Source organism: Alishewanella longhuensis (assembly GCF_014653435.1).
Taxonomy (GTDB): domain Bacteria; phylum Pseudomonadota; class Gammaproteobacteria; order Enterobacterales; family Alteromonadaceae; genus Alishewanella; species Alishewanella longhuensis.
The window spans coordinates 120,211-177,881 of the sequence record NZ_BNAO01000008.1 but is presented as its reverse complement, the minus strand read 5'-3'; the positions used below and the strand labels follow the sequence as shown (position 1 = coordinate 177,881).

General features: G+C 46.6%; 45 protein-coding genes (2 of these 45 only partly in view). 26 read left to right on the top strand and 19 right to left on the bottom strand.

Annotated elements, in window-relative coordinates; all coding sequences use genetic code 11:
* The 4 genes in view from IE163_RS14720 to IE163_RS14705 are tightly spaced (at most 9 nt apart) and all read left to right on the top strand, a layout consistent with a single transcriptional unit that may run on beyond the window.
* Positions 1-972, top strand: the 3' portion of a protein-coding gene (locus tag IE163_RS14720; protein ID WP_189433748.1) for a M14 family metallopeptidase. The gene continues 156 nt to the left of window position 1, outside the view; 972 of the gene's 1,128 nt are visible here — the last part of the coding sequence; the start codon falls outside the window, past its left edge; it ends in the stop codon at positions 970-972.
* 9 nt (positions 973-981) lie between these two features.
* Positions 982-1,308 carry a zinc ribbon domain-containing protein gene (locus tag IE163_RS14715; protein ID WP_189433747.1) on the top strand — a complete coding sequence of 109 codons (327 nt, stop codon included), beginning with the start codon at positions 982-984 and terminating at the stop codon, positions 1,306-1,308.
* A gap of 1 nt (position 1,309) precedes the next feature.
* Positions 1,310-1,591, top strand: coding sequence for a YeaC family protein (locus tag IE163_RS14710; RefSeq protein WP_189433746.1), 282 nt, complete (start codon positions 1,310-1,312; stop codon positions 1,589-1,591).
* Positions 1,581-4,292 carry a DUF349 domain-containing protein gene (locus tag IE163_RS14705; RefSeq protein ID WP_189433745.1) on the top strand — a complete coding sequence of 904 codons (2,712 nt, stop codon included), beginning with the start codon at positions 1,581-1,583 and terminating at the stop codon, positions 4,290-4,292. The genes IE163_RS14710 and IE163_RS14705 overlap by 11 nt, the downstream gene beginning before the upstream one ends.
* A 9-nt stretch (positions 4,293-4,301) precedes the next feature.
* Here the strand turns inward: IE163_RS14705 and ansA are convergent, their stop codons facing one another.
* Positions 4,302-5,315: an asparaginase gene (ansA, locus tag IE163_RS14700; protein ID WP_189433744.1), complete on the bottom strand. Its 1,014-nt coding sequence runs from the start codon at positions 5,313-5,315 to the stop codon at positions 4,302-4,304.
* Positions 5,316-5,390: 75 nt separating this feature from the next.
* Positions 5,391-7,271 carry a signal peptide peptidase SppA gene (sppA, locus tag IE163_RS14695; protein WP_189433743.1) on the bottom strand — a complete coding sequence of 627 codons (1,881 nt, stop codon included), beginning with the start codon at positions 7,269-7,271 and terminating at the stop codon, positions 5,391-5,393.
* Between the two features lie 182 nt (positions 7,272-7,453).
* Here sppA and IE163_RS14690 point away from each other — a divergent pair, with 182 nt between their 5' ends.
* The 4 genes from IE163_RS14690 (at position 7,454) to IE163_RS14675 (ending at position 13,099) form a co-directional block, all read left to right on the top strand.
* Complete coding sequence (locus tag IE163_RS14690) at positions 7,454-9,475, top strand: NADPH-dependent 2,4-dienoyl-CoA reductase (RefSeq protein ID WP_189433742.1); 2,022 nt, start codon at positions 7,454-7,456, stop codon at positions 9,473-9,475.
* Between the two features lie 288 nt (positions 9,476-9,763).
* Entirely contained in the window at positions 9,764-11,002 is a 1,239-nt protein-coding gene (gene glgC, locus IE163_RS14685) for a glucose-1-phosphate adenylyltransferase (RefSeq protein ID WP_189433741.1), read from the top strand.
* A gap of 28 nt (positions 11,003-11,030) precedes the next feature.
* Positions 11,031-12,434, top strand: a complete 1,404-nt coding sequence (locus IE163_RS14680) for a glycogen synthase (protein WP_189433740.1) — start codon at positions 11,031-11,033, stop codon at positions 12,432-12,434.
* Between the two features lie 107 nt (positions 12,435-12,541).
* Positions 12,542-13,099: an NAD(P)H nitroreductase gene (locus tag IE163_RS14675; RefSeq protein WP_189433739.1), complete on the top strand. Its 558-nt coding sequence runs from the start codon at positions 12,542-12,544 to the stop codon at positions 13,097-13,099.
* Positions 13,100-13,257: 158 nt separating this feature from the next.
* On the opposite strand, the gene asnS is transcribed toward IE163_RS14675, so the two are convergent.
* The 4 genes from asnS to bioA all read right to left on the bottom strand — a co-directional run bounded on the left by asnS (position 13,258) and on the right by bioA (position 17,578).
* Positions 13,258-14,658, bottom strand: coding sequence for an asparagine--tRNA ligase (gene asnS / locus IE163_RS14670; RefSeq protein WP_189433738.1), 1,401 nt, complete (start codon positions 14,656-14,658; stop codon positions 13,258-13,260).
* 146 nt (positions 14,659-14,804) lie between these two features.
* Positions 14,805-15,359 carry a hypothetical protein gene (locus IE163_RS14665; RefSeq protein ID WP_189433737.1) on the bottom strand — a complete coding sequence of 185 codons (555 nt, stop codon included), beginning with the start codon at positions 15,357-15,359 and terminating at the stop codon, positions 14,805-14,807.
* Positions 15,356-16,237, bottom strand: coding sequence for an MBL fold metallo-hydrolase (locus IE163_RS14660; RefSeq protein WP_189433736.1), 882 nt, complete (start codon positions 16,235-16,237; stop codon positions 15,356-15,358). Before IE163_RS14660 ends, IE163_RS14665 begins: the two co-directional genes overlap by 4 nt.
* Before the next feature lie 72 nt (positions 16,238-16,309).
* Positions 16,310-17,578, bottom strand: coding sequence for an adenosylmethionine--8-amino-7-oxononanoate transaminase (bioA, locus tag IE163_RS14655; RefSeq protein WP_189433735.1), 1,269 nt, complete (start codon positions 17,576-17,578; stop codon positions 16,310-16,312).
* Positions 17,579-17,786: 208 nt separating this feature from the next.
* On the opposite strand from bioA, the gene bioB reads away from it, so the two are divergent.
* Genes bioB through bioD form a run of 4 tightly spaced genes read left to right on the top strand, consistent with a single transcriptional unit; the run spans position 17,787 to position 21,672 of the window.
* The gene (gene bioB, locus IE163_RS14650) at positions 17,787-18,875 is read left to right on the top strand and encodes a biotin synthase BioB (protein WP_189433734.1); all 1,089 of its coding nucleotides are present in this window, start codon (positions 17,787-17,789) and stop codon (positions 18,873-18,875) included.
* Between the two features lie 3 nt (positions 18,876-18,878).
* Positions 18,879-20,045: an aminotransferase class I/II-fold pyridoxal phosphate-dependent enzyme gene (locus IE163_RS14645; RefSeq protein ID WP_189433733.1), complete on the top strand. Its 1,167-nt coding sequence runs from the start codon at positions 18,879-18,881 to the stop codon at positions 20,043-20,045.
* The gene (locus IE163_RS14640; protein WP_189433732.1) at positions 20,039-20,938 is read left to right on the top strand and encodes a methyltransferase domain-containing protein; all 900 of its coding nucleotides are present in this window, start codon (positions 20,039-20,041) and stop codon (positions 20,936-20,938) included. Before IE163_RS14645 ends, IE163_RS14640 begins: the two co-directional genes overlap by 7 nt.
* A 35-nt stretch (positions 20,939-20,973) precedes the next feature.
* On the top strand, positions 20,974-21,672 hold the full coding sequence (bioD, locus tag IE163_RS14635; protein ID WP_189433731.1) for a dethiobiotin synthase: 699 nt from the start codon (positions 20,974-20,976) through the stop codon (positions 21,670-21,672).
* A gap of 97 nt (positions 21,673-21,769) precedes the next feature.
* Here bioD and pepE read toward each other — a convergent pair whose 3' ends face one another.
* A complete protein-coding gene (gene pepE / locus IE163_RS14630) occupies positions 21,770-22,504 on the bottom strand; it encodes a dipeptidase PepE (protein WP_189433730.1) in 735 nt (244 codons plus the stop codon).
* A gap of 160 nt (positions 22,505-22,664) precedes the next feature.
* Here pepE and htpX point away from each other — a divergent pair, with 160 nt between their 5' ends.
* Positions 22,665-23,525, top strand: a complete 861-nt coding sequence (htpX, locus tag IE163_RS14625; protein WP_189433729.1) for a protease HtpX — start codon at positions 22,665-22,667, stop codon at positions 23,523-23,525.
* A 116-nt stretch (positions 23,526-23,641) separates the two neighbouring features.
* Here htpX and IE163_RS14620 read toward each other — a convergent pair whose 3' ends face one another.
* On the bottom strand, positions 23,642-23,980 hold the full coding sequence (locus IE163_RS14620) for a zinc ribbon domain-containing protein YjdM (protein ID WP_189433728.1): 339 nt from the start codon (positions 23,978-23,980) through the stop codon (positions 23,642-23,644).
* 239 nt (positions 23,981-24,219) lie between these two features.
* On the opposite strand from IE163_RS14620, the gene IE163_RS14615 reads away from it, so the two are divergent.
* From IE163_RS14615 to IE163_RS14605, 3 genes are all read left to right on the top strand, one after another.
* Positions 24,220-25,350 (top strand): pyridoxal-phosphate-dependent aminotransferase family protein, encoded by a 1,131-nt coding sequence (locus IE163_RS14615; protein WP_189433727.1) that lies wholly within the window; start codon positions 24,220-24,222, stop codon positions 25,348-25,350.
* A gap of 192 nt (positions 25,351-25,542) precedes the next feature.
* A complete protein-coding gene (locus IE163_RS14610) occupies positions 25,543-28,812 on the top strand; it encodes a S41 family peptidase (protein WP_189433726.1) in 3,270 nt (1,089 codons plus the stop codon).
* Positions 28,813-28,891: 79 nt separating this feature from the next.
* A complete protein-coding gene (locus IE163_RS14605; protein ID WP_189433725.1) occupies positions 28,892-29,137 on the top strand; it encodes a TIGR02647 family protein in 246 nt (81 codons plus the stop codon).
* Between the two features lie 2 nt (positions 29,138-29,139).
* Here IE163_RS14605 and IE163_RS14600 read toward each other — a convergent pair whose 3' ends face one another.
* From IE163_RS14600 to IE163_RS14585, 4 genes are read right to left on the bottom strand one after another with little or no spacing between them, the layout of a single operon-like run.
* The gene (locus IE163_RS14600) at positions 29,140-31,071 is read right to left on the bottom strand and encodes a transglutaminase TgpA family protein (protein ID WP_189433724.1); all 1,932 of its coding nucleotides are present in this window, start codon (positions 31,069-31,071) and stop codon (positions 29,140-29,142) included.
* Positions 31,065-32,015, bottom strand: coding sequence for a DUF58 domain-containing protein (locus tag IE163_RS14595; protein ID WP_189433723.1), 951 nt, complete (start codon positions 32,013-32,015; stop codon positions 31,065-31,067). The genes IE163_RS14600 and IE163_RS14595 overlap by 7 nt, the downstream gene beginning before the upstream one ends.
* Positions 32,012-32,920, bottom strand: a complete 909-nt coding sequence (locus tag IE163_RS14590) for an AAA family ATPase (protein WP_189433722.1) — start codon at positions 32,918-32,920, stop codon at positions 32,012-32,014. Before IE163_RS14590 ends, IE163_RS14595 begins: the two co-directional genes overlap by 4 nt.
* A gap of 56 nt (positions 32,921-32,976) precedes the next feature.
* Complete coding sequence (locus IE163_RS14585) at positions 32,977-33,612, bottom strand: response regulator transcription factor (protein ID WP_189433721.1); 636 nt, start codon at positions 33,610-33,612, stop codon at positions 32,977-32,979.
* A 293-nt stretch (positions 33,613-33,905) separates the two neighbouring features.
* Here IE163_RS14585 and IE163_RS14580 point away from each other — a divergent pair, with 293 nt between their 5' ends.
* A complete protein-coding gene (locus tag IE163_RS14580; RefSeq protein ID WP_189433720.1) occupies positions 33,906-35,255 on the top strand; it encodes a class II 3-deoxy-7-phosphoheptulonate synthase in 1,350 nt (449 codons plus the stop codon).
* A gap of 132 nt (positions 35,256-35,387) precedes the next feature.
* Here IE163_RS14580 and ppsR read toward each other — a convergent pair whose 3' ends face one another.
* Positions 35,388-36,197: a posphoenolpyruvate synthetase regulatory kinase/phosphorylase PpsR gene (gene ppsR, locus IE163_RS14575; RefSeq protein ID WP_189433719.1), complete on the bottom strand. Its 810-nt coding sequence runs from the start codon at positions 36,195-36,197 to the stop codon at positions 35,388-35,390.
* A gap of 133 nt (positions 36,198-36,330) precedes the next feature.
* Between ppsR and ppsA the strand changes: the two genes are divergently transcribed.
* Positions 36,331-38,709 (top strand): phosphoenolpyruvate synthase, encoded by a 2,379-nt coding sequence (gene ppsA, locus IE163_RS14570; RefSeq protein WP_189433718.1) that lies wholly within the window; start codon positions 36,331-36,333, stop codon positions 38,707-38,709.
* A 298-nt stretch (positions 38,710-39,007) separates the two neighbouring features.
* Positions 39,008-40,513, top strand: coding sequence for an alanine/glycine:cation symporter family protein (locus IE163_RS14565; protein ID WP_189433717.1), 1,506 nt, complete (start codon positions 39,008-39,010; stop codon positions 40,511-40,513).
* Between the two features lie 91 nt (positions 40,514-40,604).
* Here the strand turns inward: IE163_RS14565 and IE163_RS14560 are convergent, their stop codons facing one another.
* Complete coding sequence (locus IE163_RS14560; RefSeq protein ID WP_189433716.1) at positions 40,605-42,452, bottom strand: ABC transporter ATP-binding protein; 1,848 nt, start codon at positions 42,450-42,452, stop codon at positions 40,605-40,607.
* A gap of 141 nt (positions 42,453-42,593) precedes the next feature.
* Between IE163_RS14560 and ribA the strand changes: the two genes are divergently transcribed.
* Together ribA and ydiJ are read left to right on the top strand one after the other, a co-directional pair.
* Positions 42,594-43,175, top strand: coding sequence for a GTP cyclohydrolase II (ribA, locus tag IE163_RS14555; protein ID WP_189433715.1), 582 nt, complete (start codon positions 42,594-42,596; stop codon positions 43,173-43,175).
* 153 nt (positions 43,176-43,328) lie between these two features.
* Positions 43,329-46,370, top strand: a complete 3,042-nt coding sequence (gene ydiJ, locus IE163_RS14550; RefSeq protein WP_189433714.1) for a D-2-hydroxyglutarate dehydrogenase YdiJ — start codon at positions 43,329-43,331, stop codon at positions 46,368-46,370.
* Between the two features lie 81 nt (positions 46,371-46,451).
* On the opposite strand, the gene IE163_RS14545 is transcribed toward ydiJ, so the two are convergent.
* Positions 46,452-49,013 (bottom strand): TonB-dependent receptor plug domain-containing protein, encoded by a 2,562-nt coding sequence (locus tag IE163_RS14545; RefSeq protein ID WP_189433713.1) that lies wholly within the window; start codon positions 49,011-49,013, stop codon positions 46,452-46,454.
* A gap of 168 nt (positions 49,014-49,181) precedes the next feature.
* Here IE163_RS14545 and IE163_RS14540 point away from each other — a divergent pair, with 168 nt between their 5' ends.
* From IE163_RS14540 to IE163_RS14520, 5 genes are all read left to right on the top strand, one after another.
* Entirely contained in the window at positions 49,182-49,772 is a 591-nt protein-coding gene (locus IE163_RS14540) for a GNAT family N-acetyltransferase (protein ID WP_229833589.1), read from the top strand.
* Positions 49,773-49,827: 55 nt separating this feature from the next.
* A complete protein-coding gene (locus IE163_RS14535) occupies positions 49,828-50,469 on the top strand; it encodes a LysE family translocator (RefSeq protein ID WP_189433712.1) in 642 nt (213 codons plus the stop codon).
* A 101-nt stretch (positions 50,470-50,570) separates the two neighbouring features.
* On the top strand, positions 50,571-51,485 hold the full coding sequence (gene trhO, locus IE163_RS14530; protein ID WP_189433711.1) for an oxygen-dependent tRNA uridine(34) hydroxylase TrhO: 915 nt from the start codon (positions 50,571-50,573) through the stop codon (positions 51,483-51,485).
* A 223-nt stretch (positions 51,486-51,708) separates the two neighbouring features.
* Positions 51,709-52,257, top strand: a complete 549-nt coding sequence (locus IE163_RS14525) for a cytochrome b (protein WP_189433710.1) — start codon at positions 51,709-51,711, stop codon at positions 52,255-52,257.
* A 22-nt stretch (positions 52,258-52,279) separates the two neighbouring features.
* A complete protein-coding gene (locus IE163_RS14520; RefSeq protein WP_189433709.1) occupies positions 52,280-52,849 on the top strand; it encodes a YceI family protein in 570 nt (189 codons plus the stop codon).
* Positions 52,850-52,884: 35 nt separating this feature from the next.
* On the opposite strand, the gene IE163_RS14515 is transcribed toward IE163_RS14520, so the two are convergent.
* From IE163_RS14515 to nrdA, 4 genes are all read right to left on the bottom strand, one after another.
* On the bottom strand, positions 52,885-53,877 hold the full coding sequence (locus IE163_RS14515; RefSeq protein WP_229833588.1) for a tetratricopeptide repeat protein: 993 nt from the start codon (positions 53,875-53,877) through the stop codon (positions 52,885-52,887).
* Between the two features lie 65 nt (positions 53,878-53,942).
* Positions 53,943-54,200 carry a class I ribonucleotide reductase maintenance protein YfaE gene (gene yfaE, locus IE163_RS14510; RefSeq protein ID WP_189433708.1) on the bottom strand — a complete coding sequence of 86 codons (258 nt, stop codon included), beginning with the start codon at positions 54,198-54,200 and terminating at the stop codon, positions 53,943-53,945.
* 5 nt (positions 54,201-54,205) lie between these two features.
* Positions 54,206-55,336 (bottom strand): class Ia ribonucleoside-diphosphate reductase subunit beta, encoded by a 1,131-nt coding sequence (gene nrdB, locus IE163_RS14505; protein ID WP_189433707.1) that lies wholly within the window; start codon positions 55,334-55,336, stop codon positions 54,206-54,208.
* A 93-nt stretch (positions 55,337-55,429) separates the two neighbouring features.
* Positions 55,430-57,671: the 3' portion of a class 1a ribonucleoside-diphosphate reductase subunit alpha gene (gene nrdA / locus IE163_RS14500; protein ID WP_189433706.1), read on the bottom strand. It continues 44 nt past the right edge of the window; 2,242 of the gene's 2,286 nt are visible here — the last part of the coding sequence; its start codon lies off the right edge, out of view — the gene reads right to left on this strand; its stop codon occupies positions 55,430-55,432.

The following is a 57,671-nucleotide window of genomic DNA, read 5'->3' as shown; positions in this document are numbered from 1 at the left end:
ATTCATATCGTTAATGCTGGCCAATCGGCTTACCCCGATGGCTGGAAAGAATATCATGCGGTCGCTTCTTACGATCGACAAACCTGGTTTCGGGTAGAAAGTGAGTACGATGGTAAGACTTTAACGATTACTCATTACCCGGAAGCTGAATCGGTTTATTTTGCTTATTTTGCGCCATATAGCTACGAGCGTCATCAGGACCTGTTGCATCAGGCCCAGAATGACTACAACTGCCAGTTGGTTGAACTAGGTGAAACCTTAGACGGCCGCGATATGACTATGCTGGTAGTCGGTGAGCCAGATGAAAGTAAAAAGAAGGTTTGGATTATTGCCAGACAACATCCCGGTGAAACAATGGCTGAATGGTACGTTGAAGGTCTACTGGATCGGCTGTTAGATGAAGACGACGGTGTAGCCCGTGCCTTACTAAGCAAAGCAGTATTTTATATAGTGCCGAATATGAACCCAGACGGCAGTGTGCGCGGTCATTTACGTACCAATGCTGCTGGTGTTAACCTGAATCGTGAATGGCAAAACCCCAGCATGGAAAAAAGCCCGGAAGTTTTTTTGGTTCGGCAAAAAATGTTAGAAGTTGGTTTGGATATGCTACTGGACGTGCATGGTGATGAAAACCTACCGTACAACTTTGTGGCAGGCTCTGAAGGTGTGCCTTCTTACAATACTAAAATGCAGCAACTCGAAGAGGCGTTCAAAGCGGCCATGTTGTTGGTGACGCCTGAGTTTCAAACGGAATTTGGTTACAAGCGTGACGAGCCGGGCAAAGCAAATTTAACCGTGGCATCAAATTGGGTTGCAGAACAGTTTAAATGTTTGGCTTATACCTTAGAGATGCCGTTTAAAGATAATGCCAATTTACCTGACGAGGCCTTTGGTTGGTCAGATGTGCGCTCAATGAAATTAGGTCAGGATTCGCTTACCGCTATTCTGGCAGTAGTAGACGACTTACGTTAGGACTTTAGCATGGCTATTATTTCGTGCCCGGTATGTGAGCACCGGATCTCTAATAAGGCAACTGAATGCCCAAAATGTAAAACCGACCTTACCGCGGCGACGCCAGAGAAGCTGGCGGCAAAGCACAGAGATAAGATGTTACGTCAGTCGCAATCATTGATGAATCAATCTATGTTGGCGTTGCTGTTATTCTTAGCCGGTTTTGGTATTTTGTATTGGTGGCAACCAGAGAACGGTAGTTATAACGAATATGTGTCGACGGCGGCTATTGCTTTAGGTTTCTGTTGGTATGTGGTATGTCGGGCCCGGATAATTTGGTTAAAGCGAAAAAAATAGTATGGATTTTACCTCGCTAGTCAGCGCTATGGCGCCTGAAACTTACGAAAAACTGGCTGATGCCGTGGCTACTGGCCGCTGGGCTGATGGTACTGCGCTAAGTGATGAACAAAAAGCGCAAACGCTCCAGTTGGTGATGGCTTATCAGTCTAAGATTTTAAAATCTGAAGATATTTTCACTGTTGGCCCGGATGGGCAAATAGTACACAAATCTAAGGCTGAGCTGAAAAAACAATTTTCGGATCCTGCCGCTATTGCAAGGTTTACGCACGATGATCTTTAAACGCTGGTTCAAACCCAAGTGGCAGCATGCTGATGCGGCCATTAGGCTACAAGCAATACAAACACTTCAAGCTACGGATAGCGATCATAAAAATATTCTGCACGAATTGGCGTTTAACGATGGTGCCGAGGCGGTACGTAAAGCGGCATTACACCAACTGAGTGACTTTGCCTTATGGTGGCAAGCCAGCAAGCATGATGCAGCTGAGCGCTTAAGGCTTTATGCTGAGCAACAATTGATTAGCCAGTTATTAGACGGTGAAGTAGAGAGTGCCCTAAAACAAAAATTTGTAGCACAGTGCAACCGCAGCAGTGTGCTGGAACAGTTAGCGTTAAAAGACAGCGATCCGCAGTTACGCTATACCTTACTACAACGTTTAGAAAAATCAGACTTAATACAGCAAAGCCTGCTTGATGCGACTTTTCCAGACAGTTATAAGCGCCAGCTACTTGAGCAAATCACAGATGAAAAACAACTGGAAAAGCTGAGTAAAGTGCTGAGTACGGAATTGGCCACTGAACTGAACGATCGGTTAGCCGCTCTGGCAGAGCAAAAGCAAAAACCAGTAAAGTTACGCAAAGAACTCACCCTGTTGTTGGCAAAGTTGAATGCTTTGCGTGAACGTAATCAAATAGAAGATATCCCGGCATTACAACAAGGTTTGGCAACGCAGTGGCAGCAATTAGCCACAGAGATGGCCTGTTTACCTAAAGATGAAGCCGACAGCATTAATGCCAAATACCAGCAGTTAACTGAACGCCTGGATAGCTGGATTGCGCCCAAACTCGCCGAGCTGGTTAAGGTGCAGGCCGCTGCTGAACAGCAAAGGCAGCAGTTAGCTAATTATCAGCGCCTGCAGCAGGCCATTGTAGCGTTAGAGCAGCAGCTCGCAGCGCAAACACAACAAGGTGGTGCTGGACATGCTGTATTAGACCAAGCGTTAGTTGCGCTGACTGAAGAATGGCGGGTAACAGCGCTTTCCGCTGAGCAACAGCGTAAGCTACAGACGGCGCTACTGCAATTACAACAGCAGTGCCAGCAATTACCGCAAATCGCTGCCACGTTGTTAGCCTTAAAGCAATTGGCCGCAGATTTTAGCACTCAAGAGGTACCACAAACACCTGAGCAATTAACTGAGGCAGAGCATCAACTAAGAGAATTTATCCAGGCTTGGCGTGTTCAAGCTAAGTTGTTGGTTATTGCGATGCCGGCCGAGCTTAATACGCAATTTCAACAGTTGAAACAAGCGTGGCAAGCGGCTATTGAATCACTAAAGCAGCAGCAGCAAAAAGGCGTGAAACAATTACGCAGTAAATGCGCCGAATTTAAGCGTTTACATGCTGCTGGTCGTTATAGAGTTTTGTTTGGACTTTATAAAGGTATCGGTGATGATTACCAGCAATTATCGGTAGTGGCCCAAAGCCAGCTTGAGAAAGAGTATGCTGAGGTCACCGCCTTACATGCCGAGTTAGAATCACTACAGCATTATATTGCTACGCCGCGCAAACAGGCACTACTTGCCGAAATGCAGCAATTAGCCACTGCTGAAGTTACTGATGCTAAGGCGCGGGCTGAGCAAGTGAAGCTTGCCAGAGCCAATTGGAATTCATTAGGTAGGGCAGAGCCGGCACAAGATGAAGAGCTTAATCAGGCCTTTGATCGTGCTTGCGAAGCCGCCTTTGAGCCATGTCGGCAGATTTTTGCTAAACTTGATGCCGAGCGTGCCTTGCATTTGCAGCAGCGTCAGCAGTTATTAGCTGAGCTAACTGTATTGCTAGACACCGAGCTGGAGGTCAAAGCGCTAGATCAGGCTTACCGGCAACTTAGTCAACGCTGGCGCGAAGCCGGTGCAGTGAATCGACGTGACTATCAGGCGTTGCAGCAGCAGTATCAACAGTTGTCTAACACTGTTAGAGAGCGGGTTAATGCCGGGCAGCAGGAGCAAGAAGCTGCCAAGTTAGCCCTTATTGAGGAAGCGAGAGCCGCGTTGGCTTTTGCTGACGGTGCGCAAACTGCTTCGGTACTTAAAGAGTTGCAGTTACGCTGGAAAGCGTTGGGTTTTGCCGGCCGTAAGCAAGATCAGGCATTATGGCTGGAGTTTAGGGCATTGTGCGATACGTTTTTTGCAAAACGTAATGAAGAATACAAAGCACAGCAGCAAGCCGAGCAACAAGCCTGGCAGCAGACCAATGACAGTTTAGTGCAATTGGCGGTGCAAGTTAATCAAGCAGATACGCTTTCGGCTGTCGCAGCATTGCAGGGGCAATTACGACAACTAAATGTGCCGGACAGTGCTGCAGCACGCCAGCAGTATCAACAAGTAGTGCAGCAGTTAGAGCAACGCTTGCAAAGTATTCAGCAACAGCAGCAGCGCACTGACTTACAGGTACTGTTTAGTGCTTTAGCAACGGGAGAGTTAAAGGCTGAGCAATGGCCTGCGGCCTATCGTGAGGCTTTAGCCATTAGCACGCCGGCGTTAAGTCGGCCAGAGCTAACCTTGGCTTTGGAGCTGATTAGTGGCAAAGATAGTGGCCAAAGTAGCTCGGCCGAAAAGCAACAGGTACAGTTGGCGTTATTGTCGTTAAAACATAATGCCGGTCAGCAACTAACGCTTGAACAGCTGTTACAGCAATGGTTAGCGCATGGTGCAGTAGCAGAGCAAGAGCAGCCGCTGTTAAAACGAGTGGCTGCGCTGTTCTAGGATGGGTGCTTAAAGTGTTAATTCGCCACGCAGATCTTGTTGCATCTGCTGGCGAACTTCTTCTGCAGTAAGCGGCTTACTAAGCAAATAGTGTAGCTTGGTCAGCGTCGCTTCTAACGTCATATCAAAGCCACTGATCACACCACTTGCCCGCAGGGCATTGCCGGTAGCATAGCCATCCATATTCACCTTACCTTTAAAGCACTGAGTACAGTTTACTAAGATTTGCCCACGTTCGCTGGCCGCTTTTAGCACTGCTAGCAACTCCTGACGCTGTGGCGCGTTACCTACCCCGAAAGACTTTATAATCAAGGCCCGCACGGGTGCGGCCAGCATATTGCTGATCACATCGGTGGTGATGCCAGGGTAAAGTGTTACCACGCTAATGGGTTGTGGCGTAATCTCGGCTATCTGCAGCGGTAAGGCGGCTGGACTGTTACTTAACTTACCTATGTTCAGCTTGATATGAATACCGGCTTCCAGCAGCGGTGGCAGATTAGGCGAAGCAAACGCATTAAAGCCATCTGCATCGGCTTTAGTTGCTCTGTTACCTCTAAACAGCTGGTTATTAAAGAATAACGCGACTTCAGCAATAGGATAATTTGCGGCCAGGTAGAGTGCGTTTAATAAATTAACCTGACCATCAGAGCGTAGTTGTGCCAAAGGGATTTGTGATCCAGTGATAATCACCGGCTTTTGCAGGTTTTCTAACATAAAAGATAAGGCTGAAGCGGTATAGGCCATGGTGTCGGTACCATGTAACACCACAAAGCCGTCGTACTGCTGATAGTTTGCCTGGATATCTTTAGCTATGCTGAGCCAATGGGTAGGGGTCATATCTGATGAGTCAATCACTGGGTGGTACTCATGGATATCAAATAACGGCATTTCTGGGCGGTAGAATTCGGGCATCCGCTTTACTGTGTCGGTTAAAAAACCTGGTACCGGAATAAACCCCTGGGTCGATTGCTGCATACCGATGGTGCCGCCAGTGTAGGCGACGTAAATACGTTTTCTTTGCATGGATTACCTTAAAAAAAGCAGCATAAAAAAATGCCCGGATAATACCGGGCATTGTAACCAGATTTACAGATGCTGTCAGTTAATCTGGCAGCTTAAGCAGTATGAATAGATACCATTAGGATCGTTAAACTGATTCATTAACACAAAATCTTGTTTAACTTGCTGGGTTAACTGGCGTAAAGCGCGGTTTTGCGGCTGCTCAGTTACACTGGGTAACCAACCTTTGGCTTTAGCACTACCAAAAATATCGGCCAGCAATTGCTCTGTAGGAGACAACTCGTGCTGCACGACGGTGACATCATATTGCGCTAGACCTGCCAGCTCAGCGGCTCTGGCGATGGCATCGTCAAAAGTCCCCAGTTTATCAACTAAGCCCAGTTCCAGTGCTTTACGCCCGGTCCAAACCCGTCCTTGAGCCACGTTATCTACTGCTTCTAAGGTCATATCCCGGTTTTCACCGACCATGCTTAAAAACTCGGTATAGCCACGTTCAATTAACAATTGCATCAAGTCTTTTGCCGGCTCAGTCAGTCCATTGAATACCGGTACACCGGCAGAGAAGCCTGCCAGCTCAGTAGTGCCAACACCGTCGACATTTAAGCCCAGTGTTTGCATGGCGTTTTCAAAGGTATGTAATAAACCAAAGATGCCGATTGAACCGGTAATAGTAGTCGGTGCGGCCCAAATTTCATTTGCTGGCGCGGCAATCCAGTAACCACCTGAGGCAGCTACTGCGCCCATTGAAGCGATAACAGGTTTACCGGCTTCACGTAATAAGGCAATCTCTTGACCAATGACTTCTGAAGCGAAAGCGCTACCACCGCCACTGTCGATGCGCAGTACTACGGCTTTTACTTTATCATCGTGCCGGGCACGGCGTAATAACGCTGCAGTTGAGTCACCGCCAATCATGCCCGCTTTGGCTGTACCATCGACAATCATGCCGCGCGCCACCACAACTGCGACTTTTTCGCTAAGTGGATTATCAAACTGTTTGGCCGGAAGCACCAGTTTAGCGTAGTCGGCAAAGGTCACATGATTATAAGTGTGTTTATCGTTTTTACCTACCACGGCGATCAGGCTGCGGCGGAATTCTTCACGGGTTTGTATGCTATCTACTAGCTTGCTATTTAATGCATACTGACCCAGATCACCTTCAGCTGCTTTGACTTTTTCGTACAGGGCAGTAAAGGTTTCGTCAAAGGTATCCAGCGCGAAATTGCGGCGCTGTGCAACTTGTTGTTTGTAATCTAGCCATAATTCATTTAACCAGGCACCGTTGGCTTCTTTAGCTTCTTCAGACATATCGTTGCGGGTAAAGGGTTCAACCGCTGATTTGTAAGTACCAACCCGAAACACATGGGTGCTGATTTTAAGCTTTTCCAGCGCGTTTTTATAGAACATAGGGTAGCTACCATAACCTTCTAAAATAACGGCACCCATCGGTTCTAAGCTAATCTCATCGGCATAGCTGGCTAAAAAATACTGGTTTTGCGCATAATAAGCACCATAGGCAAAAACCTTTTTACCACTGGCTTTAAAAGCTTCAATCGCTTTACCCACAGCCTGCAGCTTGTCTAAAGAGGCGCCACCTAAGCCAGATAGGTCCAGCACCATGGCCTGGATACGATTGTCTTTACTGGCGTGATTAATCACTTTAATGACTTCAGAAACCAAGACTTCCGGCCGTTCTTCCTGACCGCCTAAACTCTCGTTTAATGCTGCTGAAATAGGATCAACATAACGTTTTTCTTCAACTAAATCGCCACGTAAGTTGAGGTACAGCGCTGAGGTCTCTGCGACCTTAACTTTGTCATCACCGCCAAAAATCGCGGCTGCCAACAGTACTACCAGCAAAATAAAAATAACATTCAGGACGGTAGAGCGGAACCCTTTGTAAACTGCCCAAATTGCGCCAAAGAAGCGCCGAATTAACCCTTTCTTTTTTTCCGACATATCAAGTGTCCTGTTAGCTGACTGCTTAAAAGCAATTACATTTAGAAGTAACCAAGGTTAATGCTAACGAATTCTACGCTAAAGGCGAACCGGAATTTGTAAGAAAATGTATATCTCTTGCTTAAGCTAGCTAAAGCAGCTACATTCTAACGATTTGACAGGTACGACCAGAGAGGCTGAAAGTGGCATATCAACAATTATTACAACCACTGGATTTGGGGTTTACCCAACTAAAGAACCGCGTGATCATGGGCTCTATGCACACCGGTTTAGAAGAGGAAAAGCACGGCTTTACTAAGCTTGCAGCCTTTTATGCAGAGCGGGCTAAAGGTGGCGTAGGATTAATTATTACCGGCGGGATTAGCCCTAATTTTCGCGGGAATTTAGTGCCTTTTGGTTGCCAATTGAGTTTTTGGTGGCAGGTGGCCAAGCATAAAAAAGTTACCGAGGCAGTACATCAGTACGACGGTGCGAAAATTTGCTTACAATTATTACATGCGGGGCGTTATGGTTATCATCCTTTTAACGTGGCGCCCAGTAAAATTAAATCACCAATCACCCCATTTAAGCCAGCGGAGCTGTCCGATAGACAAATTCGTAGCACCATTAAGGATTTTGCCCACGCTGCCAGCTTAGCGAAAAAGGCCGGTTACGATGGTGTGGAGATTATGGGCTCAGAGGGCTATTTAATTAATCAGTTTATCTGTCAGCGCACGAATCAACGCAGTGATAGTTGGGGTGGGAGTTTTGAAAATCGAAGCCGCTTCGCTCTGGAGACAGTAAAAGCTGTACGTGAAAAGTGTGGTGATGATTTTATTATTATTTATCGTTTATCCATGTTAGACCTGGTTGAAGACGGTAATACTTTTGAAGAAGTTGTGGCATTGGGTAAAGCAGTTGCAAAAATGGGTGCAACTTTAATTAACACCGGCATCGGCTGGCATGAAGCTCGTATTCCGACCATTACTACCCGGGTGCCGCGCGCTGCCTTTAGTTGGATCACCGAGCGGGTGCGCAAAGAGCTATCAATACCGGTAATTGCCACCAATCGCATTAATGACCCGCAAGTTGCAGAAGATATTTTAGCGAATGGCCAAGCCGATCTAGTGTGTATGGCTCGGCCGTTTTTAGCGGATGCCGATTTTGTAAATAAGGCTGCAGCAGATCAAGCGGATACCATTAATACCTGTATTGCTTGTAATCAGGCCTGTTTAGATCATATTTTTCAACAAAAGCGCGCCAGCTGTTTGGTAAACCCTCGTGCCTGTTATGAGACTGAGCTTAACTTTACGCCGGCTACTACGCGCAAAAAGCTGGCCGTAGTGGGCGCAGGCCCTGCTGGTTTGGCTTTTAGCGTTTATGCGGCGCAACGTGGCCATGAAGTTCATTTATTTGATAAGTCACATCAGATTGGCGGTCAGTTCAACTATGCTAAACAGATCCCCGGCAAAGAAGAGTTTCACGAAACGCTACGTTACTTTGGCCGTATGATAGAGCTGCATGCCATTAAACTACACCTGAATTCAGTGCAAACTGCCGAGACCCTAGCTGCGGCAGGTTTTGATGAAATTATTCTGGCAACTGGCATAGTACCGCGCGATATTGGCTTGGCAGGGCAAGATCATCCTAAGGTGTTAAGCTATTTAGATGTATTACGCGATCACAAAGCGGTTGGCAAACATGTGGCAGTTATTGGTGCCGGTGGTATTGGTTTTGACGTTGCCGAATATTTAACTGAAGATCACTCGCTGACCTTGCAACCCGATGCCTGGTTAGTGGACTGGGGCGTGGATAAGGCCTATCAGGCACGCGGTGCGTTATTACCCAATAAACAGCCTGAACCGGCGCAGCGTAAAATTTATTTGTTACAGCGTAAAGCGAGTAAAGTCGGAGCTGGGCTGGGTAAAACCTCGGGTTGGGCACATAGGGCCTCGTTATTGAAAAAAGGGGTCGAGATGTTAGCGGGGGTGAATTATGTCAAGGTGGATGACGATGGCCTTTGGATCACTATTGATGATCAGGAACGCTGTTTACCGGTGGACAACGTGATTATTTGTGCCGGACAGGTGCCGTTACGTGAATTACAACAAGACTTGATTGCACAAGGACAAAAGGTGCACCTGATAGGCGGTGCTGATGTTGCTGCCGAATTAGATGCTAAGCGGGCAATACGGCAGGGCGCTGAATTGGCTGCTGCTATATAAACCTCAGAGCCTAACTGATTATCAACATTTCGCGCACATTTTTACCTTAGTTACCGCGGCTGCCCCTAAAAAGGGCAGCCGCGTTGTTTTCAGGCGTAACGCGCACTACTTTAAAGCAAAATTTGATGCTATGGTAATAACAGGCGCTGAGATTACCGGGTTTCAAGCGGTACTACCCATTCTTATTCCAGCCAAGCTTAATATGGATTTTTATGGTATTGGTTTTGCATTTAATTTTTGTAATAAATAAAGCCGCAGCAGCGGCTAACGAAATAATGGGGAGAGCATATGTCTGGAGTGTTAACAATGATTCTGGCGGGCGGCGAAGGAACTCGACTGTCACCTTTAACCTCACTCAGGGCGAAACCAGCAGTGCCCTTTGGTGGTAATTATCGGATCATTGATTTTGTGTTAAATAATTTTGTGAACTCAGATCTATTGCAGATTTTTGTGATCACCCAATTTAAATCACACTCATTAATGAAACACCTAAGTCGGGCCTGGCGAGTAGGTGGGGTTACAAACCGTTTTATCGATCCTATTCCGGCACAGATGCAAACCGGTAAGCATTGGTACCTGGGGACCGCTGATGCCATCTATCAAAATTTGCATTTAATCGAAGGTTTAGACCCAGAGCACGTCTGCGTGTTTGGCGGTGATCACATTTATAAGATGGATGTACGGCAAATGCTGGATTTCCATCGTAACAAAAATGCGAAATTAACTGTTGCGGCCATTCCTGTGCCTGTCTCGCAAGCACATGAGTTCGGTGTTATTGAAGTAGACGAAACAGGCAGGATGATTGGTTTTGAAGAAAAACCAAAAGTTAATCCTAAAACCATTCCGGGTCAGCCTGATATGGTATTAGCGTCAATGGGTAACTACATTTTCGAAGCGAATTGTTTGGTGGAGGTGTTAAACGAAGACGCTAAGCAGGCTGATTCAAAACACGATTTTGGTCATAACATCATCCCGACACTTTTTCCGCAGGGTGAGGTGTATGTCTATGATTTTTCGACCAACAGGATACGGGGTGAATCAGAAAGTAGCGCAGGCTACTGGCGTGATGTTGGTACTATAGATTCCTATTACGAAGCCAATATGGATCTGATCTCTATTAATCCTCCTTTTGATGTCTACAACCGTTATTGGCCATTACGCAGCTATAATCCGCCTATGCCGCCAGCTAAGTTTGTGCATGATCAAACTAACCGAACAGGACAAGCGATAAGCTCGATGGTAGCGGCAGGTTGTATTGTCAGTGGTGCTATCGTTTATCAATCAATACTTGGTTATAACGTGCATGTACACAGCCATAGCTATATCGAAAAATGTGTGTTGATGGGCAATAATGATATTGGCCGGGGTTGCCGAATTCGGCGAGCGATTATCGATAAAGATGTTAAAATTGCCGCTGGTACTGTGATAGGTGAAGATATCGAAGCAGATCGCAAGCGTTTTCATATTTCAGCCGAGGGCGTAGTAGTTATTCCCAAAGGTGCTCGAGTTGGTTTTGATGAAGAATAACGGTCTAAGCAGCCATTAAGGATACATAGTGCGGATTTTGTTGTTATGCAGTGAGTTTGAAGGCTTGATTAAAACAGGGGGCTTGGCTGATGCCTGTAAAGGTATCGCCAGCAGCCTGCAGGCAGCCGGGCATCAGGTAACAGTGATGCTGCCACGTTACAGTAACTTATATAGCCGACCGACGGCGCAGTGGCAGTCGGTGTTTGTTAACCTAGGTGGTGTGGAATACGGTTGTGCAGTCAGGCAGCTTAGGTTTGCCGGTATCGATGTAAGATTGGTTGAACACGATGATTTTTTTCATCGTGAACGACCTTACGATGATGGTAGCTATGGTTATGCAGACAACCCGCTACGCTTTGCATTTTTTTGTAAAGTAGCGCTGGAATGGTGCCGACAACATATGCCAGACGTTGAGCTGATTCATGGTCATGATTGGCAAACTGCCGTGGCGGCAGCGTACTTAAAGCAGCATTATGCTGCCGATCCGGTGCTTGGCAGGGTGCCTTATATTTTTACTGTGCATAACGGTGCTTACCAGCTAACTTGCGATAAAGGCTGGTTTGGTAAACTCGATTTAGCTGCCGGTGATGATCATTTCCTGAATATGTTAGAGCAGGGCGTGCGTTATGCCAGCAAGATTAGCACGGTTAGTAAAGGGTATCGTGATGAGCTGCTAAGTGAACCTGCAGCAAATGGTTTGGCAACCTTGTACCAACAGCGTGCAGCCGATTTTGTCGGAATACTAAACGGCTGTGATTATCAGCAATGGGATCCGGCAACTGATTTAGCCCTGGTGCAGAATTATCAGCAGAGCGATTTAGCAGGTAAGGCTGCGTGCAAAGCGTATTTGCGACACCGCTTCAATTTATCGGAAACTGCGGTTCCGTTATTTGTAGCGGTTAGCCGTATTACTGGGCAGAAAGGTTTTGACTATCTGATCCCCGCTTTACGGCGCTGGCTGCCTAACACTAAAGCCCAAATTTTTATGGTGGGCACGGGTGATCTTCAGTATTGTCGTCAGTTATATCAATTACAGGACGATTATCCTGCGCAGTTTCGGTTTTTTGAAGGTTTTGACGAAACCCTAGCACACCAAACGGAAGCCGCAGGTGATTTTTTCTTAATGCCATCACTATTTGAACCTTGCGGTTTAAACCAACTGTATAGTTTAAAGTATGGCACTGTGCCGCTGGTGCGGTTAACGGGCGGTTTGCGTGATACCGTGACGCCCTGGCCAGCAGAGAATGCCACTGGTATTGGTTTTACTGACGTTAGCATAGAGGCCTTGCTGGCTGCTCTAGAACAAGCCGAACAACTCTACCAACAAGTCAACGATTATCGAGCAGTACAACAGCGGGGTATGCAGCAAAACTTTAGCTGGCAAGCTGCGGTGACTGAGTATTTGGATCTTTATCAGCAGGCGTTAAAATAAGCAGCTTGTTGACTTAGTATGCAGTTGATTGGGGTTAGCGAAATTTGCCGTGAGAAGAAGGTAAATTTTTGATAGCCTGCGCAAAAATATAACGATAGGTTGAGTTTATGGATGCATTAACGCTATTAACGACCCGCTATTCATCGCCACGGTTAACTGAGCCTGCACCGGGTGGTGAGGCATTGGAACTGATCAAACGTGCTGCTATACAAGTGCCGGACCATGGCGCTTTGCGCCCTTGGCGTTTTGTAATTGCTGAAGGACGGGAAGCGTTAGATCGTTTGGGCGATATTTTTGCCGAGGCAGCGATTGAAGAAGATCCCAGTATTTCAGTGGAAATGCAAGAGCGCGCCAGGCAATTACCGCTTAGGGCGCCGATGGTGATTACGTGTATTGCTAAAGTGATTGAGCATCCTAAGGTGCCTGCAGCCGAGCAAATACAGTCTGCGGCTTGTGCTGTAATGGCCATGCAGCAAATGGCATTTGCTTTGGGCTTTGGTGGTGTGTGGCGTACCGGTGCTTATGCCCAGCAGGACTACGTTAAGCAGGCTTTTGCTTTACAGGCAGATGACGAGATAGTGGGTTTTCTGTATCTGGGCACCAGCACTGCAGCTGCGCCACAACGTACCCCGTTAGATCCTGACAATTATTTTAGTCAGTTTTAAAGCTTAGCACTTTTAAAGCTCACTTTGGTAAAAGGCTAGTCTGCTGCGAGTTAGCCGCAGTATTGGTAGTATGATAAACAATAAACCCGCGAAATCGCGGGTTTATGCTGAGCGTTAATAATTGATAGCAACGCTCAGTCTAACGCCATTAGGCTGATTTAGAACTCAGCATTGCCCGGGGTACGTGGGAAGGCGATAACATCCCGCACGTTACCCACGCCTGTGACATAAGACACTAAACGTTCAAAGCCCAGGCCAAAGCCAGAGTGGGGCACGGTACCGTACCGGCGCAGATCTCGGTACCAGCTATAGTCTTCTTTATTCAAGCCCATTTCGTCTAAGCGGCGATCGAAGTGCTCTAAACGCTCTTCCCGCTGGCTACCACCAATAATTTCGCCAATACCTGGAGCGAGTACGTCCATCGCGGCTACTGTTTTACCGTCATCATTTAAGCGCATGTAAAAGGCTTTAATGTCTTTCGGGTAATTTTGCATAATGATAGGACCACCAATATGCTCCTCGGCTAAATAGCGTTCATGTTCAGATTGTAAATCGACACCCCATTCCACTGGGTATTCAAATTTCTTACCACAGTTTTTCAGGATTTCGATAGCATCGGTATAGTCCATCCGCACAAAGCTCGAGCTAACGACTTGTTCCAAACGTTCAATGGCTTTGGGATCGATACGCTCGGCAAAAAAGGCCATATCATCGGCACGCTCAGTCAGTACGGCTTTTAAAACATACTTCAGCAAATCTTCAGCTAACTGCGCAACATCTTTTAGCTCGGCGAAAGCCACTTCAGGCTCAATCATCCAGAATTCAGCTAAGTGACGGCTGGTGTTAGAATTTTCCGCACGGAAGGTGGGGCCAAAGGTATAAATTTTCGACATGGCACAGGCATAGGTTTCGCCGTTAAGCTGACCTGATACGGTTAGATAGGTTTCTTTACCAAAGAAATCCTGGCTAAAATCGATTGCGCCTTTGTCATCACGAGGCAGGTTTTGTAAGTCCAGGGTACTTACCCGGAACATCTCACCGGCACCTTCAGTGTCTGAACCAGTAATAATCGGCGTGCTGATCCAGTAATAACCTTGCTCATGGAAAAATCGATGAATAGCCTGGGCTAAACAATGACGCACCCGGGTTACCGCACCCATGATATTGGTGCGTGGACGTAAATGGGCATGCTCTCGTAGGTATTCCATACTGTGGCGTTTTGGTGCCATCGGATAGGTATCCGGGTTTTCAACCCAGCCAACTACTGCAACATGGTCCGCTTGAATTTCAAAGGCCTGGCCCTGACCTTCAGAGCGGGCGATAACGCCTGAAACGATGACTGAACACGATGTGGTCAGGCGTTTAATTTCGGTCTCGTAATTATTTAAATTTGCTGGGGCAACAGCTTGCACCGCGTCGAAGCAGCTACCGTCATGAACGGCTAAAAATGAGATCCCAGCTTTGGAATCGCGGCGGGTGCGGATCCACCCTTTAACAGTGATCTTTTCGCCGATGGCGTAACGACCAGCTAACACATCTTTGATTACGGCGTGCGTCATGCAAACAACTCCCGAGCGTGCAATAGGGGGTGAGGGCAGGCCCTCTGATTTTAAAAGCAGTAATGATACTGTGCCAGTAGCTGAACACAAGCAAAAAATGGCGGCTATTTTGAAAAATAAGCGCAGTAGGAGCGAGTAAATCGCAATTAAGGTATGGCTGTTTGAGTTATTTGCACCGAGATTTGTTGTAAGTTGGGCAAATAGAGCAGGCTGCGCCTATCTTCACTTAAAATAACTTTATTATTAGCCTGCCAGTTTCGGCTAAAACGCCGGTCACTATCAAGCACAAAGGCAGTAAGGTTGTCGCTTAGCGTGAGCCGCTTTCCGTCAGCCAGTGCTGCCAGCAAAGTGAGTTTAAAACCCTGCTGTGCGTTTAGCGTTCCTTGTTTGTAGGTAGCACTCAGGGTAAAACCGTTTAACAGCAGTTCGTTACTACCACTGCGAAGATTACGGCCGCTAAGTAAAATAAGGTTACCAGTTAAACCAAAATGCTGCATATTGGTTTGCCAGACACTGCCATCGTCCAGTGTCATAGTGTTACCCTCATGCGCGGCCAACCGGGCAACTTTATACTGCAGGGGTTCACCCGGCTGCAACGGTGTTTGTTGCGCTGTCACACTGAGGCTGATACCGGCGACTAAGCCGGTAACGATTTTAGTGGCATGGCGTAGCATAAAACGCTGAAGAACCCTTTGACTCATTGCGGTTGCGTTGCCTGATATAATGTTCTAATCCAACGTGCTTCGGTAATAAAGTTCCAATGCCAGCTTTTAAATTTTTCACCTAAGCCTTGTGTAATCATTTGTTCTTCTGTTAGGCCTTGCTCGCGCATTTGTTGTACCTCTGCCAGCGTTTGCTCTAGCATCGACAGTTCTGCTGCTAAACCGGCTTTATTGGTCAGCTCGCCATGACCAGGGATCACCTGAGTGTTGTCATCAATTTTCGATAACACATAACGAGTATTTTCAATATATTGCTGCACATTTCCACCATTACTGGTGTCGACAAACGGGAAACGGCCCTGAAACATTAAGTCGCCCATATGCACAATATTCTGCTCCGGAAACCAGATCAGGATGTCGCCATCGGTATGGCTAGCCGGCATAGGTTCCAGTATCAGTGTTGTAGAACCATGTTGTAGCGTAGTGGTTTGCTCAATGGTGGTTTTAGGCAGGCCGGCAGGATCAAAGTTAGCGTTGTTACTTAAGCGTAGCTGCACATTTTTGTGGGCAATAATATTAGCGTTTGCTGCCAGTGCGGCGTTACCGCCAACATGATCGCCATGCATATGGGTATTAATAAGTGTCGTTAACTCACCTTGGCTTAAAGTGCTGAGCTTGGCACGAATTTTATCGGCAAGTTCAGCATACTGGCTATCTATTAGCAGCACGCCATCAGGGTTCGCTACGGCAGCCATATTGCCACCCGAACCTGTTAACATAAAAATATTTTCTGCAACGGGCGTCGCGCTAATTTCAATATCCTTAAAACGGTCGGCTATCGCAAACTGGCTGGTCAGTAATAGCGTTGCGGCAGTTAAACCAGCGCAAAGCGTAGAGAAAGCATTAACACTTTTCATTATGAGTTCCTGTTGTTAGCTAAGTTATTGCTCTACGTACGTTATAAGGTGCAGTACGGATTATCGACTAGTTTATCGGCACACTTCGAACATAGCTTGAGTCAGTTTTGTTAATTGTGCCGCAGTGATGATAAAAGGAGGCATAACATAGATCAGGTTATTAAAAGGCCGGATCCAAACGCCGCGCTCGACAAAAGCAGCTTGTAGCTTCGCCACATCTACCTGCTCGTGCATTTCCAGTACGCCAATAGCACCGAGTACCCGCACAGCCTTTACTTTAGCAAGTTGTTGGCAAGGTGCAAGTTGCTCGGTTAATTGTTGTTCAATAGCCGTTACCTGTTGTTGCCATGTACCGCTGGCAATCAGTGCTAAGCTGGCAGATGCCACCGCACAGGCCAAGGGGTTTGCCATAAAGGTAGGGCCATGCATTAAGCCACCTGCTGCACTTAAACTGATGCCGCGTGCAACTTCATCTGTGCAGAGTGTGGCGGCTAACGTCATATAGCCGCCACTTAAGGCTTTACCCAAACATAGGATATCTGGGGCGATGGCGGCATGCTCACAGGCAAAGAGTTTTCCGGTACGGCCAAAGCCAGTGGCAATTTCATCTGCAATCAGCAATACCTGATATTGATCGCAAAGGGCTCTGGCGCGGCGTAAATATTCCGGGTGATAAAAACGCATACCGCCGTAGCCCTGAACTATGGGTTCGAGAATGAGCGCGGCAATCTGTTGATGCTCAGCCTCTAACAATTGGGCTAGCGGTAGCATGACATCCGGATTAAAAGACGCATGGAACGGGCAGTCGGGTGCCGGTAGAAAAAAATGCTGAGGTAACAGTTCGCTAAACATACTGTGCATGCTATCCAAGGGATCGCACACCGCCATGGCCGCAAAAGTGTCGCCATGATAGCCCTTACGTAAACTAACTAGCTTGGTTTTGGTAGATTGTGCGCTGGCTTGCCAGTATTGCAATGCCATTTTAATAGCGACTTCTACCGCGATTGAACCGCTATCGGCCAGAAAAACTTTGGTTAAATTGCCAGGGACCATCGCTAAAATTTGCTGACAGAGCCGAATGGCTGGCTCGTGAGTAATTCCACCAAACATGACGTGTGCCATTTTATGCAGCTGGTTGCTTACTGCGGCATTTAACAGCGGGTGGTTATAACCATGTACGGCAGACCACCAGGACGCAGTGCCATCCACCAGCCGTTGCCCGTTTTCCAGTTCTAATTCGCAACCATTGGCAGCAACCACAGGGTAAACCGGCAGCGGCGATATCATAGAGGTGTAGGGATGCCAGATATGTTCGCGGTCAAAAGCTAAATTTATGCTCATAATATAATCACTAGTAAAGTTTTGCTGGTGGTCAGCGTTGACAACTTGATGGCTGGCGCTAGACTAGCTGAAAAAAGCCATTTGCTCAAACCGCATTGCACCTGTTTTTTCTGAAAAATGCAGGAATGTACCGGTTGTCACTTGTTGTTTTGCGGTGGTTTGAGTCGGTGAGTAAAAAACGCTTATCACTATTTCCATAGGAATTTTTATGCAGGCTACCTCCAGCGCCATCAATGCTTCAAGCACGACGTCTACTCAGGTTTCTTCCGTTCGGCATAACTGGACGTTGGCCGAGGTCAATGCCTTGTTTGCGTTACCTTTTAATGATTTACTTTTTCAAGCACAAACAGTACATCGCGCCCACTTTACGCCGAACGAAGTACAAATTAGCACCTTATTATCGATTAAAACCGGTGCCTGTGCCGAGGATTGTAAATATTGTCCACAAAGCGGCCACTACAATACCGGTTTAGAGCGCGAGCGTTTGTTAGAGGTGGAAAAAGTGCTAACGCAGGCGCAAGCTGCGAAAGATAAAGGCGCCAGCCGCTTTTGTATGGGGGCGGCCTGGAGCAACCCTAAGCAAAGGGATATGCCTTATATTATTGAAATGGTGCGTGGAGTTAAAGCCATGGGCCTGGAAACCTGTATGACGCTTGGCATGTTAGACTCAGATCAAGCAAAGACCCTAGCCACAGCAGGTTTAGATTATTACAACCACAACTTAGATACCTCGCCGGAGTTTTACGGTGAAATTATCACTACCCGTACCTATCAGGATCGGTTAGATACCCTAAGTCATGTGCGTGATGCCGGCATGAAGGTCTGCTGTGGCGGTATTGTCGGCATGGGTGAAAGTGCCAATGATCGTTCTGCCTTATTAATGCAATTGGCTAACCTGCCGGAGCATCCGCAAAGTGTGCCGATTAATATGCTGGTTAAAGTAAAAGGCACACCACTGGAAAATGTGGACGATTTAGATGCCTTTGAGTTTATCCGCACCATTGCGGTGGCGCGTATTATGCTTCCTGAAAGTCATGTTCGTTTATCGGCAGGGCGTTCGCGCATGAATGAACAAATGCAGGCGCTGTGTTTCTTTGCTGGTGCCAACTCTATTTTTTACGGCGATAAACTCCTTACGACAGAAAACCCTGAAGCAGATGCCGATATGCTGCTATTTAAAAAATTAGGTATTAACCCGGAGCAGCGGCAGGATGTGTCGGATGAGGCACACGAGCTGGCATTGGCTGATGCTATTAAAGAGCAGCAAAACCCGCCGCTGTACCACGCTGCAGGTTAAGACATGCAGCTAGCACGCCTACAGCAGGCGCTGGCAGCGCGGCAGCAAGCAGGTTTGCGGCGGCAAAGTCAGGCGTTTACTCAGGTACAGGGTAGGCTGTTGCACTGTAATGGCAAGGCTTATTTAAACTTTTCGGCCAATGATTATTTGGATCTGGCCAGTGATAAGCTGTTGCAAGGGGCTTTAGCAGAGGGAGCCAGCCGCTATGGCGTTGGCAGCACCGGCTCACCATTGGTTACGGGGCATCACAGTGCGCATGCCGATTTAACCGCACAGTTGGCAGAGTGGTTGGGGTTTGAACGGGTGCTGTTATTTAGCTCGGGCTTTGCTGCCAATCAAACCATGTTAGGTAGCCTGGCGGCAGAGTCGGATCTGTTGCTGCTGGATAAACTCAGTCATGCCTCCTTAATTGATGCGGCTTTGCAGCATAAAGGCCGGTTTAAACGCTTTGCTCATAATGATCTGGCGGCGCTGTCTCGGCTGCTGCCAGCAATTCCCGGTGCAGATAGCCATAGCTTAGTAGTCACCGAAGGTGTCTTTAGTATGGATGGCGATAGCCCGGATTTAACAGCGATGGCCAGGCTTTGTGCTGAGCAAGATGCTGCTTTGTTGCTGGATGACGCACATGGGCTTGGCGTCTTAGGCGAAGAAGGCCGTGGTAGCTGGTTTGCACAGGGTCTGAAGCCTACCGATCTGTATTGCTACATGGCTAACTTTGGTAAGGCGCTTGGTGTTGGCGGCGCTTTTTTGGCCGGTCGCAAAACTCTAATCGATTATATTGAGCAGTTTGGCCGCCATTACATTTACAGCACGGCCTTATCACCAGCGCTTTGCTGTGCGGTGAGTAAAAGCATCGAGTTAGTGCGAACTGAGCAATGGCGTCGCGATAAACTGTACGACAATATTGCACTGTTTCAACAGCGGGCTGCCGCGGCGGGTTTACCTTGTTTGGCGGCAACTGGTGCTATTCAGGCGGTGATGCTGGGCAATAGCGAACACGCCGTCGCGGTAAGCCAGCAGTTAAGAGAGCAAGGGATTTGGTTAACGGCTATCCGGCCACCAACTGTCCCGCCAGGTACCGCCAGATTGCGGGTTACCCTGAGTGCGTCGCAACAGCCAGCAGATATTGAGTATTTAATTAAGATGTTACAACAGGCCTTATTATGTTAGCTGTGGCAGATCTGCCGATTATTACGCTTGAGCATACCGCTCTTGATTACGCAATCCCTGAGGGGAAAGATGTTGCGGCTTGCTTTAGTAAAGCCGCAGCCAGTTATAGCGGGGCAGCCCGTTTGCAGCGGCAAGTTGCTTATAGCGCGTTAGCCGCGCTAATAGCTAGCCGCCAGAGCTTGGGCCAGCAAGATCTGGGGCATCTACTGGATTTAGGGTGTGGCCCGGGCTGGTTGCAACCCGAGCTATGTCAGAAAGCAAAGCGCGTTACTGCCGTAGACTTAAGCGCTGGCATGCTGGCGCAGGCTGCACGTCAGGGGCTGGCCATTGATTATCTGTTGGCTGATGCGGCTGCCTTGCCACTGGCTGATAATAGCGTGGACACAGTGTTTTCAAGCCTGATGTTACAGTGGTGTCCAGCCCCTGAGCGGGTTTTTACCGAGGTAGCGCGCGTATTAAAACCGGGTGGCTGCGCAGTATTAACCACACTGGTGGCGGGCACCTTAGCAGAGTTAGCACAAGCCTTTGCATCAGTGGATCATCATGCGCATATTCATCCTTTTCTTAATACCGCTCAGCTTAGTGCGGCAACCACTAGCACTGCGCGCGGGATCTTAGATTGGCAACTGGACTCAGCCTGCTATCAATTGCCTTATGCAGATATTTTTACCTTAGCGCGTGAACTCAAAGCGCTGGGCGCCAGCCATTTAGCGCGCAGAGCGCAGCAAGGTTTAACGGGCAAAGGGTACTGGCAAAAAGTGGCGGCAGCTTATCCCCAACAAGCCATGCCAAACGCCTTGCTTGCCAGCTATCACGTTGTGCAACTGTTGGCGGTTAAACCAGCAGAGGGTAGCCCAAAAACAATTAGCCAACCTCAACGCGCCCTACGCTAAGTGAACTTTTTAGTTTAGTTATCAGGAATTCTAAAATGACAAAACGCTTTTTTGTTAGCGGCACCGATACCGACGCTGGGAAAACCTTTGTCAGTTGCTTGCTATTGCAGGGCTTTAGCCAGTTGGGCCTATCGGCTATTGGTGCTAAGCCAATTGCCGCAGGTGCTGAGCCCGCTCAGAACGGGCAGCTACAAAATAGTGACGCGTTACTGCTAAGGCAGTACTCTGGTATCGCGTTACCCTATCAGCAGCATAATCCCATTTGTTTAGCCCGGCCTGCGGCACCGCATTTAGCGGCCGCTGAGCTGAATCAGCTATTAGATGAGCAGCAGTTAACTGCCAACATAGAGCAATTGGCACAAAGCGGTGCAGAGCTGTTGTTAATTGAAGGCGCCGGTGGTTGGTTATTACCGCTATCCAGAGAGCGCTATCTGGCTGATTGGGTTGCCGCACAGCAATTACCGGTGGTGTTAGTGGTGGGAATAAAGTTAGGTTGTTTAAATCATGCCATGCTCACCGTGCGTGAAATTGAGCGCAGTGGTTGCCGCCTGGTAGGCTGGATAGCCAATATTATGCAACCTGAGATGTTGTTTTTAGCAGAAAATATTGCCGATTTGACCCAGCGTATTACCTCGCCTTTGTTAGGTGTTGTACCATTTCAGCCTGAGAGCGCCGGGCAGCCCGCGCTGGCAACACAGCTGGCCAGCGCCTTAGTAGCTCAACTTGCAGATTAGGCTGTTTTGTCCCGGTAAACTTAGGCAAGCCATTGTGTGCTAATGCCGCTTGCCTGAAGGCGCTTCCGTGTGGCGCGATTAACTGATGACATTAGGGTTAGCCGTGATTGAGCAGCGGCTGTGGCAGTACACTGTTAAAACGGCGACTTAATTCAGTATTTACCGCAATCGCATGTTTTTCACCGTTTAAAAACCAATAGGCACCAGCTTGACCTAATACCCTGACATCATCTGCCTGGCAATGTAAGGCACAGCCTTCCGGGATCCCAACCACTGGGGTTTGTGGATTGAGCACCATAAACTCGGCTAAGCGCATATCGCGGGTTTCGCCATGAAAATCGGCTGGTACGAAGTCGGTGTAGTGTGGATTAAGCTGGGCATTAAGAAAGTGTAAGGCCGCAAACGATGGGGGTTCTATAATTGGCATGTCGTTAGTGGTCCGAATACTGGCACCGGCAATATTCGCACCGGCACTCCAGCCAATATACGGCATGCCAGCGGTTACGCGTTCTTGAATCGGTTTAAGAATGTCATTTTTATACAATAGGTTAAGTAATTGGAAGGTGTTGCCGCCGCCAATCATTATTGCTTCTGCCTCGTGTACTGCTGTTTTAGCACAAGCAAACTGGTGGATGCCGTCAACCCTGATTGCTAAGCCGCTTAATGCCTGTTGCACCCTGGTAAGGTAGGCATCATGGCTTAACGTAACACCGGCATAAGGGATAAATAGCACAGACGAAACCGCGTTAAGGTGCTGTCGGATCCAGTCTAAATTGGGTGCCAGATACTCGCTGTTATTAGCGCGAGAACTACTAAGGAGTAATAAATTCACAAGAAACCTCAGCTACAGGAAGTGAGCAATTTTGCGCTATTGTACCGGAAGCAGGACACTTTTTCTTACAACTTTTCATCTTCCTTTAATGTAACCAACAATTGATTTTGCAGTCTGAGCCCATATAGTAAGAGTAATTCTTTTTTAAGGGGTAAGCAGTATGAAACGCGTGTTGTTATTTTTAGCAACTAACCTGGCGGTAATAGTGGTACTAAGTATAGTATTGAATATCGTCTTTACTATGTTCGGTATTAGCACCAACAGCATTGGTGGTTTGTTGGTGTTTGCAGCCATTTTTGGTTTTGGCGGTTCTTTTATTTCGTTATTAATGTCCAAGTGGATGGCCAAACGTTCTACGGGCGCGGTCGTCATCACCCAGCCGCGTAATGCCACTGAGCACTGGTTAGTTAATACCGTTGCGAAGCAGGCGAAGGCAGCGGGTATTGGCATGCCGGAAGTCGCTATTTACGACTCACCTGAAATGAATGCGTTTGCCACGGGAGCCAATCGTAACAATGCGTTAGTGGCAGTCTCTACCGGTTTAATGCGGAATATGAGCGAAGATGAGGTCGAAGCCGTATTGGCGCACGAGGTATCGCACATTGCTAATGGTGATATGGTTACGTTAACCTTGATCCAAGGTGTGGTTAATACCTTTGTGATTTTCCTGGCGCGACTGATTGCCGGTGCCATTCGCAATAACAATCAGCAACTAGGTCAGTTTGCTTACTTTGGTATCGTTATTGCGTTGGAAATCGTGTTTGGTATTTTGGCGAGCATTATTGTGATGTGGTTCTCACGTCAGCGTGAATACCGCGCCGATGCCGGGGCAGCACGTTTGGCTGGCGCGGGCAAAATGGTTAAAGCATTAGAGCGCTTAAAGTATAACCATGAAAGTCGCTTAGAAGGCAGTATGATGGCCTTTGGCATCTCAGGTAAAAAAGCCAAATCTGAGCTGTTTTTAAGCCATCCACCGCTGGAAAAACGTATTGCGGCGCTGCAAAACCGTCGTGAGTTTTAAGCTTTACTCCTAAGAACTAAGGCCCTAATAGGGCCTTAGTTCTTTTAGCGCTAGTACCACTTGTCCTGTGCTGCGTTTTCAACCAATATGGCCGGAATACCATATTAGGGTATTACCTATACTTTGCGCACAAACTCTGACTTTAAACTCATGGCGCCAAAACCATCAATCTTACAATCGATATCATGATCGCCCTCCACCAGACGGATATTTTTCACCTTAGTACCAATTTTTACCACTGAAGATGAGCCTTTCACTTTTAAGTCTTTAATTACGGTAACGGTATCACCATCTTGTAATTCATTGCCAGCGCTATCGCGAATCACCTTAGTTTGCTCTGTGCTTTCAGTTGCATTGGCAGACCATTCATGACCACAGGCCGGGCAAAGTAGTAAGTTAGCATCCTGGTAGGTGTAATCGGCCTGACAAGCCGGGCAGGCGGGTAAAGTAGACATGAGAGATTCCATTTTGGCGGCAGTGTTAGCAACACGCCCTCAATTAAACGCGCTAGTATAGCGCGCGTGTGCTAACAGCACTAGCTTTTAGGGGGGCTGAGTGAACCAAGCAGCAGTTATTCGTCTGTTGAATGCCCGCTATTTAGCGAACGGGCCTTTATCGAACTGGGAAAATTGTTATGCTGTGACCATTCGTACGCGTGTTTAATCGCGATTTTGCTGTTTTTAAAGGAGCCTTTATGATCCCAGCACCAATGATTGCTGCATTTAATCCACCGCGGCGGACCTTACTTGGCCCAGGACCGTCAGATGTGTATCCACAAGTGTTAGCGGCCCAAAGTAAACCTACGGTAGGGCATTTGGATCCGCTATTTGTCGCAATGATGGATGAATTAAAACAGTTGCTGCAATATGCTTTTCAAACCAAAAACGAGATGACCTTAGCTATTTCGGCGCCGGGCTCTGCCGGGATGGAAGCCTGCTTTGTTAATTTAGTTGAACCTGGCGAAAAGGTTATCGTGTGTCGTAATGGCGTCTTTGGCGAGCGGATGCGGCAAAATGTTGAGCGCTGTGGCGGTATCGCTGTAACTGTTGATAATGCCTGGGGAGAGCCGGTTGATCCTGAGGCGGTAGCACAAGCCTTAACACAACATCCAGATGCACGTTTTTTAGCCTTTGTGCATGCAGAGACCTCTACTGGCGCGCTCAGCGATGCCAAAACCCTATGTGCCCTTGCCAAGCAGCATAACTGTTTAAGTATTGTCGATGCCGTAACCTCCTTAGGCGGCGTCGAGCTAAGGGTGGATGACTGGGGCATTGATGCTATTTATTCTGGCAGTCAAAAATGTTTATCCTGTGTGCCGGGCTTATCACCGGTGTCTTTCTCGCCAGCCGCAGTGGCTAAAATCACCCAGCGTAAAACACCGGTACAAAGCTGGTTTTTAGATCAAAGCTTGGTGATGTCCTACTGGAGTGGAGGTGCTAAACGTGCTTATCATCACACGGCACCGGTAAATGCCCTTTATGCACTGCACGAAGCATTACGTATAGTGGCGGCCGAGGGCTTAGAGCAAGCTTGGGCAAGGCATCAGGCTATGCATCAGGAACTGCGTGCCGGTCTGGAGCAGTTGGATATTCAATTTGTGGTAGCAGAGCCTTATCGTTTACCCCAGTTAAATGCTATTTACATTCCTGCTGGCGTGGACGATGCCATGACTCGTAGCAGCCTGTTACAGCAGTTTAATTTAGAAATTGGAGCGGGGTTAGGGGCGTTAGCGGGCAAAGCCTGGCGTATTGGTTTAATGGGCTATGGCGCCAGACGCGAAAATATTGCCCTTTGTTTGCAAGCGTTGCAGCAATTACAGCGTTAACGCCTGTCACCAACAGTATAACTTAGCTGAACAACAGCCCATGCTTAGTCGCATGGGCTGTTTGCATTTTATTGATCGCTGTCTGCTATTTTTCTATCTTAGTTTACCCGCGGTTTAACTTAGTGGCTCTGGTCGTAAGCTAACGGTTCTGCTAGGTTGTGCTAAAAACTAAAAGTAGAAAAGGGGTTTTCGATGCGTCCAGCCGTAAAAGTGTTATCTTTGCTTATTGCCGGTATCTTCAGCAGCACTGTCGCCGCCAGCCAAGGGTATTATCGTTTTCCAAGCCTGCAACAGCAGCAGGTGGTTTTTACGGCAGAAGGCGATCTGTGGCTTGCCGGATTAAATCAACCACAGGCGCAGCGTTTAACCACCCATCCTGCTTTGGAAAGTCAGCCACTCCTTTCAAACGATGCTAAAACCCTCTATTTTGTTGCAAACTACGAGGGCGCTGAAGAAATTTACCAGATGCCGCTAAGCGGCGGTCAGGCACAGCGCCTAACCTTTGAAAATAGCCGGGTACGCCTGCAGCAAAGTTTAGGTGATGGTCGTATTCTGTATGCGACTGATAATGTTAGCGGTCCTGCTAATTACTGGGTGTTGCGGTTATTAGATCCTAAAACGGGGCAAGCAAGCACGTTGCCACTTGCCGATGCCGCCAGTGGTCAGCTGGATGAACAAAGTAATACCGTATTTTTTACCCGCTTTGGCTTACAGCTGACCGGTGATAACGCTAAGGTGTATCGCGGAGGCGCTATGGGTGAGCTATGGCGCTGGGCGATGGGTAGTCAGCAAGAAGCAGTGCGGTTACTGGCAGATCACCAGGGCTCTATTAGCCAACCTCAGCTCTACCAGGGGCGGGTGTACTTTATTAGCGATGTCGATGGCAATAGCAATATTTGGTCGGTAACTGCGGATGGCGCTGATTTAACCCAGCATAGCCAGCATCAGGATTGGCGTATCGGCCGCTTTAGTATCAGCGAGGGCAAAGCGGTCTATCAGTTAGGCGCTGATCTGTATCAATTGGATTTAGCCAGCAAGCAAAGCCAGCCAATAGCCATTTCCCTAACCTCTGATTTTGTGCAGCAGCGTGAACGCTGGTTAGATAAACCGTTGGCGTTTTTAACGCATACCTATGCCAATGCAGCCCAAAAGCAGGTGGTATTAACAGCCCGCAGTCAAATTGCCATTGCCAGCACCGGTAGCCGCCGCTTAGTCACTGTGCAAACGCCTGAGGGTAGCCGCTCTCGTGCCGCCATTCTTAGTTATGATGGTAACTGGGTGTATGCCATTAATGATGCCAGTGGCGAAAATGAGATCTGGCGTTTTGCTGCCGATGGCAGCGCTAAGGCCGAGCAATTAACCAAAGATGGCAAGGTATTTCGTTGGGGCTTACATCTATCACCCGATGGCCGTTATTTAGCGCATGATGATAAAAATGGCGATCTCTGGTTGTTAGATTTACAAAACGGCCAAAACAACAAAATTTATCAGCAGGGCTGGGGCCACAGTGCCTATAACGACGTTGTGTGGTCAGCCGACAGCCAATTACTAGCCTTTACCCTAAATCATCAACAACGGCCGCGCAGCCAGGTGGTGCTGTACAGTCTGTCAGATAAACGCAATGAAGTGCTTACCTCAGATAAGTATGAATCTTATTCACCGGCTTTTAGCCCTGATGGTTTGTGGTTGTACTTTTTGTCAAATCGTCAGTTTACCGCGACGCCAGGTAACCCCTGGGGCGATCGTAACCTAGGCCCAATGTTTGACAAACGTAGTCAGATATTTGCCCTAAGTTTAAAACAACAAGCCTGTTTTGGTTTTGCACCTGAGCAGGAAATTACCCTGTGCGATAATAAAGCGGCAGAAGACAGTACCAAAGGTCGCAACGCGCAGCGGCTAGATTGGCAGCAGTTAAGTAGCCGTTTATGGCAAGTACCGGTTGAGGCCGGTAATTACAGCCAGTTAACCGTTAATAATGAACGGTTGTTTTTACTCAGTCGTCAAACTGGCAGCAGAGCGGCAGAGCTGCAGCAAATCAAAATTGCCAGCAGTGGTGTCAAGGCCACGACTATTACTAATGATGTGGCGGAATATCAATTATCCCATAATGGTAAAACCTTGTTTATTCGAAAAGCAGGTCGGGATAATAATGGTGAGATGTTATTGGTACCGGCAGCAGAGCGCTTACCCGCAGAGTTAGCCGATTCCAGAGTGAATACCCGGCAGTGGCAATTAGCCATTAATCCGCAGCATGAATGGCAACAAATGTTTCGTGATGCCTGGCTAATGCACCGCGACTTTTTATTCGACAAAGGTATGCGGGGTTTAGATTGGGAAGCCACCCGTAAAAAATATCAGCCTTTGCTGGCACGAGTTACCGATCGTTATGAACTGGACGACATTTTTGCGCAAATGATGGGAGAGCTCAATGCCTTACACTCGCAAGTTCGGGGTGGCGAGTATCGACAAGATCCGCATGCCGCGGCTGCCGCGAGTTTAGGTGCGAGTTTAGTTGCCACAGCCGAAGGCATTAAAATTACCCATATTTACCAAACTGATCCAGAGTTACCGGCGCAGGCTGCGCCGCTAGCTAAACCCGGCGTACCGCTGCAAGTTGGCGATGTGATTACCGCGATTAACGGCCGCTCTGTGCCTGATTTGGTGACCTTAACTCAAGTGCTTCGTAATCAGGCGGGTAAGCAAGTGTTGGTTAATGCTAACCGCGGTAAACAGCATATCCAGGCCGTTGTTGAACCCATACCTGCAATGCAAGAGGCGATGCTACGCTATCAAGACTGGGTACAAACCAACTTACAAAAAGTCACCCAAGCCAGTGATGGTCAGTTCGGCTACTTACATTTGTATGCTATGGGGACTGGTGATATTGCTAGTTTTGCTCGTGAGTTTTATGCACAGTTTCAAAAAGAGGGCTTAATTATCGATGTTAGACGCAACAGAGGCGGCAATATCGACAGTTGGATCATTGAAAAATTACTACGCCGTGCCTGGTCGTTCTGGCAACCGACACATGGCGCGCCTTATACCAATATGCAGCAAGCCTTTCGTGGTCACTTAGTGGTATTGGCGGATCCGCTTACTTATTCAGATGGTGAAACCTTCTCTGCGGGTGTTCGTGCATTAGGCTTAGGACCAGTAATCGGGCAACGCACTGCAGGGGCAGGAGTATGGTTATCTGGGCGTAATCAACTCGCTGACAGCGGTATGGCCAGGGTAGCCGAAACGCCACAATTTGCGATAGATGGTCGTTATATTATTGAAGGTTATGGCGTAGAGCCGGATATTGAAGTGATTAATACTCCTTATGCAACCTTTAACGGTGAGGATGCTCAGTTAACCAAGGCAATAGCGCACTTAAAGCAGCAACTGGTCCAGCAACCTGTAGCACCTTTGAAAGCGGAACCGTTGACGCCAGCTATCGCCGTTGACATTAAAGCGCAATAGTATGAAAGCGACAAAAGTTTGCTTGCTTTTCTTTTATTAAAAGCTAAGGTGTTAACAAACAACAATAAAGGAATTAACTATGCAGTTTTCTACCGAATTAATTGATGAAATGCGGGTGCTGGCGTTGTTTAATCTTGATAGTGTGAATTCAGGGATCAAAGCGCATAGTGCGGCCGAGCCGCTTGTGCTAGCAGCAATAAGTCGGCTTTATGCGAAGGGCTTAATTAATCAACCCGATGGAGGTTATCTTACCGATTTAGGTATTCACTGTGCCGAGCAGTTACAAACGGCTCTACGGATTTTGGGTACCTCAGACGCGAGCTAAGGTCAGAGACGTAACTTTTTTAACAGCCGCCGCTGCTGCTTTATTTTTTGCTGCAGCAACTTGGCGGCATGTTCGTCGTTAGCGAAAACACTACGCTCGTATAGGTTGCGTAATTCATTAAAAAGTGCGGCATAGTTGGGGTGATGAATAGCGTAACCTTGCAACCAATTGGATACGGTTACGCCTACCTCAGGTTCACTTGCTAATGCGTGGCATAATTGTTGCCGTAAACGGTTAGGCGTGTACTGGTGTTTGAACCAGAAAAACCAAAGTAGCCAACCAACTGTGAATACTGCAATGATCAGCAAGCTAATCAGTAGGGTCGACCAATGTTGCCAGGCAGATAACTGTTGCCATAGCCGTTTTTGATCACTTTGATTAAACCCCAGTACCCATACCGACCAAAAGTAATCAAGATGCGACCACTGCATAGCCAGTTTTCCTAGCCAATTATCCTGCCAGCCATTTAATAATGCGCGTTCGCTTACTGAAAGCGTTTGCTCTAATCCCGCTAAGATTCGCTCTGGTGCTATTGCTGCGGTTGGATCAAAACGCTGCCATTCATTATCGAGTAAGTATTCCACCCAGGCGTGGGCATCGCGCTGTCGTACTAATAAATATTGTTGATTTTGTTGCCAATCTCCGCCTTGGTAGCCTCCGATGACGCGCGCAGGAATACCGGCTGCGCGCAGTATTACCGCGGTGGCTGACGCATAGTGACTACAGAAACCTACCTGGCTTTCAAATAAAAACTGATCGATAGCATTGTTACCTAAACGCGGCGGCGTAAGACTGTAGTAAAAACTCTGTTGTTGGAAATGCGCAGCCAAGGCTTGTACTATAGCGGTGCTATTGCCTTGATATTGCTTAGCGAGCTCTTGGCCAAAGCGACGGGTTTTCGGGTTGGCACTGTTTTGGCGTAAATTAAGTTGTTGCTCTGCAGCTGACTCCAGAGGTATAGCCTGCAGTACGCTCGTTAGCTGATAGCTGATACGTTGCGCCACAGTATTGGGGTAAGCAACTAATCCTGCTGGTCTGGTTCTGACTGGATCTGACCAGCTTAGGGTTAAGCCTAAGCTGAATAAATCACGCTGATAGTGCGGTTCTACTAAGAGTTGATATTGCAGCACCTCAGCTGCCGATATCGCTGTTGCCGCAGGCCGGTTCTGTGCTGAAAATCGCGTATTAATCTGCCAGCTACGGCCATCAAAATCTTCATAAACTTTGGCACGCCAATACCAATCTTCTCTGGCTGGCCGCGCAGTTTGAAAGCTAACCCTAAAAGCTAACGCATCGCTTTGCACTAAACGTTCGATACTGCCAGGATCCAGGCTATCACTTAGGCCGGTACTGGCAATATTTTGATTGGGCATCTGCCACAGCGGAGGTAAACGGGGAAACAATAAAAACAACCCGAGCCATAATGGCAGAGTTATTATCAGCAGTAGCGCAAGACGCCTTGGTTGTAGGCGAGCCTCGTTGGCAGCAAAGAGACGGTGTTGCAGATATAGATTTAGCCCAAGTAAGGAGGCAATTAAAAAAGCCAAGGCAATTTGTTGGTAAAAAATAAAGCTACAGGCGATGGCAAAATAGTGTACCCAAATGAGTTGTGCTGCGTCTTTTCGTTGATTTAGCGTGAAGTTACGGCCAATAGCCGCCAGCAGCAGAATATGCAGCATAAGGTTGAGCATACCTAACTGCTTAAGTTGTAACATAAGCAGCAACAGCATGGGTGCCAGCAACCAATTAACCTGACGCGGTGTAAAAGCACCTTGGTTACGGCCACTGCGCCAAGCTTGCCAACACAAAAGTAGAATAAAAAGGAGTGTATTCCAAACAGGTAATGCCGGTTGGTATAAGCCAATAAGGGTTGCCTGCAGCAAAAGTGCATACCAGATAAAATGCTTAGGTAATGGCAGCTGATTTGCTAGCATAAGGCTAACTCTTGTAAACAACGGGTCAAATGCATTTGTCCGGTAGCAGGATTAAGCTTAGTAAGCGGTGTTTGCAAACCGTAGACTGCCCCTTGCTGCTCTAAGGTAATTAATGTCTGACAGGCCTGACTTAACGCTTGCTCTAAGGCGACACCTTGCAAAGTCGGTATAACAATCCACTCTGGTAAATTTGTGATTGGTTGACTGAGTTGACGCACAACGGGTTGATTAGGCGCTGCGGGGAGTTTTTTCCACAAAATGCGTTTTGGGCTATCACCCTGTTGATAGGGTTTTAGCTCGTCTGGATCCAACGGTGAGGCTGAACTGTGCGCGTGCTCAGCTGCCTGATCAACACTACCCAATGCGGTTTGCGTCGTCTCAGGCTTGGGGTACACCCAAATTTGCGCGTTAAGCGCTGGATAGCTCCAAGCGCGAAATAACCCCAGGGGATAATGACTACTGAGCAATAAGCGGGGCAATGGATAACAGCCGCGGTTAAGCCGTGGCAGCAGTAGATCAAATTGAGCTTCGCCTTGTAAAAGGGGTACCAATTGCGTTAGCCGCTGGCCTTTGAGGCCAATTTGTAGCATTTGAGACTCTGTTTTTTTTAAATGAAGTACTAAGGTGGCCGGCGTTTCGGCATAGGTTGCACTATCTTGGGAAACGGTTATTTGCAGCTGATGCAAATTATAAAAAGCGCTTAACATGGCATAGAGCATGGTGCTCAGAAAAACAAAGCTCGTTAATAAAATAAGATTGTTTTGATAGTTAGTACCCAGTAGATAAAGCAGTAACATTAAAAAAATAAACCAACAACCAAAGCGGCTGGGTAAAATATAAATGACACCCTGGCCCAAGCGCACGTTATTGCTGGCGGGCTGGCGACTGTCTAACCAGCGCTCGAAACGCTGCTGCAGTACCCGGCGAAAAGTATTGCTAGTCATAATTGGCAAGCGGTGCTTTTCAGTAATTTGTTACTTAACACATGCTCGCCAGCCGTGCTTTGCGGATTAAGTCTATGCTCAGCAACATAAGGAAAAATGCGTTGCACATCGTCGGCTGTTACAAAATCACGGCCATTAATAAATGCCATGGCTTTAGCCGCGCGGACTATGGCTTTCGCTGCTCGTGGAGAAAGCGGTAATTGTTCTTTGCTGTTGCGGCTGGCATGCACCAGAGCAAGAATATATTCCAACACGTTATCTTGTATTTGTAGCTTGGGAACTTGTTGCTGCAGTGCACGCAGTTGTTCCGGTGCCAAAGGCTCTGTTAGCAAGTGTAAGCGTGAGCCTAAACGTTCATCTTGTAACAATTGTAGCTCTGCTGCTTTATCAGGAAAGCCCAGAGAAATACGAAACAGAAACCGATCTAGCTGTGATTCAGGTAGGGCGGAGGTTCCCGCATGGAACAGCGGGTTTTGAGTAGCGATCACAAAAAAAGGGCTTGGCAGCACCCGGGTATCACCGTCTATCGAGACCTGACGCTCTTCCATGGCTTCTAAAAGTGCGCTTTGAGTTTTTGGGCTAGCACGATTAATTTCATCGGCTAATAATACCTGGCTAAAGATGGGACCAGGCTGGAAATAAAATTGCGATGAGCGGGTATCGTAAATGTTCATGCCCAACAAATCACCGGGTAATAGATCGTTGGTAAATTGCACCCTTTTATAACTTAAACCTGCTGCATTAGCCAGGGCGTGGGCTAGAGTGGTTTTGCCCATGCCAGGCAAATCTTCCAGCAACAAATGACCTTCAGCTAACAAACAACACAAGGCCAGTCGAATTTGCTCTGCTTTACCTAAAATAACGCGGTTTAAGTTTTGTTCTACTCGGTGCAGTTCTGCTAACAAGTTACCTCCTGCTACTTATTGTGATGCGTTAACCACAATACGCAGTGGTTGGGCTCTTAGTTTTGTGGTTCTTGTAACCAGCGTACCAGCTCAGTCCTATTTCTACTGTGTGTCTTTTTAAAAATCGCTGAAACATGCACTTTCACTGTATTGGCACTGATCTGCAATTGTTCTGCAATTTCTTTATTACGAGCGCCTTCCGCAATTAACATGCTAATTCGCTGCTCCTGGTCCGTTAATAAAGATGGAATTTTAATACGGCGATTAGATTGTTCACGTAATTGAAACAAGGCATCAAGCGTATCTGACATGACTTTTCGGCCATAATACAGCTGGCCGGCCATCATTGTTTGTAATGCCCGTTTGACCATATCGGGTTGTTCGTCGTGATAAATAACGCCGCGCAGGCCAGCAAAGATAGCTCTGCTAGGTTCAATTAATTGTCGTTCTGCCTGAAATACGAATAATGGCACCTGTCTGCTAATACTCAATAACTTAGCAGAAAAGCCTTTTTTAACGGAGGTCTCATTACTGAACTGATAGCCAGCTAAAATTCCTTTATATTGGCGCATTTGGCCAAAACTGGCTAGTGAACATTGTTCTACATCTATACCTACAGACTGAGCATGACGAGCTGTGCTTAGTTGTGTGGTCTCATCGGTAAGTAAGATCAGACGGGCAAACCTTTCCATAATTAACACCTTTATCGCAAGTAAAATAACTATATAACGGCAAGCTGTATTTTGAAAAGTAAAGTCTGTTGCAGAATACACTATTTGTTGCTTTCCACGTCATTTGCCGCTTATTTATTAAGCAATTCATCAGTTGCTAAATAAATGAGCTTAGCCGTTAAGATTTTTGCAGTTAGTTACTAATTTAGACAGCCTTGCTGCCAAAGGGCGAAAAAGTACTATTTGAGGATTGAATTTACGTCCAGAAGTCTATAAGTTTAGCGGGTGTGTAATCAACCTATAGGAATGACATCGTGACCACCTGGACGCCACAAAGTTGGCGCAATCTGCCGATCCAGCAGCAACCACAGTATCAGGATCAGCAATTATTAGCGCAAGTAGAACAGCAACTGCATAAATACCCGCCTTTAGTTTTTGCGCAAGAAACGCGGGATTTATTTAGTCAGCTCGGCCAGGTGGCCGAGGGTAATGGTTTCTTGCTGCAAGGTGGCGATTGTGCGGAAAGCTTTAATGACTTTAATGCACCAAAGATTCGCGATACCTTTAAAGTCTTGATGCAAATGGCGGTGGTATTAACTTATGCGGGTGGACTACCGGTAGTAAAAGTTGCCCGCATGGCCGGCCAATACGCCAAGCCGCGTTCCAGTGATTTAGAAACCATTGATGGTATTTCTTTACCCAGTTATCGGGGCGACATCGTCAATAGTTTTGAGTTTACTGAGCAAGCAAGGCAACCTGATCCTAATCGTTTGGTTACTGCTTATCATCACTCAGCGGCGACGATGAATTTATTACGGGCCTTTGCCCAAGGTGGTCTGGCCGATCTTCATCAGGTCAGCGCCTGGAATATGGGCTTTGTGGAATCGAATCCGCTGAAGGAGCGCTATCAGAGCGTTGCCACCCGTATTCAGGAAGCGCTGCGTTTTATGGAAATTTGTGGTATCACTGCACAAAACTCGCCATCTATCCGCGAAACACAGTTATATACCTCGCATGAAGCTTTATTGTTGAATTATGAGGAAGCCTTAACCCGTCGTGATACCTTAACCGGCAAATGGTACGACTGCTCGGCGCATATGGTATGGATTGGCGAGCGCACCCGGCAACTGGACCATGCCCATTTGGAGTTTTTCCGCGGCATTCATAACCCGGTTGGGGTAAAAATTGGCCCCGGCATGCAAGAGGATGAGTTGATCCGTTTAATCGATGCGTTAAACCCGCAAAATACCGCCGGCCGTTTAACCCTGATCACGCGAATGGGAGCTGATAAGCTGGCTGATAAATTGCCTGCGCTGGTGCGCCGTGTGAAGCAAGAGGGCCGTAAAGTGGTGTGGAGTTCCGATCCGATGCACGGCAACACGGTAAAAGCCAGCAACGATTATAAAACCCGCGACTTTGAAGCCATTCTGCGGGAAATTCGCAATTTCTTTGCAGTACACAAAGCGGAAGGCACTCATGCTGGTGGTATTCATTTAGAGATGACCGGCGAGCATGTGACGGAGTGTACCGGTGGTGCTTATGGTTTAAGTGAAAGCGATTTATCATCACGTTACTTTACCCAGTGCGATCCTCGCCTAAATGCTGATCAGGTACTGGAGTTGGCATTTTTAATTGCGGATACCTTAAGTTCCGCACGTAAATAGTTATTGTGAAACGCGATTCGCGAAGGGGCCTAGCGCCCCTTTTTTTATGTAGTTGCTGAAATTTTGCTAAGCTGTACTTTTTAGCACCATGATACAATTCCTCTTGGCAACTCAAACAACAGATGCAAACTGCTAATACTTTTGTCGTTTTAAGCCTGTACGGGAAATAATTTTGGCGGAAATCTCTTCAATTGAAAGTTGAGTAGAATTGATATACGGGATTTGCTCACGTTGATATAGCAATTCAACCTCTTTTAATTCCAGTGCGCATTGCTTCACTGAAGCATAGCGGCTATTGGGTCGTCGCTGCTCCCTGATTTGACTTAAGCGCTCTGCGGTAATGGTTAAGCCGAACAACTTAGCTTGATGTTTTTTAAGTTCTGGTGGCAATTTTAGTTCGCTCATATCTTCTTCAACAAAGGGATAATTAGCAGCTTTAATACCATATTGCAGCGCCAAATAGAGGCTGGTAGGCGTTTTACCTGAGCGACTGACGCCTACCAGAATAATATCTGCCTGATTGAAGTTTTTCATATTGGCACCATCATCATTGGCCAGCGCATAGTTAACGGCGTCTATCCGAAAATCGTAGGTTTTTTCGTGCATGCTATGGGTGCGATGGGTTTTCGGTACCGGTGCCATGCCCAGCTCTTTTTGTAATGGCTCCACAAAGGCATTTAAGAAGTCATAACAGATGCCATCACTTTGGCTAATTAATAACCTTAAGGCTTCATCAACGAAGGTGTGAAACACCAGAGGCCGTAATCCTGTAGTTTTATAACAATCATTAATTCGTTGTATTACCTGAGTAGCCGCTTCAATATTTTCAATAAAGGGCAGGGTAATATGCTCAAATTGTGCTGGAAACATCGTTAAAAGGGCATGGCCAAACACTTCGGCGGTAATGGCTGTGCCGTCTGAAACATAAAAAGCTGTGCGCACAAAAACTCCCAATTTCGTAATAAATCTACATAAAAATTAAGGTTTTAAAACCCTATAGGCTAAGTGTAGAATCAAGCATAGTGTAGTCAATACTGTAAGCTTACATGCTCGGCAACAAAAATTGGAGATTAAGGTGCAAGAATTCATCATTTGGTATCAGGACCTCGGTATGCATGATGTCGAACGGGTCGGTGGTAAAAATGCGTCACTCGGCGAGATGATTAGCAATCTGGCATCGGTTGGGGTACAGGTCCCTGGCGGTTTTGCCACAACAGCCTATGCTTTTAACCAATTTTTAGAGCAAAGCGGCGTTAATGAGCGCATTTATCAGCTGCTGGATGGATTGGATGTCGATGATGTTTCTACGCTGGCTGCAGCTGGCAAGCAAATTAGACAGTGGGTTATAGATACACCTTTCCAGCCCGAGCTGGAGCAGGCGATTTTGCATGCCTATCAACAGTTACATTCTGATGATAAGGCCGATGTATCCTTTGCAGTGCGCTCCTCAGCTACCGCTGAGGATATGCCGGATGCTTCTTTTGCTGGACAGCAAGAAACCTTTCTAAATGTACGTGGTTATGATGCGGTGATTGTGGCAATTAAGCATGTGTTCGCCTCTTTATTTAACGACCGAGCTATTTCTTACCGGGTACACCAGGGCTATGATCATCGCGGTGTGGCACTCTCTGCAGGGGTGCAGCGAATGGTACGCTCTGATCTAGCCACTTCTGGCGTGATGTTTAGTATTGATACGGAGTCGGGTTTTGATCAGGTCGTCTTTATCACTTCATCTTACGGTTTAGGGGAAATGGTGGTGCAGGGCGCAGTTAACCCTGATGAGTTTTATGTGCACAAGCCCACTCTGACAGCCGGTCGGCCTGCGGTGGTGAAACGAAACATCGGTAGCAAAGCGGTACAGATGGTGTACTCGTCTGAGCAAGAGCATGGTAAGCAAGTGAAGATTGAAGAAGTTCCAGCGCAAAAACGTCGTGCTTTTTCATTGACCGATGCGGAAGTCGAACAACTCGCGCAGCAAGCGATATTGATAGAGCAGCATTATGGCCGCCCTATGGATATAGAATGGGCTAAAGATGGTAACGATGGCAAGTTGTATATCGTACAGGCACGGCCAGAAACGGTAAAAAGCCGTGAAGACAACGCTTCCATAGAGCGTTATCAGCTCGCGAAACGCAGTACCGTATTGGTTGAAGGTCGGGCTATTGGCCAGCGTATAGGTGCGGGCACCGCCAAAGTTTTGGCCGATATTTCGCAAATGGATCAAATTAAAGCGGGTGATGTACTGGTTACCGACATGACGGATCCCGACTGGGAGCCGATTATGAAGCGAGCCTCTGCCATAGTGACTAACCGTGGAGGTCGTACTTGTCATGCGGCTATTATTGCGCGCGAGTTGGGTATTCCTGCGGTGGTCGGTTGTGGCGATGCCACCGCTAAAATTAAGGATGGTGAACCGGTTACGGTATCTTGCGCCGAAGGTGATACCGGCTTTGTGTATCAGGGCGAATTGGATTTCTCGATTGTGACCAGTCAGGTAGATAAGATGCCGGCGCTTGACATTAAAGTGATGATGAACGTGGGCAACCCAGAGCGGGCTTTTGCTTTCTCGCGTCTGCCACATGCCGGTGTGGGGTTAGCACGATTGGAGTTTATTATTAACCGTATGATTGGCGTACATCCGAAAGCCTTAATTAATTACGCGTCGCAAAGCAGTGAGATTAAAGCCAGTATTGACGAGCTAAGCGCTGGTTATGCTGATCCGGTTGAGTTCTATATTGCTAAACTGACTGAGGGTATTGCGACCCTGGCGTGTGCCTTTGCGCCAGAAAAAGTCATAGTGCGGATGTCAGATTTTAAATCGAATGAGTACGCTAACCTCGTTGGTGGGCGTCAGTATGAGCCGCATGAAGAAAACCCGATGATTGGCTTCCGTGGTGCATCCCGTTATTTATCAGAAGATTTCCGTGATTGTTTTGCGCTGGAAGTAGAAGCGTTAAAACGAGTGCGCAATAGCATGGGCTTTAGCAATATCGAAGTAATGATCCCCTTTGTCAGAACCTTAGAAGAAGCTGCGGGAGTTATCGATTTGCTCGCGGCACATGGCTTAAAACGCGGTGACAATGGTTTACGGGTGATTATGATGTGTGAGCTCCCTTCTAATGCCTTATTAGCGGAGGAGTTCTTGCAGTATTTTGATGGTTTCTCGATTGGCTCGAATGATTTAACCCAGTTAACACTTGGTTTAGATCGCGATAGTGGCTTAATTGCGCATTTATTTGATGAGCGTAATCCGGCCATTAAAAAGCTGCTGGAAATGGCCATTCAAACCTGTAAAGCCCAAGGCAAATATATCGGTATCTGTGGCCAAGGGCCTTCGGACCATGAAGATTTTGCTGCCTGGTTAATGGCACAGGGGATTGAGAGCGTGTCACTTAACCCTGATACGGTAGTCGATACCTGGCTGTATTTAGCTAAACAGTTTGCTAAGCACTAAGTATAGTGTATTACGCCCTTTAATATTCGCTAAATCATCATGTCAAAGCCCTAGGTGTCTGTAGAGACTTAGGGCTTTTTTATCTTACTGCGCGGAAGATAGCCATTTTGTCAGTAATTAGCATAAATACGGATTTTCTGGCGCTGATGCGCGCCAACGGCATAGCTAAATGTGACAGCTTATGGCAAATTATTAGCGGGAACATAACAGAGAAATCCAAATATCGTCGGAACCACGCGTTAACACAGCGCCTTTTCGACAATTAAGGATCTAAAAACATAACATCCAGGGGATATCCATGCAGGAGTTGGTCAATACCATTAATAGTTATGTCTGGAGCGAGGCACTGATTTATTTGTGCTTAGGCGCCGGCTTATTTTATTCAATTTTAACGCGCTTTGCGCAAGTACGGCATTTTAAAGAAATGTGTAAGCTGCTGTTAAATAATAGCAGCTCAGATAAAGGGATCTCATCCTTTCAGGCATTGGCAGTGTCTTTATCGGGTCGGGTTGGGGTAGGTAATATTGCCGGTGTGGCTGCGGCGATCGGTTTTGGTGGCCCTGGTGCTGTATTTTGGATGTGGGTAGTCGCCTTTTTAGGGGCTAGCACCGCTTTTGCTGAATCTACGTTAGGTCAGGTATATAAAGTAGAAGAGAATGGCCAGTATCGTGGTGGCCCGGCGTACTATTTTGAACGCTGCCTGGGCTGGCGCTGGTTAGGCATTTTATTTGCCGTGTCGGCCATTATTGGCTGCGGTATTTTCTTACCGGGTGTGCAGGCTAATGCGGTAGGTAATGCGGTAACTCAGGTATTTGGCGACGGGAATATGGTTAGCACCAGTTTTGGCGAAGTCGGTACCAATAAGCTTGCTGCACTGGCACTGATTCTGATTGTGCTGGCCTTTATTATTTTCGGCGGTATTAGACGGATTGCTAATTTTACCCAGGTGGTAGTGCCTTTTATGGCGTTGGGCTATATCGTGATGGCGCTGATAATTGTGTTTTTGAACCTGGATAAAGTGCCTGGCATTTTTGGTCTGATTTTATCTGATGCCTTTACCGCACAAGCTGGCTTTGGTGCTGCCATTGGCTGGGGGGTAAAGCGGGGTATCTATTCTAATGAAGCAGGTCAGGGCACAGGGCCCCATGCCGCCGCGGCCGCTGAGGTTGATCACCCGGCACAACAAGGTTTGGTGCAGGCTTTTTCTGTCTATGTCGATACTTTATTTGTCTGTACCGCCACTGCACTGATGATCTTAATCACGCAACAATACAATGTGGTAGGCACCTTACCTGAAGGCCAGTTTATTGTGCAAAATGTTGCAGCTGATACGGTTATTGGCTCTGCCGCCTTTACTCAGATGGCGCTTAATAGTGTCTTTGGTAACTTTGGTCAGGTGTTTGTCGGTATTGCGCTGTTTTTCTTCGCTTTTACCACTATTCTGGCGTACTACTATATTACCGAGACCAATGTGGCTTACTTAAACCGCATTTTTAACAACAAACTGCCGTTAATCGCCTTTAAAATTATCCTGATGTCGATGGTAGCCTACGGCACAGTAAATGCGGCTGGTTATGTGTGGGATATCGGTGATATTGGTGTAGGTTTAATGGCTTGGATCAACGTCTTGGGGATCCTAGTTATTTTCTTTGTGCATAAACCTGCCATCTTATGTTTAAAAGATTACGAAGAGCAAAAGAAAGCCGGTGGCCCTATTACCTTTGATCCGGTAAAACTGGGGATTAAAAATGCGACCTTTTGGGAAAAGCGCTTAGCTAAAGCGCAAGAGCAAGACAAGCAGTAATAGATGTTAGATTAAAAAGCCCCGAATAATTCGGGGCTTTTTTGTTGATGTTATGTCTCTCTGATCAGCCTGTAACGGACTTTCCTAACCTTTACTCCACGCCGATAAAGCCACCAGTTTGATGAGCCCATAATTGGGCGTAGATGCCGCCTGCGGCTACCAGCTCAGCGTGGGTGCCTTGTTCTACGATACGGCCCTGATCTAATACAATTAATCTGTCCATCTGCGCAATAGTGGACAAGCGATGAGCAATGGCAATCACCGTTTTGTTTTGCATTAAGGTATTAAGGCTGGCCTGAATCGCGGCTTCTACTTCAGAATCCAGGGCAGAAGTTGCTTCGTCTAGAATTAATACCGGAGCATTCTTTAGCAACACTCGGGCGATAGCAATACGCTGGCGCTGACCACCAGAGAGTTTTACACCACGCTCGCCGACTTGTGCATCCAGACCTTTATTGCCTTTTAAGTCGGTTAAATCCTGGATAAACAGGCTTGCTTCAGCCTGATCTGCAGCTGTGAGCAGTTCCTGCTCGCTGGCATCGGGTTTACCATAGCTGATGTTATCGCGCACCGAGCGGTGTAATAACGAGGTATCTTGCGTTACCATAGCGATATGTTTACGCAAACTTTCTTGTGAAACGGTGCTGATGTCCTGACCGTCGATTAAGATTTTGCCAGACTCCACATCATAAAACCGCAGTAATAGATTAACCAGGGTCGATTTACCTGCACCAGAGCGGCCAACTAAGCCAATTTTCTCACCTGGTTTAATCTCTAGGCTAAGCGCAGAGAGCACTGCTGGCTTGTCGCCTGTTACCGTCTCTTTACCATAGTTAAAACTTACGGCATCAAAACGAATTGCACCGGTGCTGACTTTAAGTTCAGTAGCATTGGCTTTGTCTTGTACCTGAGCAGGTTGTGACAGCGTTGCGACACCATCAGCAACAGTACCAATATTTTCAAACAGGCTACTCACTTCCCACATGATCCACTGTGCCATACCGTTTAAACGTAGCGCCAAGCTTACTGCTATGGCAATAGCCCCCACGGTGATGGCACTGCCAGCCCAAAGATAAAGCGACAAGGCGGCAACACTAAACACCAGCAAGTAGTTGAGGGTTTGTACCGACACACTTAAGCCAGTGGCTAAGCGCATTTGCTGATACACTGGTTTTAAAAATACCTCCATACTGTCACGAGCATAGGCTTCTTCACGTTGGGTATAAGAGAACAGTTTAATGGTGTTGATATTGGTATAGCTGTCGACAATACGGCCGGTCATTTCTGAGCGAGCATCAGCCTGCGCGGTAGCGACCCTTTTTAAGCGAGGCACAAAGTACAGCTGTAACACGATATAGAATACCAGCCAAACCAACATGGGGATGATCAATCGTAGATCAGCGTCGGCGACAAAATATAACATCGCCGAGAAATAAACGAGTACGTACACCAGCACATCCAGCAGCTTCATTACCGTTTCGCGCACCGCTAACGAGGTTTGCATGACTTTGGTGGCAATACGCCCGGCGAAATCGTTTTGGTAAAAGCTGACGCTTTGGCGCAGCAAATAGCGATGCGCTTGCCAGCGGATGGCCATCGGATAATTGCCGAGCAAGGTTTGGTGTACCAAGGCAGAATGAAACAAGGTCAATAGTGGTAATAACACGATAGTCACCAATCCCATCCAGATAAGCGTTGCCCGCTCTTCAGTAAAAAAACTGTCTGGGTTTTTCGTAACCAACCAATCGACTAGCTGCCCCATAAAACTGAATAATGATACCTCCAAAATGGCCAGTAGCGCCGAGCTAATGGACATCACCACAAGTGGCCACTCCATACCTTTAGTATAATGGCGGCAGAATGCCAATAAGCCTGTTGGTGGCTGGGTAGGTTCGTGTTCTGGAAAAGGGCGGGTTAAACGTTCAAAAAATCCAAACATGTAAAATATCCATAAAAAACGCACGGCAAAGTGGTGCGGTATCAACTATTGTAACGTAGATACGGGCTGAAGTGCTCTTGAGTTTTCTGCTCAAAGCCCCAACTTAGCGTTTTTGCTGCAGTATTTTTATCGAGACCATTAATGAGCATTAAACTTATTACTTCAACGCTGTTACCCACGCCTTTTGCAGAGTTTCGCTTGCATGGCTTTGAAGCGGCTAATGGCAAAGAACATGTTGCCTTAACTTTGGGCGATATCACAACAGATGAACCGGTGTTAGCGCGGGTGCATTCGGAATGTTTAACCGGAGACGCTTTATTTAGTCTGCGTTGTGATTGCGGGCCGCAGTTAGAAGCCGCCATGAAGCGAATTGCCGAAACAGGCAGGGGCGTTATTTTATATCTGCGTCAGGAAGGTCGGGGCATAGGCCTAATTAACAAAATTCGCGCTTACGCTGAACAAGATAAGGGCTTAGATACTGTTGAAGCAAATGAGATCCTAGGGTTCTTACCTGATCAACGTGAATACGGTATAGCGGCCGAAATGTTCGCACAGCTTGGTGTGCAACAAATTCGTTTGTTAACTAATAATCCGCGTAAGTTAAAAGCCTTACAGGATGCCGGTGTGAATGTGCTGGAGCGCGTGCAGCATAGGGTGAAAACCACCGCACATAGCCATCGCTATCTTGCCACTAAAGCGGCAAAAATGGGGCATATGGAGTAAAGGTTTTCTCAGTTATTGAGTACGCTGATTAGGTTTACTTATTATCGGTATTGTGACAGGCAGTAAAGCTGGCTTTTTTCCTCGTTACGGCTTAATGCCTGCAAGGGGTTAGTGTTATACTGCCATCACCATAAGTTTGTGTGGCCAGGAAGTATGATCCCAAAGCTTAATCCGGAGCTGGCGCTTGATGCCAGCGTTGTTGCTTTTACTAAAGCACTGGTGAATGCTGGTTTTACTGGTGATATTGAAACCAGTTATGCCAGTCGTTTAGCGGTGGCCACCGATAATAGTGTTTATCAGGCATTACCACAGGCAGTGCTGTTACCACGTTGCACTGATGATCTGGTCATTATGACTTCTCTGGCACAAACATCTAGTTTTAGCCATCTTAAATTTAGCCCGCGCGGCGGTGGGACCGGGACTAACGGTCAGGCCCTTACTGAACATCTTGTTGTCGACTTATCCCGCCATATGCGGCAAATTCTTGAACTTAATATTCAGGAACGCTGGGTGCGGGTGCAAGCTGGGGTGATTAAAGATCAGCTTAATGCTTTTTTAAAACCTTATGGTTTTTTCTTTGCCCCCGATCTGTCCACGTCAAACCGCGCCACTATTGGAGGTATGATTAATACAGATGCCTCAGGGCAAGGCTCTCTGGTCTATGGTAAAACCAGCGATCATGTATTGGCGCTAAAAACTGTGCTAATCGACGGCAATGTGCTCAATACCCATAAAATGCCGACCTATGAAGCAGAACATCGGGCTGAACAGCCAAACAGTATTGGCCGTATCTATCAGCAAGTACTATCGAGTTGCCGTGATAAACGAAGCTTGATCTTAGAGAAGTTTCCGCGCTTAAACCGTTTCTTAACCGGTTACGATTTAGAGCATGTGTTTAACGACGATCTTAGTGAGTTTGATTTATCTCGGGTTATTACCGGCTCCGAGGGCTCTTTGGGTTTCGTCAGCGAAGCTAAACTGAATATTACGCCTATCGCTAAATTTAAGTGTCTGGTTAATATCAAATACGATAGCTTTGAAAGTGCCTTGCGTAATTCGCCGTTTTTAGTGGCTGCAGCTGCCACTTCGGTTGAGACGGTCGATAGCAAGGTATTAGATTTAGCCCGTAATGACATCATTTGGCATCAGGTAAAAGACTTGATAACAGACGTGCCCGGCAAGGATATGCAAGGGCTTAACATGGTGGAGTATAACAGCGAGCAGCAGGCCGATATTGAAGAAAAAATAGCGGCACTGACGGCCAAATTAGAGCAGGCGATGGCTGAGGGGCGAGAAGGGATTATCGGCTATCAGCTAACTTATGATAATACCGCCATTAATCATATTTATGCCATGCGTAAAAAAGCGGTAGGCCTGCTTGGTAACACCAAAGGCGCTGAAAAACCTATTGCTTTTGCCGAAGATACTGCGGTACCGCCAGAGAATCTAGCCGATTTTATTCTTGAGTTTAGGGCCTTGCTGGATAGCCATCAGTTGCATTATGGTATGTTTGGCCATGTCGATGCCGGGGTGTTGCATGTACGGCCAGCGCTGGACTTGTGCGATCCAGAGCAGGAAAAGTTGCTGCGCCACATCTCAGATCAAGTGGTTGCCTTAACGGCAAAATATGGTGGCTTGATGTGGGGGGAGCACGGTAAAGGGTATCGCAGTGAATATGGGCCGGCGTTTTTTGGCGATGAGCTGTTTACCGAGCTGCGTAAAATTAAAGCCGCCTTTGATCCACGCAATAGAGTGAACCCCGGTAAAATTTGTACGCCTTTGCAAAGTGCCGATAGCTTAGTCAGTGTCGATGGCCAAAAACGTGCATGGTTTGACAAACAAATTCCGGTGGCAGTGAAAGACAGTTTTGACAGCAGTTTAAACTGTAATGGTAATGGTCTTTGCTTCAATTATGAAGAAAGCTCACCCATGTGCCCCTCTAGCAAGATCACCAAGGATCGTCGGCATAGCCCCAAAGGACGTGCAGGCTTGATGCGTGAGTGGTTGCGGTTAAACGAGCAGCAGGGTGTTGATATTCTGGCAACTGAGCAACAGCTGTTAACACAAAGCCAGGGAATGAGTGCACTGTGGCAAAAGCTAAAAAATAGCTGGGGAAAACGGCAGGGTGATGCTGATTTTTCCCATGAAGTAAAAGAAGCAATGGATGGCTGTTTAGCCTGTAAAGCCTGTGCTGGGCAATGTCCTATTAAAGTGGATGTGCCATCTTTTCGAGCGCGCTTTTTACAACTTTACCATAGCCGCTACTTGCGTCCGGCAAAAGATTATGTGGTAGCCAATATTGAGCGTACAGCGCCGCTTCTGGCAAAGGCACCCAGATTCGTCAATTTTTTCCTAAAGCAATCTTTAATACAAAAAGGTTTAGCGCAGGGCATAGGTTATGTTGATACCCCCTTATTGTCGGTGCCGACTTTAGCAGAGCGGATACAAGGCCAATATGCTTTTGATCTGGCAGTATTAACAGCCCTATCGGATAATGAGCGCGCCAATACCGTCTTATTGGTACAAGATCCTTTTACCAGTTTTTATGAAGCAGAGTTAGTTGCCGATACCCTGACCTTATTAGAGAAGCTCGGTTATCAACCGGTGCTATTGCCGTTTTTACCTAATGGTAAACCGCAACATGTAAAAGGCTTTTTGCGTCAGTTTGCGAAAACGGCTAAAAACGCGGCCGACTTTTTGAATCAGTTGCAGCAATTAGCTTTGCCGATGCTTGGGTTAGATGCCTCGCTGGCGTTAGTCTATCGTGACGAGTACAACAAAGCATTAGGTAAAGCGCGCGGTGATTTTCAGGTGCAACTATTGCACGAATGGCTAGCGGATAAGCCCTTACCAGTGCTAGCGCAAAGCGCCGAGTTTGCGCTACTCGCCCATTGTACTGAGAAAACCGCCTTACCCGCGACCGAGAAAACCTGGCAGCAGATATTTAGTAAAGCGGGCTTAATCTTAAAACCCGTTAGTGTTGGCTGTTGTGGTATGGCGGGAACTTATGGTCACGAGTTACAACAACTCGACAATAGCAAAGCTTTATTCGAGCTAAGTTGGCGTAAACCAGTGGAAAGCTTCGGCACAGAGCGGTTGTTAGTCACGGGTTTTTCTTGTCGAAGCCAGGTTAAGCGTTTAGTAGGCGATAAACCTAGACACCCTGTGCAGGCATTATTAGCGCTGTTAAACTAGCAGCGATAGGGCAAGGCGTAAAAATAAAACACCCGGCATTGCCGGGTGTTTGCTTATTACGGTTTTCTAAATTTTAGGATGTTAGAAGCGATAAACGCCTTTTAGGTAATAGTAACCGCCATTAATGCCCATGGGCGACGTTTCGAAATATTTGGCACCCAAGATATCACTCATCCAGCTAGGTAACCGCTCTGGTTTAGTATCGAATAAGTTTTGCGCACCAACCGCAACGGTGAAGCTATCTGTCAAATGATAAGCTAACTCAACATCGAAGGTTACTTTGGCTGAACCATTACCGGTTAAATCAGGATCATCTGCATGTACGCCCTGGAAGCTACCATAGTAGTTACCACGAACAAACATATCGATATCTTGCCATTGTTGATTCCACGTTAAAGTCGCACGGTGATCGGGTAAGTCTTTTTCAAGTCTGGACACTTTGAAATCGCCGGTAACAGCGGTAAAACGTTTTACTTCAGTGTCTGTCCAGTTGTATGCCAAACTAAAGGTACTTCTACCGTCTAGTAAGCTGGTGCTGTAGTTGGCAACCAGATCTAAACCGGTAGTCACCGTATCAAAGTCGTTGGTCAGGAAGGTGACTTTAGATAAAGATTCCACACCACGCACACCTGCGGCACGTAGTACATCACGATCACTTTGACTGACGTTAAACTCGGTTGATTGACTGATCCTATCGTCTACTTCAATGCGGAATAAGTCAGCGGTAAAGAAGAAACCACTGCCGCTATATACCAGACCCAGTGTATAACTTCTTGACTCTTCCGGGGTAAGCTCTTTGCCGCCTTTAAGTAGTGAAACCGGGTGGGTTGGCGGTAATAGCGCCACATCTTGCAGCTCACCTTCGAAAATGGCGGTACGGACGTTGCGCACATTAGCTTGGCCTACTGTAGGTGCACGGAAGCCTGTGCTGTGTGAACCTCGCAATGCCCAGTCATCATTTAACCGATATTGACCAGTGATTTTATAGTTGGTGGTGTTACCAAAGCTATCGTAATCTTCAAAACGCAGTGCTGCGGCCATCAGTAACTTTTCTGTGAATTCCGCTTCGACATCGATATAAGCCGCATAGTTACGACGTACATTTAAACCCGCATCGTCTGGCTGAAAACCAGGGAAACCATTTGAGCCATTTGTTAGTTGACTAACGTAAGGGCCAATTTCCCAAGAGGCAACTTCACCCGCGACAATTTCAAAGCTCTCTTCTGTCCACTGTAAACCTGACGCAAAAGCAATGTCATTGTAGAGGCCTGCGTTGATAAACTTTACAAAGTCGGCAGTAAAGTTTTTCTCTAACTGAATATATTTACCAGCATCAAAATCGGTTGGGGTATCAGGGCCTAATGACGCATTGACCGTATTAATGATTTTAAAGGACGACTCGTTACGGCCAACAGAGCCAGAGAAATCGTAAAACACACCTTGGAATAGGCCTGATTTAAATTCCCCTTTAGTTCCTGCAGTTAATGACGTATCTGTTATGTTACCACCGAAATTAGGTGTAAAGCCGCCTGGGAACATTGAGAAAAACGTAAAACAGTTGCTTGGTAAAGCCGCCACGCGTGCAGTAATTTCATTATGATTTAGCTTACGCTCACCATCAAATAGTGAGACGTTGCTACAGTTACCCATACCCGTGGTGTCGATAACTTCCAGCGATTGTCCGCCGTCGTTAGAAAATACACCACCGCGGGTGTGCGGATTACGATAATAAAAACCACCGGTGACATCACGTTCCGAATAGTTACCAAAAATGTAGGCTTCCCGATCGTTACCTAAATCTAAACCGGCATTACCAAAGATGGTAATATCATCTTTAATTTTCGGTGAACCCCATACTTGCGCGATAGGCGCGACAAAGGGGTTGCCGGCATCAATTAAACCTTGAGCATCCCCACGTTGCACACTGCGGCTGGTAGCATCAACATTTTTATACTGCATACTTAGGTTAACAAAACCATTGTCGGTTAATGGCATACCGATATTAGCTGCGATCTCCGTGGAGGTGCCGTCGCCAGCAAAGTATTCGCCTTGTTTTACCTCAATACTGCCGCCGTTATCAGCGTCTTTCAGCACAAAGTTAATTACACCGGCAATAGCGTCTGAACCATATTGTGCCGCCGCGCCATCACGCAATACTTCTACTTGTTTAAGTGCGATACCGGGGATCACCGAAATATCAGGACCTTGTGCTCCGTCGTTTAGACCACCACCTAAAAAGGTTATTACCGAAGCGCGATGACGCCGCTTACCGTTTAGTAAAATCAAGGTACTGTCTGAAGATAAACCACGCAAATTTACTGGGCGGATCAGTGTAGCTGCATCACTGATCGGGGTGGTTTGCACGTTTAATGATGGAACTGTGGTGGTTAGCATATTTAACATATCGCTGCTGCCACTCTTCATTAATTCATCGCCACCGATAATATCTACCGGCACGGGAGAATCGGCAATAGAGCGAGGCGCAGAGCGGGTACCCACAACGGCAATTTTTTCAACTTTTTCTTCTGTTGCAGCCGCATCTTGAGCGAAAGTGCTGCTAGAATAGACGCCCAAGGCTAAGCCCGAGGCCAGAGCATATTTTACTGCCCGGCTTACCGGGTGGTAGTAATTCGTTTTTTTCATGGCTATTTCCTGGATAGAAGTTTAATTGTTATGCGGACGCTTCGCTGTTTTATTTTGGCGCCTCTTTAACCATATTTTATTAACAGCGTGCTGTCTATCTTATTTATAGCGCATCTCGGCGCAATTGCTGATTTTTTGTACGAAGCTTAATCGTTATAGGGACAAGGTTTGCAAAAACTGAAGATCACACCGTCAAACACAACACCCTGGCAACTTTGCCCGCTAGAGCCTGAGTTTTTTCAAGTGGTGGTTTCTCTTGCTAATAAGGTACATGGTGAGGGCTATTTAACACTAAATAGCTTAGCTTCAATGGTTGCTAGGGGCTGCTTGGCAGGAAAAAATGCAAGCTATGTCGCAGTACTGGAGGATAAGGTAGTCGCCTATCGCTTAAGCTTTGCCGCCGGTCAATGGCAACCTGATCAATGGTGTAGTGTAGCGGATTGGCCGGTAAACACTACGACCATGGCTTATTTTAAGTCTGTTGCGGTCAGCCAGCAATTTCAAGGGTATGGTATAGGTCAGGCATTATTACAACAATCTATTAGAGTATTAAAGCAGCAAGGTGCTGAAGGCGGCTTAGCGCATCTATGGCGAGAATCCCCCAATAACAGTGCTGTCCGTTACTTTAGCAAAGCCGGAGCAACACTTGTTGCTATCCATGAAAATCGTTGGCAGCATTTATCAGCGCAAGGTTATATCTGTCCGCGTTGTGATGCACTATGTAGTTGCAGTGCTGCTGAAATGGTATTGATGTTTTAATCTTGTGGATACGTCTGAGTAAAACCTAATTAAAGCAGATAATAATGGGAGAGATATGACTTTTTGGCCAGAGTTTTTTTTAATTGCCACCGCACATCTGTTAGCGGTAGCAAGTCCAGGTCCTGATTTTGCTATCGTGCTGCGTTATGCGGTGCGTTATGGTAGAAAAACAGCAGTTTATGCCAGTTTAGGTATTGGTTGTGCCATTCTGTTGCATGTTACCTATTCCTTGGTGGGTATAGGTGTACTTATTAAAACTACCCCCTGGTTGTTTCAGGTGCTCTCTGTCGCCGCCGCATTGTATTTAATTTATTTGGGGCAGGGTGCTATTCGTGCAAAGGCGCCAGCGCTGCACGCGACTGCCGAGCTAACGGCTAAAACTGAAGATTTACCCAAGAACAGAGCAGCATTTACCGCTGGCTTTATTACTAATGGGTTAAACCCAAAAGCGACGTTATTTTTCTTATCTTTGTTTGCGGTAGTTATTTCTGCGCAAACGCCTTTTCTCTATAAAGCTTTTTATGGCATCTACATGGCGTTAGCTACTGCAGCCTGGTTTGCTTTGTTATCGTTTTTACTTACCCAAAGCAAAGTACGGCAATTTTTATTGGCGAAGGGATTTTGGTTTGACCGCTTAATGGGGATCTTACTGTTATTGCTGGCTGGCCATTTATTGCTAAGCAGTTTTGCCGCTTAACTTGGTGTTTGCTTTGCTTCCCGTTATAATGCGCGCCGCCGCTACGGCATGATAAGTAAGTTGCACTGGATTTACGATCCAGCCAAGCAAGAGGATAGAAAATGTTTGTTGTCGCTGCACTTTATAAATTTGTTGAATTGCCGGATTATCAGGAACTGCGTGAACCCTTATATAACCATATGGTAATGCATAAGGTAAAAGGTACTTTATTACTGGCCGCCGAAGGGATTAATGGCACCATTTCAGGGCCGCGTGAGGGTATTGATGCGGTTATCCGTTGGTTAGAGGCCGACGGTCGTTTTTCAGGTATGAGCTATAAAGAGTCCTTTGCGGAGGAACAAGCTTTTTACCGGACGAAAGTTAAACTGAAAAAAGAAATTGTGACCATGGGGGTCGAAGGTATCGATCCTAAGCATATCGTTGGCACCTATGTTAAAGGCGAAGACTGGAACCAGCTGATCAGTGATCCAGACACCATCCTGATTGATACCCGTAATGACTATGAAGTTGCTATTGGTACTTTTGAGGGGGCGGTTAATCCAAATACCACTAACTTCCGTGAGTTTCCAAAGTGGGCGGCAGAGAACCTGGATAAAACCAAACATAAAAAAGTTGCCATGTTTTGTACTGGTGGTATTCGCTGTGAGAAATCGACTGCTTTCTTAAAAGAGCAGGGTTTTGCCGAGGTGTACCACTTAGATGGTGGCATTTTGAAATATCTGGAAGAAATGCCAGAAGAAAAAAGTAAGTGGCAAGGTGAGTGCTTTGTTTTTGACCAGCGGGTAGCCGTAAAACACGGGTTAGCGCAAGGCAGTTATGATCAATGTTACGCTTGTCGTATGCCGTTATCACAGCAAGAAATGGTATCTGAGCATTATGTGAAGGGCTTAAGCTGTCCACATTGCTTTGAAAAAACCACTGCTGAACAAAAAGCGGCTTTTGCGGAGCGGCAACGCCAGGTTGAGTTAGCCAAACAACGCGGTGAAAAACATATCCGTGATGGGAAATTTGAGTAAAACCCGTTATTAAAACTATTCCAGTCTTAAAAGCCAGCATGCTGGCTTTTTTTATTGCTCAAAAGTTACTGTGGTAAACCTTCTAATTAATCGAACCAATCATCAGCAATAATGCGATTTTACTTTGAGTCGCATGCGATATGATGACCTCGATAGCAATAATCAATTTCAACATACTGATTTTAGATCCCATCAGGGTAAATAGCATAAGCAGGAGCCAAATATGCTGAAAAATAGTGCATCCCATTATGGTTTAATCAGTGTTGTACTGCATTGGCTAGTCGCGCTAACCGTATTTGCGTTATTTGCCGTGGGTTTTTGGATGGTTGATTTGAGTTATTACAATCAATGGTATCGCACAGCACCCTATTGGCATAAGAGTATCGGTATTTTGCTCGCCATGGTTATGATCTTCCGCCTGTTGTGGCGTGCTGTAAGCCCTCCGCCGTTACCTCTGCGCTCGCATCGAAATTGGGAGAAACGGGTAGCAGCACTGGTCCAGTTTTTCCTGTATGTAGGGATTTTTGTTTTAGTGCTGAGCGGCTACTTGATCTCGACGGAAGATGGTCGAGCAATAGCGGTATTTACCTGGTTTAGCGTGCCTGCTTTAGGGGCCTTATTTGCCAATCAAGCCGATATTGCAGGCTTAGTGCATGAATACACCGCTTACGTTTTGATCTCGTTGGCAGTGTTGCATGGCTTGGCTGCGTTAAAACATCATTTTATTGATAAAGATCAGACATTAAAGCGTATCTTTGGTCGTAAATCGTAACTTAGGAAATTTGGAGCTTATTATGAAAAAATTACTATTAGCCGTATCTATGGCGGCTATGATGACAGTGCCAGTACAGGCAGCTGATTATGTTATTGATACAGAAGGCGCTCATGCGTTTATACAGTTTAAAATTAGCCATTTAGGTTACAGCTGGTTATATGGCCGTTTTAATACATTTTCCGGTGATTTCAGTTATGACGCTAGCAAACTGGAGGCATCAAAAATTCAATTAAGTATTGATACTAATAGTGTGGATTCAAACCACGCGGAGCGTGACAAACACTTACGCAGCAGCGACTTTTTAAATGTGAGTAAGCACCCAAAAGCGACCTTTGTTAGCACCAAAATTGTGCCTAAAGATGGTGAAGCTTTCGACTTACACGGTAACCTGACATTGAACGGTGTTACCAAAGAGGTGGTCATTGCAGCAGAGAAACTGGGTGAGGGTACAGATCCCTGGGGCGGTTACCGTGCTGGCTTTGCCGGTACCACCACATTAACCCTGAAAGATTTTGCTATTAATACCGATTTAGGTCCGGCTTCTGCTACGGTACAACTGGATTTAACAGTTGAAGGTATTCGTAAATAAGCTTCTCTAAGTGTAGGCAAATAGCAGGCTCAGCACTATTGTGCTGGGTCTGCTATATAACCAAGTGCTCTGGCTAATTCGTCACGCGCTTCCAGGAAATCTTGCTCATCGCTGTTAAATTTAGCAACCTCGGCGTAGAGCGCTTTGGCCTTATCTACCTCACCCTCATTGATGTACAGTTGGGCTAAGCGCAATTTAGCCCGGTGTAATCTGGGTTGTTGGCTGTTTTGATAGAAATCCAGGTAGTTTTCTAAAGCAGCTATGCCAGCAACCTGATGCTTACCACTGAAAACGGCCAGGCGACCAATCTGAAACTGTGTGCTTTGTTGCTGCAGTGGCTCAGTTAACAAAGGCAAAGCCTGCATATAGGTCTCTTGCGCAACTAAAAATGCACGTTGTTGCACTAATAACGCCGCTTTACGTAACAGTAAATCGGTGTTGTTTGGATTGAGGTTTAATTGCTGTTCGAGTAATTGCAAAGCATCACTAAGCCGTGTTTCATTGGCCGCTATAGTCACTTTCGCCAACACGCCCTGGGTGCTATCTATTTGACTTAACAATTCAGCGCGTTCTGCTGCTAACTCTTTGCTACCACCAGCATTTGCAGGGGCAGTTTGATAAAAACTGATTAGAGCCTGTTGCGCTTGAAAGTTGGTTGGCTCCAATAAAACGGCTTTATGCAATAACTCTAGCGCATCACTCGCTCTTTTCCGGGCATTAAACACGCTGCCGCTGTTTGCTAAAGCCAATTTATTTAAGGCTGCTTGCGTTAAGATACCACTGTGTTCAGGATGTTCTGTTACCAGTTCATTTAATAACGTATTCGCTTCTTCCCGAAATTGTTGCTGAATTAAGGTGCGAACTTGCAATAGCATCAAATCAGGATCTTGGCGAGCATTGGGTTGCGCGGCAAGGTCCGCAAGCAACTGTTGATAATGCGCCCGGTCAAATAACTGTTGGAACTCAGCTGGAATAGCCGCGTTTGCAGGTAAGCTTAATAACAACGAGAACAAAACAGATTTCATCATTTAATCTAGTAGCTAAGAGTGAATTAATAGGGTAATTTTGCGCGAAATAGTAAAAAATAGCTATGTTATTTGGGGATTTCTATACTAATGTCGCCAATAGGTACACTGCAGCAAGGAAGGAATTCGCCTTTACGCACAAAGGCTAAAGGTTCTTGTAAGTAGCGAACTTCACCCGAAATTAACTTGCAACGGCAGGCACCACAGAAGCCCTCGCGACATTGAAAGCTAACACTTTGTTTATGTTGCTCCAGAAATACCAGCAAATTATGCTGGCCGCTGTCGTATGACAGCGGCATTTGTGCATTAACAATGACCTTTGACATTAAGATTAAAGATCAAAATCGCCAAACTCATCACTATCGACTTCGTTATCAATTTGCCCAACCAAATAAGAGCTAATCTCTGATTCTTGTGGTGCTACCTGTACGTTGTCAGAGACCAACCAGGTATTTATCCAGGGGATTGGGTTTTGGGTGGTAGCAAAACGTGGTTTTAAGCCAACGGCTTGCATACGGCTATTAGTAATATATTCCACATACTGGCAGAGGATATCTTTGTTTAAACCGATCATAGAACCGTCTTTAAACAAATAGGCTGCCCAGTCTTTTTCTTGCTCGGCTGCCAGCATAAAAATAGCATACGCATCTTCTTCGCATTCACGGGCTATTTCTGCCATTTCCGGATCGTCATCACCGCTGGCCATAATATTCAGGATATGTTGGGTGCCAGTAAGGTGCAGAGCTTCGTCCCGGGCAATAAGGCGGATAATTTTGGCGTTACCTTCCATTAATTCGCGTTCTGCAAAGGCAAAGCTGCAAGCAAAGCTAACATAAAAGCGAATAGCCTCCAGCACATTAACTGACATCATACAAAGGTAGAGGCGCTTTTTCAGTTCCCGCAAGGTGATGCTTTCTATATTGCCATTGATATTGTGGTTGCCTTCACCACAACGCTGATACAGGTTTACGCCATCAATTAACGCATCATAGTAACGGGTAACATCTTGCGCCCGCTCCAGGATCTTTTCATTGAGCATAATATCGTCGAACACCTTGTGCGGCTCGGCCGTGATATTACGTACAATATGGGTATAGCTGCGGCTGTGGATCGTTTCACTAAAGGCCCAGGTTTCAATCCAGGTTTCTAGCTCGGGAATAGACACTATGGGTAACAGCGCGACATTAGGTGAACGGCCTTGTACCGAGTCAAGCAGGGTTTGGTACTTAAGATTACTTAAGAAAATATGCTTTTCGTGGTCAGGCAACTGCTGAAAATCAATACGATCTTTACTGACATCAATTTCCTCTGGCCGCCAGAAAAAGCTAAGTTGTTTTTCAATCAGCTTTTCAAAAATGGGGTATTTCTGCTGATCATAGCGGGAGACATTCACAGCATTACCAAAGAACATTGGTTCCTTGAGTTGATCGTTAATGTTGCGGTTGAAAGTTGTGTACGCCATGCTAGTTATTAATCCTGAAAACATCGTTGCGAAAAACAAAGTTGTGAAAAGTGCCGTTATCAAAAAAGAGCGGTGTCACCGCTCTTAAAATGATTAAATTTTACAGGCTCCACCGGCGCAACCATCATCCTCTGCGCTGGCTTTAATATCATCCTGAATATCGGATGCACCATCACGGGTGTTGTGGTAATACATGGTTTTTACCCCCAGCTTGTAAGCGTTCAATAGATCTTTTAGCAATACTTTCATTGGCACCTTACCGCCATCAAACTTTGCTGGATCATAATTGGTGTTTGCCGAGATCGTTTGATCAATAAATTTCTGCATAATGGCCACCAGTGCCAGATATCCATCGTTTGACGGAATATCCCACAGCAACTCATATTGATCTTTTAAGCGATCATATTCTGGTACAACTTGTTTCAGAATACCGTCTTTACTGGCTTTCACGCTGATATGGCCGCGTGGCGGCTCGATACCATTGGTGGCATTAGAAATCTGCGACGAAGTTTCTGATGGCATCAGTGCTGACAGCGTTGAGTTACGTAAGCCATATTGCAGTATATCTTTACGTAGCTGCTCCCAATCCAGATGCAAAGGTTCCTGACAAACTTTATCTAAATCTTTTTTGTAGGTATCAATAGGCAATATGCCTTGCGCATAGGTGGTTTCATTAAACTTCGGGCAAGGACCACGTTCTTGCGCCAGTTTTACCGAGGCTTTTAACAGATAATATTGAATGGCTTCAAAAGTACGGTGCGTTAAACCATTGGCTGAGCCATCAGAATATTTGACAGCATTTTTCGCCAGATAATAAGCGTAATTGATCACGCCTACCCCCAGTGTGCGGCGAGCAATGGAAGCTGAATAAGCCGCTGGAATGGGGTAGTCCTGATAGTCTAATAAACTATCTAAAGAACGTACGGCCAGCTCTGCTAATTCGTCTAGTTCGACTAAATCGGTAATCGCACCCAGGTTAAATGCGGACAGGGTGCAAAGCGCAATTTCACCCTCAGGATCGTTAACATGCGACAACGGCTTAGTAGGCAAAGCGATTTCTAAACAGAGGTTGCTTTGTCTAACCGGAGCCAGCTCTGGGTTGAACGGGCTGTGGGTGTTGCAGTGATCGACGTTTTGTAAATAGATACGGCCAGTACTAGCACGTTCTTGCATAAAGAGCGTAAAGAGTTCAATGGCTTTAATGCGTTTTTTACGAATAGCGCTATCTGCTTCGTATTTTACATATAGCGCTTCAAAACGTTCCTGATTTTCAAAAAACGCATCATAAAGGCCCGGTACATCTGATGGACTAAATAAGGTGATGTAATCGTCTTTAATTAAACGCTGGTACATTAAGCGGTTGAATTGCACCCCATAATCCAGATGCCGCACCCGGTTCTCTTCCACACCCCGGTTGTTTTTCAATACCAGTAAAGATTCTACTTCTAAGTGCCATAGCGGATAGAACAGAGTTGCTGCGCCACCGCGTACACCACCTTGCGAACAGCTTTTAACGGCGGTTTGAAAGTGCTTATAAAATGGGATACAGCCAGTATGAAAGGCTTCGCCGTTACGGATAGGGCTACCTAAAGCCCGGATCCGCCCCGCGTTAATACCAATGCCCGCGCGCTGACTAACATATTTAACAATGGCGCTGGAGGTGGCATTGATAGAATCTAAACTGTCGCCACATTCGATCAAGACACAAGAACTAAATTGACGGGTAGGGGTGCGCACACCTGACATAATGGGCGTAGGCAGTGAAATTTTAAATAAAGACGTCGCATCGTAAAAGCGGCGAACATAATCCAGGCGGTTGCTCTTTGGATAATTAGCAAATAAACAGGCAGCAACCAACATATAGAGAAACTGAGCGCTTTCATAAATTTCACCGGTTACCCGGTTCTGTACTAAATATTTACCTTCTAGCTGTTTTACGGCTGCATAGCTAAAGTTTAAATCGCGGCTATGATCGATAAAGCCATTTAGTTGTTCAATTTCTTCAGGCGTGTAATCGGCTAAAATATGCGCATCGTAGCGTTTTGCTTCAACCATCTTTACAACGTGTTGATAAAGATGGGGTGGCTCGAATTGGCCATACGCTTTTTTGCGTAAATGAAACACAGCAAGCCGTGCAGCCATATATTGATAATCAGGTGTTTCCTTCGCAATCAGATCAGCAGCTGCTTTAATAATGGTCTCGTGAATATCAGAAGATTTAATACCATCATAAAACTGAATATGTGATTTTAGTTCAACCTGTGACACCGAGACGTTCGTCAAGCCTTCGGCTGCCCAGGTAATAACCCGATGAATTTTGTCTAAATCCAGAGGC

Excerpts from the sequence above, each read along its gene's own strand:
- bioB (WP_189433734.1), top strand. The coding sequence starts at position 17,787 with ATGCAGGCTACCTCCAGCGCCATCAATGCTTCAAGCACGACGTCTACT.
- IE163_RS14620 (WP_189433728.1), bottom strand. The coding sequence starts at position 23,980 with ATGTCTACTTTACCCGCCTGCCCGGCTTGTCAGGCCGATTACACCTAC.
- htpX (WP_189433729.1), top strand. The coding sequence starts at position 22,665 with ATGAAACGCGTGTTGTTATTTTTAGCAACTAACCTGGCGGTAATAGTG.
- IE163_RS14665 (WP_189433737.1), bottom strand. The coding sequence starts at position 15,359 with ATGAGTCAAAGGGTTCTTCAGCGTTTTATGCTACGCCATGCCACTAAA.
- ansA (WP_189433744.1), bottom strand. The coding sequence starts at position 5,315 with ATGCAAAGAAAACGTATTTACGTCGCCTACACTGGCGGCACCATCGGT.
- IE163_RS14515 (WP_229833588.1), bottom strand. The coding sequence starts at position 53,877 with ATGATGAAATCTGTTTTGTTCTCGTTGTTATTAAGCTTACCTGCAAAC.
- asnS (WP_189433738.1), bottom strand. The coding sequence starts at position 14,658 with ATGACGCACGCCGTAATCAAAGATGTGTTAGCTGGTCGTTACGCCATC.
- trhO (WP_189433711.1), top strand. The coding sequence starts at position 50,571 with ATGTTTGTTGTCGCTGCACTTTATAAATTTGTTGAATTGCCGGATTAT.
- ribA (WP_189433715.1), top strand. The coding sequence starts at position 42,594 with ATGAGCATTAAACTTATTACTTCAACGCTGTTACCCACGCCTTTTGCA.
- IE163_RS14585 (WP_189433721.1), bottom strand. The coding sequence starts at position 33,612 with ATGGAAAGGTTTGCCCGTCTGATCTTACTTACCGATGAGACCACACAA.
- IE163_RS14595 (WP_189433723.1), bottom strand. The coding sequence starts at position 32,015 with ATGACTAGCAATACTTTTCGCCGGGTACTGCAGCAGCGTTTCGAGCGC.
- IE163_RS14520 (WP_189433709.1), top strand. The coding sequence starts at position 52,280 with ATGAAAAAATTACTATTAGCCGTATCTATGGCGGCTATGATGACAGTG.
- IE163_RS14705 (WP_189433745.1), top strand. The coding sequence starts at position 1,581 with ATGATCTTTAAACGCTGGTTCAAACCCAAGTGGCAGCATGCTGATGCG.
- yfaE (WP_189433708.1), bottom strand. The coding sequence starts at position 54,200 with ATGTCAAAGGTCATTGTTAATGCACAAATGCCGCTGTCATACGACAGC.
- IE163_RS14710 (WP_189433746.1), top strand. The coding sequence starts at position 1,310 with ATGGATTTTACCTCGCTAGTCAGCGCTATGGCGCCTGAAACTTACGAA.
- IE163_RS14545 (WP_189433713.1), bottom strand. The coding sequence starts at position 49,013 with ATGAAAAAAACGAATTACTACCACCCGGTAAGCCGGGCAGTAAAATAT.
- bioD (WP_189433731.1), top strand. The coding sequence starts at position 20,974 with ATGACAAAACGCTTTTTTGTTAGCGGCACCGATACCGACGCTGGGAAA.
- bioA (WP_189433735.1), bottom strand. The coding sequence starts at position 17,578 with ATGAGCATAAATTTAGCTTTTGACCGCGAACATATCTGGCATCCCTAC.
- sppA (WP_189433743.1), bottom strand. The coding sequence starts at position 7,271 with ATGTCGGAAAAAAAGAAAGGGTTAATTCGGCGCTTCTTTGGCGCAATT.
- IE163_RS14645 (WP_189433733.1), top strand. The coding sequence starts at position 18,879 with ATGCAGCTAGCACGCCTACAGCAGGCGCTGGCAGCGCGGCAGCAAGCA.
- IE163_RS14675 (WP_189433739.1), top strand. The coding sequence starts at position 12,542 with ATGGATGCATTAACGCTATTAACGACCCGCTATTCATCGCCACGGTTA.
- IE163_RS14600 (WP_189433724.1), bottom strand. The coding sequence starts at position 31,071 with ATGCTAGCAAATCAGCTGCCATTACCTAAGCATTTTATCTGGTATGCA.
- IE163_RS14525 (WP_189433710.1), top strand. The coding sequence starts at position 51,709 with ATGCTGAAAAATAGTGCATCCCATTATGGTTTAATCAGTGTTGTACTG.
- IE163_RS14660 (WP_189433736.1), bottom strand. The coding sequence starts at position 16,237 with ATGAAAAGTGTTAATGCTTTCTCTACGCTTTGCGCTGGTTTAACTGCC.
- ydiJ (WP_189433714.1), top strand. The coding sequence starts at position 43,329 with ATGATCCCAAAGCTTAATCCGGAGCTGGCGCTTGATGCCAGCGTTGTT.
- nrdB (WP_189433707.1), bottom strand. The coding sequence starts at position 55,336 with ATGGCGTACACAACTTTCAACCGCAACATTAACGATCAACTCAAGGAA.
- IE163_RS14565 (WP_189433717.1), top strand. The coding sequence starts at position 39,008 with ATGCAGGAGTTGGTCAATACCATTAATAGTTATGTCTGGAGCGAGGCA.
- IE163_RS14605 (WP_189433725.1), top strand. The coding sequence starts at position 28,892 with ATGCAGTTTTCTACCGAATTAATTGATGAAATGCGGGTGCTGGCGTTG.
- IE163_RS14615 (WP_189433727.1), top strand. The coding sequence starts at position 24,220 with ATGATCCCAGCACCAATGATTGCTGCATTTAATCCACCGCGGCGGACC.
- IE163_RS14560 (WP_189433716.1), bottom strand. The coding sequence starts at position 42,452 with ATGTTTGGATTTTTTGAACGTTTAACCCGCCCTTTTCCAGAACACGAA.
- IE163_RS14535 (WP_189433712.1), top strand. The coding sequence starts at position 49,828 with ATGACTTTTTGGCCAGAGTTTTTTTTAATTGCCACCGCACATCTGTTA.
- IE163_RS14640 (WP_189433732.1), top strand. The coding sequence starts at position 20,039 with ATGTTAGCTGTGGCAGATCTGCCGATTATTACGCTTGAGCATACCGCT.
- IE163_RS14715 (WP_189433747.1), top strand. The coding sequence starts at position 982 with ATGGCTATTATTTCGTGCCCGGTATGTGAGCACCGGATCTCTAATAAG.
- glgC (WP_189433741.1), top strand. The coding sequence starts at position 9,764 with ATGTCTGGAGTGTTAACAATGATTCTGGCGGGCGGCGAAGGAACTCGA.
- IE163_RS14610 (WP_189433726.1), top strand. The coding sequence starts at position 25,543 with ATGCGTCCAGCCGTAAAAGTGTTATCTTTGCTTATTGCCGGTATCTTC.